The 57,671-nt window shown below is 43.5% G+C and carries 57 protein-coding genes and 3 riboswitches (2 of these 60 only partly in view); of the genes, 51 read left to right on the top strand and 6 right to left on the bottom strand.

All coding sequences use genetic code 11. The features are described from left to right. A protein-coding gene (locus TY16_RS13070; RefSeq protein WP_043932351.1) for an alpha-galactosidase crosses the window boundary here: on the top strand, positions 1-15 show its 3' end. 2,214 nt of this gene lie to the left of the window's left edge; only the last 15 of its 2,229 coding nucleotides appear in the window; its start codon lies off the left edge, out of view; it ends in the stop codon at positions 13-15. 117 nt (positions 16-132) lie between these two features. On the opposite strand, the gene TY16_RS13065 is transcribed toward TY16_RS13070, so the two are convergent. After that, positions 133-954, bottom strand: coding sequence for a hypothetical protein (locus TY16_RS13065; RefSeq protein ID WP_043932350.1), 822 nt, complete (start codon positions 952-954; stop codon positions 133-135). A 154-nt stretch (positions 955-1,108) separates the two neighbouring features. Here TY16_RS13065 and gloA2 point away from each other — a divergent pair, with 154 nt between their 5' ends. The 15 genes from gloA2 (at position 1,109) to TY16_RS26250 (ending at position 18,306) form a co-directional block, all read left to right on the top strand. Continuing rightward, the gene (gene gloA2 / locus TY16_RS13060) at positions 1,109-1,495 is read left to right on the top strand and encodes an SMU1112c/YaeR family gloxylase I-like metalloprotein (RefSeq protein ID WP_043932349.1); all 387 of its coding nucleotides are present in this window, start codon (positions 1,109-1,111) and stop codon (positions 1,493-1,495) included. An 81-nt stretch (positions 1,496-1,576) separates the two neighbouring features. Continuing rightward, a complete protein-coding gene (locus TY16_RS13055) occupies positions 1,577-2,485 on the top strand; it encodes an ArsR/SmtB family transcription factor (protein ID WP_043932348.1) in 909 nt (302 codons plus the stop codon). Between the two features lie 114 nt (positions 2,486-2,599). Continuing rightward, complete coding sequence (locus TY16_RS13050) at positions 2,600-3,877, top strand: ABC transporter substrate-binding protein (RefSeq protein WP_043932347.1); 1,278 nt, start codon at positions 2,600-2,602, stop codon at positions 3,875-3,877. 65 nt (positions 3,878-3,942) lie between these two features. Beyond that, positions 3,943-4,818 (top strand): carbohydrate ABC transporter permease, encoded by an 876-nt coding sequence (locus tag TY16_RS13045; protein ID WP_043932346.1) that lies wholly within the window; start codon positions 3,943-3,945, stop codon positions 4,816-4,818. A 29-nt stretch (positions 4,819-4,847) separates the two neighbouring features. Continuing rightward, entirely contained in the window at positions 4,848-5,678 is an 831-nt protein-coding gene (locus TY16_RS13040) for a carbohydrate ABC transporter permease (protein ID WP_043932345.1), read from the top strand. 103 nt (positions 5,679-5,781) lie between these two features. After that, positions 5,782-8,514 (top strand): glycoside hydrolase family 2 protein, encoded by a 2,733-nt coding sequence (locus tag TY16_RS13035; protein ID WP_052342715.1) that lies wholly within the window; start codon positions 5,782-5,784, stop codon positions 8,512-8,514. After that, a complete protein-coding gene (locus tag TY16_RS13030; protein ID WP_043932344.1) occupies positions 8,514-9,461 on the top strand; it encodes a sugar kinase in 948 nt (315 codons plus the stop codon). Before TY16_RS13035 ends, TY16_RS13030 begins: the two co-directional genes overlap by 1 nt. A gap of 13 nt (positions 9,462-9,474) precedes the next feature. Next, the gene (locus TY16_RS13025; RefSeq protein ID WP_043932343.1) at positions 9,475-10,119 is read left to right on the top strand and encodes a bifunctional 4-hydroxy-2-oxoglutarate aldolase/2-dehydro-3-deoxy-phosphogluconate aldolase; all 645 of its coding nucleotides are present in this window, start codon (positions 9,475-9,477) and stop codon (positions 10,117-10,119) included. A gap of 1 nt (position 10,120) precedes the next feature. Then, positions 10,121-11,269, top strand: coding sequence for a galactonate dehydratase (gene dgoD / locus TY16_RS13020; protein ID WP_043932342.1), 1,149 nt, complete (start codon positions 10,121-10,123; stop codon positions 11,267-11,269). A 250-nt stretch (positions 11,270-11,519) separates the two neighbouring features. Next, positions 11,520-12,506 (top strand): LacI family DNA-binding transcriptional regulator, encoded by a 987-nt coding sequence (locus TY16_RS13015; protein WP_043932341.1) that lies wholly within the window; start codon positions 11,520-11,522, stop codon positions 12,504-12,506. Between the two features lie 50 nt (positions 12,507-12,556). After that, a complete protein-coding gene (locus TY16_RS13010) occupies positions 12,557-13,729 on the top strand; it encodes a galactokinase (protein WP_043932340.1) in 1,173 nt (390 codons plus the stop codon). 15 nt (positions 13,730-13,744) lie between these two features. Beyond that, positions 13,745-14,734, top strand: a complete 990-nt coding sequence (galE, locus tag TY16_RS13005) for a UDP-glucose 4-epimerase GalE (RefSeq protein WP_043932339.1) — start codon at positions 13,745-13,747, stop codon at positions 14,732-14,734. 13 nt (positions 14,735-14,747) lie between these two features. Then, the gene (gene galT, locus TY16_RS13000) at positions 14,748-16,238 is read left to right on the top strand and encodes a UDP-glucose--hexose-1-phosphate uridylyltransferase (RefSeq protein ID WP_043932338.1); all 1,491 of its coding nucleotides are present in this window, start codon (positions 14,748-14,750) and stop codon (positions 16,236-16,238) included. A gap of 882 nt (positions 16,239-17,120) precedes the next feature. After that, positions 17,121-17,693, top strand: coding sequence for a competence protein ComK (locus TY16_RS12995; protein ID WP_043932337.1), 573 nt, complete (start codon positions 17,121-17,123; stop codon positions 17,691-17,693). Positions 17,694-18,015: 322 nt separating this feature from the next. Then, positions 18,016-18,103: riboswitch (cyclic di-GMP riboswitch) on the top strand. A gap of 38 nt (positions 18,104-18,141) precedes the next feature. Beyond that, the gene (locus TY16_RS26250) at positions 18,142-18,306 is read left to right on the top strand and encodes a hypothetical protein (protein ID WP_155922242.1); all 165 of its coding nucleotides are present in this window, start codon (positions 18,142-18,144) and stop codon (positions 18,304-18,306) included. 203 nt (positions 18,307-18,509) lie between these two features. On the opposite strand, the gene TY16_RS12990 is transcribed toward TY16_RS26250, so the two are convergent. Together TY16_RS12990 and TY16_RS25250 are read right to left on the bottom strand one after the other, a co-directional pair. Beyond that, a complete protein-coding gene (locus TY16_RS12990) occupies positions 18,510-19,100 on the bottom strand; it encodes a hypothetical protein (protein WP_043932336.1) in 591 nt (196 codons plus the stop codon). 111 nt (positions 19,101-19,211) lie between these two features. After that, on the bottom strand, positions 19,212-20,264 hold the full coding sequence (locus tag TY16_RS25250) for a polysaccharide deacetylase family protein (protein WP_052342714.1): 1,053 nt from the start codon (positions 20,262-20,264) through the stop codon (positions 19,212-19,214). 492 nt (positions 20,265-20,756) lie between these two features. Here TY16_RS25250 and TY16_RS12980 point away from each other — a divergent pair, with 492 nt between their 5' ends. The 5 genes from TY16_RS12980 (at position 20,757) to TY16_RS12960 (ending at position 27,261) form a co-directional block, all read left to right on the top strand. Beyond that, positions 20,757-22,025: an ABC transporter substrate-binding protein gene (locus tag TY16_RS12980; RefSeq protein WP_231505610.1), complete on the top strand. Its 1,269-nt coding sequence runs from the start codon at positions 20,757-20,759 to the stop codon at positions 22,023-22,025. Between the two features lie 275 nt (positions 22,026-22,300). Next, positions 22,301-23,191 (top strand): carbohydrate ABC transporter permease, encoded by an 891-nt coding sequence (locus TY16_RS12975; RefSeq protein WP_043932334.1) that lies wholly within the window; start codon positions 22,301-22,303, stop codon positions 23,189-23,191. Between the two features lie 6 nt (positions 23,192-23,197). Continuing rightward, positions 23,198-24,028 (top strand): carbohydrate ABC transporter permease, encoded by an 831-nt coding sequence (locus tag TY16_RS12970; RefSeq protein WP_231505609.1) that lies wholly within the window; start codon positions 23,198-23,200, stop codon positions 24,026-24,028. A gap of 36 nt (positions 24,029-24,064) precedes the next feature. Then, positions 24,065-25,867, top strand: a complete 1,803-nt coding sequence (locus tag TY16_RS12965; protein ID WP_197028393.1) for a glycoside hydrolase family 2 protein — start codon at positions 24,065-24,067, stop codon at positions 25,865-25,867. Between the two features lie 167 nt (positions 25,868-26,034). Continuing rightward, on the top strand, positions 26,035-27,261 hold the full coding sequence (locus TY16_RS12960) for an ROK family transcriptional regulator (RefSeq protein WP_043932332.1): 1,227 nt from the start codon (positions 26,035-26,037) through the stop codon (positions 27,259-27,261). Between the two features lie 142 nt (positions 27,262-27,403). Here TY16_RS12960 and TY16_RS12955 read toward each other — a convergent pair whose 3' ends face one another. After that, positions 27,404-28,399, bottom strand: coding sequence for an ankyrin repeat domain-containing protein (locus TY16_RS12955; RefSeq protein ID WP_043932331.1), 996 nt, complete (start codon positions 28,397-28,399; stop codon positions 27,404-27,406). 153 nt (positions 28,400-28,552) lie between these two features. On the opposite strand from TY16_RS12955, the gene TY16_RS12950 reads away from it, so the two are divergent. The 3 genes from TY16_RS12950 (at position 28,553) to TY16_RS12940 (ending at position 30,914) form a co-directional block, all read left to right on the top strand. Next, positions 28,553-29,434 carry an ADP-ribosylglycohydrolase family protein gene (locus tag TY16_RS12950; RefSeq protein ID WP_043932330.1) on the top strand — a complete coding sequence of 294 codons (882 nt, stop codon included), beginning with the start codon at positions 28,553-28,555 and terminating at the stop codon, positions 29,432-29,434. 51 nt (positions 29,435-29,485) lie between these two features. After that, complete coding sequence (locus TY16_RS25245) at positions 29,486-29,917, top strand: DUF5946 family protein (protein WP_052342713.1); 432 nt, start codon at positions 29,486-29,488, stop codon at positions 29,915-29,917. An 85-nt stretch (positions 29,918-30,002) separates the two neighbouring features. Continuing rightward, on the top strand, positions 30,003-30,914 hold the full coding sequence (locus TY16_RS12940) for an AEC family transporter (protein WP_052342712.1): 912 nt from the start codon (positions 30,003-30,005) through the stop codon (positions 30,912-30,914). A gap of 102 nt (positions 30,915-31,016) precedes the next feature. Here TY16_RS12940 and TY16_RS12935 read toward each other — a convergent pair whose 3' ends face one another. Beyond that, the gene (locus TY16_RS12935) at positions 31,017-31,298 is read right to left on the bottom strand and encodes a transporter suffix domain-containing protein (RefSeq protein ID WP_052342711.1); all 282 of its coding nucleotides are present in this window, start codon (positions 31,296-31,298) and stop codon (positions 31,017-31,019) included. A 635-nt stretch (positions 31,299-31,933) separates the two neighbouring features. Between TY16_RS12935 and TY16_RS12930 the strand changes: the two genes are divergently transcribed. From TY16_RS12930 to TY16_RS26245, 26 genes are all read left to right on the top strand, one after another. After that, positions 31,934-32,710: a Cof-type HAD-IIB family hydrolase gene (locus TY16_RS12930; RefSeq protein WP_043932328.1), complete on the top strand. Its 777-nt coding sequence runs from the start codon at positions 31,934-31,936 to the stop codon at positions 32,708-32,710. A gap of 139 nt (positions 32,711-32,849) precedes the next feature. Further along, positions 32,850-33,272: a VanZ family protein gene (locus TY16_RS25240; RefSeq protein WP_052342710.1), complete on the top strand. Its 423-nt coding sequence runs from the start codon at positions 32,850-32,852 to the stop codon at positions 33,270-33,272. 160 nt (positions 33,273-33,432) lie between these two features. Continuing rightward, positions 33,433-33,789, top strand: coding sequence for an arsenate reductase family protein (locus tag TY16_RS12920; protein ID WP_043932327.1), 357 nt, complete (start codon positions 33,433-33,435; stop codon positions 33,787-33,789). 81 nt (positions 33,790-33,870) lie between these two features. Continuing rightward, positions 33,871-34,251 carry a glycine cleavage system protein GcvH gene (gcvH, locus tag TY16_RS12915; protein WP_043932326.1) on the top strand — a complete coding sequence of 127 codons (381 nt, stop codon included), beginning with the start codon at positions 33,871-33,873 and terminating at the stop codon, positions 34,249-34,251. 762 nt (positions 34,252-35,013) lie between these two features. Continuing rightward, complete coding sequence (locus TY16_RS12910; RefSeq protein WP_043934702.1) at positions 35,014-35,253, top strand: YusG family protein; 240 nt, start codon at positions 35,014-35,016, stop codon at positions 35,251-35,253. Positions 35,254-35,408: 155 nt separating this feature from the next. Next, positions 35,409-35,777 carry a toprim domain-containing protein gene (locus TY16_RS12905; protein WP_043932325.1) on the top strand — a complete coding sequence of 123 codons (369 nt, stop codon included), beginning with the start codon at positions 35,409-35,411 and terminating at the stop codon, positions 35,775-35,777. After that, positions 35,774-36,085, top strand: a complete 312-nt coding sequence (locus tag TY16_RS12900) for a thioredoxin family protein (RefSeq protein WP_043932324.1) — start codon at positions 35,774-35,776, stop codon at positions 36,083-36,085. The genes TY16_RS12905 and TY16_RS12900 overlap by 4 nt, the downstream gene beginning before the upstream one ends. A gap of 242 nt (positions 36,086-36,327) precedes the next feature. Then, the gene (locus TY16_RS12895; RefSeq protein ID WP_043932323.1) at positions 36,328-37,599 is read left to right on the top strand and encodes an MFS transporter; all 1,272 of its coding nucleotides are present in this window, start codon (positions 36,328-36,330) and stop codon (positions 37,597-37,599) included. 173 nt (positions 37,600-37,772) lie between these two features. Beyond that, complete coding sequence (locus TY16_RS12890) at positions 37,773-38,093, top strand: SCP2 sterol-binding domain-containing protein (protein WP_043932322.1); 321 nt, start codon at positions 37,773-37,775, stop codon at positions 38,091-38,093. Between the two features lie 90 nt (positions 38,094-38,183). Next, a riboswitch (SAM riboswitch) is annotated at positions 38,184-38,284 on the top strand. Positions 38,285-38,426: 142 nt separating this feature from the next. Continuing rightward, positions 38,427-38,541: riboswitch (SAM riboswitch) on the top strand. Between the two features lie 146 nt (positions 38,542-38,687). Next, positions 38,688-39,713, top strand: coding sequence for a methionine ABC transporter ATP-binding protein (locus TY16_RS12885; protein WP_043932321.1), 1,026 nt, complete (start codon positions 38,688-38,690; stop codon positions 39,711-39,713). Beyond that, the gene (locus tag TY16_RS12880) at positions 39,706-40,374 is read left to right on the top strand and encodes a methionine ABC transporter permease (protein WP_043932320.1); all 669 of its coding nucleotides are present in this window, start codon (positions 39,706-39,708) and stop codon (positions 40,372-40,374) included. The genes TY16_RS12885 and TY16_RS12880 overlap by 8 nt, the downstream gene beginning before the upstream one ends. 66 nt (positions 40,375-40,440) lie before the next feature. After that, positions 40,441-41,277, top strand: a complete 837-nt coding sequence (locus TY16_RS12875; RefSeq protein WP_043932319.1) for a MetQ/NlpA family ABC transporter substrate-binding protein — start codon at positions 40,441-40,443, stop codon at positions 41,275-41,277. A 348-nt stretch (positions 41,278-41,625) separates the two neighbouring features. Continuing rightward, a complete protein-coding gene (locus TY16_RS12870; RefSeq protein ID WP_043932318.1) occupies positions 41,626-41,997 on the top strand; it encodes a carboxymuconolactone decarboxylase family protein in 372 nt (123 codons plus the stop codon). Positions 41,998-42,604: 607 nt separating this feature from the next. Next, complete coding sequence (locus tag TY16_RS12860) at positions 42,605-42,790, top strand: hypothetical protein (protein WP_043932316.1); 186 nt, start codon at positions 42,605-42,607, stop codon at positions 42,788-42,790. A 493-nt stretch (positions 42,791-43,283) separates the two neighbouring features. Further along, complete coding sequence (gene sufC / locus TY16_RS12855) at positions 43,284-44,069, top strand: Fe-S cluster assembly ATPase SufC (protein WP_043932315.1); 786 nt, start codon at positions 43,284-43,286, stop codon at positions 44,067-44,069. Between the two features lie 19 nt (positions 44,070-44,088). Further along, on the top strand, positions 44,089-45,393 hold the full coding sequence (gene sufD, locus TY16_RS12850) for a Fe-S cluster assembly protein SufD (RefSeq protein ID WP_043932314.1): 1,305 nt from the start codon (positions 44,089-44,091) through the stop codon (positions 45,391-45,393). Next, entirely contained in the window at positions 45,390-46,622 is a 1,233-nt protein-coding gene (locus TY16_RS12845) for a cysteine desulfurase (RefSeq protein WP_442853216.1), read from the top strand. Before sufD ends, TY16_RS12845 begins: the two co-directional genes overlap by 4 nt. After that, positions 46,612-47,052 (top strand): Fe-S cluster assembly sulfur transfer protein SufU, encoded by a 441-nt coding sequence (gene sufU, locus TY16_RS12840; RefSeq protein ID WP_043932313.1) that lies wholly within the window; start codon positions 46,612-46,614, stop codon positions 47,050-47,052. Before TY16_RS12845 ends, sufU begins: the two co-directional genes overlap by 11 nt. 168 nt (positions 47,053-47,220) lie before the next feature. Beyond that, complete coding sequence (gene sufB, locus TY16_RS12835) at positions 47,221-48,618, top strand: Fe-S cluster assembly protein SufB (RefSeq protein ID WP_043934700.1); 1,398 nt, start codon at positions 47,221-47,223, stop codon at positions 48,616-48,618. A 262-nt stretch (positions 48,619-48,880) separates the two neighbouring features. Continuing rightward, positions 48,881-49,726 carry a DUF72 domain-containing protein gene (locus TY16_RS12830; RefSeq protein ID WP_043932312.1) on the top strand — a complete coding sequence of 282 codons (846 nt, stop codon included), beginning with the start codon at positions 48,881-48,883 and terminating at the stop codon, positions 49,724-49,726. Positions 49,727-50,129: 403 nt separating this feature from the next. After that, a complete protein-coding gene (locus tag TY16_RS12825) occupies positions 50,130-50,948 on the top strand; it encodes a sulfite exporter TauE/SafE family protein (RefSeq protein WP_043932311.1) in 819 nt (272 codons plus the stop codon). Positions 50,949-51,129: 181 nt separating this feature from the next. Next, positions 51,130-51,465, top strand: coding sequence for a DUF6157 family protein (locus TY16_RS26905; RefSeq protein WP_081773135.1), 336 nt, complete (start codon positions 51,130-51,132; stop codon positions 51,463-51,465). Between the two features lie 241 nt (positions 51,466-51,706). Continuing rightward, entirely contained in the window at positions 51,707-53,068 is a 1,362-nt protein-coding gene (locus TY16_RS12820; RefSeq protein ID WP_043932310.1) for a bifunctional metallophosphatase/5'-nucleotidase, read from the top strand. 157 nt (positions 53,069-53,225) lie between these two features. Beyond that, complete coding sequence (locus TY16_RS12815; protein ID WP_043932309.1) at positions 53,226-53,528, top strand: YunC family protein; 303 nt, start codon at positions 53,226-53,228, stop codon at positions 53,526-53,528. A gap of 228 nt (positions 53,529-53,756) precedes the next feature. Then, positions 53,757-55,265: a sodium-dependent transporter gene (locus TY16_RS12810; protein ID WP_043932308.1), complete on the top strand. Its 1,509-nt coding sequence runs from the start codon at positions 53,757-53,759 to the stop codon at positions 55,263-55,265. 1 nt (position 55,266) lies between these two features. Further along, positions 55,267-55,374: a methionine/alanine import family NSS transporter small subunit gene (locus tag TY16_RS26245; protein WP_155922241.1), complete on the top strand. Its 108-nt coding sequence runs from the start codon at positions 55,267-55,269 to the stop codon at positions 55,372-55,374. Positions 55,375-55,428: 54 nt separating this feature from the next. Here TY16_RS26245 and TY16_RS12805 read toward each other — a convergent pair whose 3' ends face one another. Further along, the gene (locus TY16_RS12805; RefSeq protein ID WP_043932307.1) at positions 55,429-56,418 is read right to left on the bottom strand and encodes a M23 family metallopeptidase; all 990 of its coding nucleotides are present in this window, start codon (positions 56,416-56,418) and stop codon (positions 55,429-55,431) included. A 518-nt stretch (positions 56,419-56,936) separates the two neighbouring features. Between TY16_RS12805 and lipA the strand changes: the two genes are divergently transcribed. Next, on the top strand, positions 56,937-57,671 hold the 5' portion of the coding sequence (lipA, locus tag TY16_RS12800; RefSeq protein ID WP_043932306.1) for a lipoyl synthase. The gene runs 195 nt beyond the window's last position; only the first 735 of its 930 coding nucleotides appear in the window; the start codon lies at positions 56,937-56,939; its stop codon lies off the right edge, out of view.

Genomic DNA, 57,671 nt, shown 5'->3' with positions numbered 1-57,671 from the left:
CGATCAAAGGATTAATATTTCTTTAATAAAAGAAGGGCTCTTTTCTGAGGCCCTTCTTTCACTATGATTTAATAAAATTAGATTCCAGAATTTTAGTGTCACTCTATCAGAATTTGTCCTAATTAGTTTTAACTAATAAACCACCGATTGAAGCTTAAGCTTATAGTTATCAAGGTCAAAGCTGGAGTTGCTGACGAGGACCTTCTTCATTTGTAACACGTCGAAGATTTCTTTTTCCAGGGTTTGTCTCGCTTTTAACACTTGAAGGGTTCCTTCAAGCCCGGCAAGGTTATGGTCTTTGCCATATCCTTGTTCAGTGTAGTAGGAGATAAAGCCTTTGGACCAGTCCTCCGGCCGCTCCATCACAGCTTTCCGAAACGAATAATCAATAGTATCCTGATCGACATAAATCAAGATGGGGTTCAGCTGCTTAACACTTGCCGCTAATTTTTGAACGTACTCGATTGTTTGTTCCTTCGATGCGTTGTATTTAACCATGCCCATGGTTACCGGATTTTGGATAAAACAGCATTCAAAGATATACGTTTTTTGTTCGGCAGCGGCTGCTTTGGCAAATTCAGCCCATCTTTCAGTGATAAGTTCAATGTTCCGCTCTAGCGGCAATTCATAAATATCCAATTTGGAAAGAGTATGGATGAGTTTTTCCGAAAGCTTTTTACTAATTTTTTGATAAGGTATGAGATAGCTGCCGTTTTTTTCTATGACGTTTTCCAGCAGCACCTCTTTATTATCACTACTTGTTGAGAGCAGATGCTCCCATTGAGAGGTGGCAAGACAGGCAACGCCATCATAATCAGCAGGGTGGTCAAGGTTTCCTTCAAAAAACAATTCTGTGTTAATCTTTCTCTCGGTGAGGATTTCATGGACAAGTTTTGCTGTCGTAGACTTGCCCGATCCAGGCAAACCCTCGACAAGGATAAGTTTCGTATTCATAGAGAGGCCGACTCCTATTCTCCTAGTTACTAAGTCCATTATTGATTTATAATTTTGCTGTCGCAACCACTATTTTTCGACACAGCATAGCAGTATTCCTTCGTTACCACATCCAAAAAGCAATTCAACAACAAACGAAAGAAGGTTTTTCACCATGCAAATAAGTAAACTACACCATGTGGCAGTCATTTGCTCAGATTACAGCAAGTCAAAAGATTTTTACACCCGAATATTGGGCTTGAAACCAATTAACGAAGTGTACCGGGAGGAAAGAAATTCATATAAGCTTGACCTGGAGGTTGGCGGCGCCTATCAAATCGAACTGTTTTCTTTTCCAAGCCCGCCGAAGCGGCCTAGTTATCCGGAAGCTGCCGGTCTGCGCCATCTGGCGTTTGAAGTAGAAAGTGTTGAACAAGCTGCTGAAGAAATAAAAGAAAATGGAGTAGAGGTCGAAGAAATCCGGATCGATCCAGTTATGAATAAAAAATATACATTCCTAAAAGACCCCGATGGCCTTCCGATTGAGTTATATGAAGGGTAATGGGAGGATTCACTTGACTTTATGCCAATAAGTATTCAATAATTTTATTACAAAATATTTCGTAATAAAGGATTGAAACTAATGAGAACGTTGGATTTAACGTTGGAGGAAGCAATTGAGATTTGTAAAGCGCTGGGAAATGAGCATAGAATGCAAATCATCAGGATATTGACTGATGGGCCTCAGAATGTAAATGAACTGTCGGAGAAACTTGGTGTACCTTTTTCCACCGCTGCAGCTAACGTAAAAAAGCTTGAAGATTCAAGGTTAATCTCCACTGAAATTGTCCCTGGCAGGGGAAACCAGAAGGTAAATACTAACAGATATGATCGCATTGTCATTAACCTTACTGATAAAAAAAGGACTGGTGATAATACGTTTAGAATTGACATGCCGATTGGGGAATTCGTCAATTGCGAAGTCGAACCGACATGCGGTCTGTTGAGTGAAACAGGGATTATTAACATGCAAGATGATCCCCGTGCCTTTTACGAGCAGGAAAGAAAGCAAGCACAGCTCCTATGGTTTAGGAGCGGATTTGTTGAATACCATTTTCCTAACAGGGTACCCTACGGTAAATCCATGGAAGAATTGAATTTATCGGCTGAAATTTGCTCGGAAGCCCCATATTATAAGGATGATTGGCCGTCGGATGTAACCCTGTGGGTGAATGGGATTGAAATAGGCACCTGGACTTCACCCAGTGATTTTGGGGGAGAACGTGGCTTTTTGACGCCTGCCTGGTGGGGAACGAATAATACACAATTTGGGCTTTTGAAGAATTGGAAAGTAAACGAAGAGGGTAGCTTTATAGATGGACTAAAAATCTCTGAGGTTAAACTTGTAGATTTAAAGATAGACGTCAGGCCCTTTATTTCTATAAAAATTGGTATAAAAGGTGATGCGCATAATAAGGGCGGAATGAATTTATTTGGTGAAAAATTTGGAAATTATGAGCAGGGTATCGTACTGACTGGTAAATACCGATAAATAAAGAAAAGCATGGAGAAAAAATCCATGCTTTTTTGTTACGAAAATACTTGATATATTACAATTAAACGTGTAATAATAATCCTGTAAGAATAACTATATAGGGGGATTGTAATGAAAAAGGTAAGCGCATTCATGATTACTCTAATTTTAATGTTCTCTTTGGCCGCTTGTTCCAGCAATGGATCAAACGGAGAAAAGGATTCTTCTGGCGGTAAGGAAGGTGTAACTGAATTAACTTTCTGGGCACCATTCAGCGGCGGCGACGGTGATTTCATTAAAGCATTAGTTGATGACTTTAATAAAGAAAATAAAGATGTCAAAGTTACAGTCCTAAATTTAAAAGCTGAAGAATATTACACCAAGATGCGTACAGCAGTCGTTTCTAAACAGGCACCAGACGTGGCAATTGCTCATACGACAAAGCTTGCAGAATTAATTGATTCAAAGCAGATTGTAGATATCCAAGCGGCTGCCGAAAAGGCGGGGTTAAAATGGGATACTTACAGTCAAAACATTTTGGATTCTACTATCATTGATGGTAAACATTACGCTGTTCCGCTCGACACTCATGCTCTAATCATGTTTGCAAACACTGATCTTCTTGAAAAGGCAGGTCTGCTCGAGAACGGTGCGCCTAAACTAGGAACTGGTGAAGATGAATTCATTTCCTTCCTTAAAGAGGTTAAAGGTAAGTCTCCAAAAGGAACCTTCCCTCTATCAGCAACATCAAGCGGGGATTCGCCACTCAGAATCTGGTGGACTCTTTATTCCCAGCAGGGAGGCAAGCTGCTTAGCGAAGATGGCAAAGAAGCAGTATTTAATAATGAACAGGGCTTGAAAGCACTGGAATATGTTGGGGAACTGATGGAAGAAGACCTTTGGCCACGGAATATCCGCAATGGCGGGGAAGTATTCACTGCAAAAACAGCAGCCATTCATTTCAATGGTGTTTGGATGACAGGTGCGCTTGAACAAAATAAAGATTTGAAATTTACTGCTATTCCATTCCCTCAAATTTTCGGTGACCAAGCGACTTGGGGAGATTCCCATACATTCGTCCTTCCAAATAAAGACGGACAAACTGAAGCAAAGAAAGAAGCCAGTTTGAAATTTGCTGACTGGGTTGCCGAGCATTCAGCTTCATGGGCGAAAGCTGGACATGTTCCTGCCAAGACATCTGTTGTAGAATCACAAGAATTCAAAGATCTTCCTTATAGGAGCAATTATGCGGAAATAGCTGACTATGTAAGCTATATGCCGAATTCTCCTAAGATTACGGCAATCAATGATGTGATTAAGAAACATTTGAATAACTTTATGACAGGCCAGGTAGATGCTAAAGCAACTTTGAAAAATGCTGAAGAGGAAGTTAACGCTTTGCTTAAATAGAAATCCGGAATGGTGCCCAATGAAGTTTCTAGTGAGGGCACCATTTCTTTTAGGAGGTACTCTTAATGAAGTTAAAAGGCGGTAAAGGAGAAACGCTAACCGCGTACCTATTCCTCGCACCTTTCTTGATTATTTATGGTTTGTTCATGTTGTATCCAATCATTAAGGGTTTCATCATCAGTTTGAATGATTGGGTCCTTGGCCTTGAGCCGACATTTGTCGGCTTGGAAAATTACAAAACGATGTTTGCAGATAAGTTGTTTTGGGAGGCGCTTTGGAACACAGTTCTGTTCGTATTTATCTCAACCCCAGCACTAATCATTATTGGTCTGCTACTTGCGCTGGTGGTCAATTCAAAGCTAAAGGGCACTGTTTTTCTTCGGTCTGCCTTTTTCCTTCCCTATATACTATCAATTTCAGTTATCGCTAGTATTTGGGTGTTCATCCTCCAGCCATATACCGGATTAATCACTACCATACTCCACAATTTCGGTTATGAAGGAGAAATCTTTTGGCTTAACGATCAGAATCTCGCCTGGGTTTCAATATTAATCGCAACTATCTGGTGGACTGTGGGCTTCAATATGATTTTGTTTTTATCAGGGCTTCAGGAAATCCCTGACGAATACTATGAGGCTGCCAAAATGGATGGCGCTGGCTCGTTCAGACAGTTCATTTCGATTACACTGCCTTCCTTGAAGGGTGTTATCCTGCTGACGGTTGTTCTTCAAACCATTAACTCCTTCAAGCTTTTTGGTCAGCCATATTTAATGACAGGTGGCGGCCCGGGAACATCGACACGTCCGCTCGTCCAATATATTTATGAAAAAGCGTTCATCGAGCAGCAAATGGGAGTGGCATCTTCTATGTCTTACGTACTGTTTGGAATCACAATCGTGTTCGCGTTAATTCAGTTCAAGTTTTTCCAAAGTAAAGATTAATCCAATCCTGGCAAAAGGAGGAACCGAAAGTGCCTCGTAAAAAGAAAACAACGTTCGGCCGTAAGCTTTTATATATTTTCAGCTACTTGCTGGTCCTAATCTGGGTTATCCCGATTATCTGGATGCTTATTACCTCACTAAAACCGGGCGGAACCGCGGTTACTATCTTGTCGGAGCTTTTCAAGCCGCCGTTTACATTAAGCAATTATGAGTATGTTATGACAAACGCTTCCATATGGAGATGGACATGGAATAGCCTCTATATCGCGATTGTGACAACAGTATTGACGCTTGTTCTCACATCTTTGGCAGCATTTGCCCTTTCCAGGCTGCATTTTAAAGGGCGCAAAATTATTTTCTGGTTAATCATTGCAGGACTGATGGTGCCGGTTGAGGCAAAAATCGTACCTTTGTTTCAAATTATGGTCGATTTCGGCCTAATCAACTCGTATAGTTCGATAATTTTGCCTGGGCTAGCAGCTCCATTGGGTGTATTCATGCTTAAGCAGTTTTACGATGCTATTCCTAATGACCTTATTGAAGCGGCACGGATCGATGGTGCAAATTGGTTTAGGATTTACTGGAGTATATTCCTTCCGCTTTCTCGCTCCTCAATGGCAGCGCTTGGTATCTTTACATTTGTTACCTCTTGGAATAACTTCCTATGGCCTTTCCTGGCTGTTAACGAAGAGAAAATGTTCACACTGCCTGTCGCAATTCCGACATTCCAGAGTGCCTATACAGCTGAATTAATGATCCCGATGGCTGCAAACATGCTTGCAAGTTTTCCGGCTATCATTGTGTTTATTTTATTCCAGCGCCATATCATTAAAGGTATTACGATGACAGGGATTAAATAAGGCATACAGGCTAAAGCGGGGACTTTCAACGTTTTTAAGCTGGATGTAGATCTGGCTTTTCGGCTCAGCACTCATCATGCATTGTGCAGTTAGGAGATATCAAATGAGAACTAAACTAGATTTTAATGGAGAGTGGATGTTTAAAACAGACCCATCTAATTTGGGTATAAAAGAAGCGTGGTATATGGAAAATTTAGCAGATAGCTGGAGTGTCCAGGTTCCGCATATTTGGCAAAGGGATGGCGGGGACCTCGTCCAGTATAGCGGGGCAGCATGGTATCAATTTGACACAGGGGACATTGGAATATCCCCGGGAAAGAATTGGCATCTTTGCTTTATGGCAGTAGATTATCAATGTGATATTTGGTGGAATGGGGAGTATATCGGTTTCCATGAAGGGGGATTTACACCTTTTCAGTTTCAAATCCCAAATAAGCTGATTGAGGGCAGAAATCAAATCACAGTCCGTGTGTATGACTTTCCTGATAACGCTGAAATTCCGATTGGAAAACAGGGTAGCTGGTACACAAGGGTAAGCGGCATCTGGCAGTCTGTTTATCTAGAAGAAAGGCCAGAAACGTTTGTGGAAAATGTATTTGTCTCGCCTGATATCGATTCAAAACAAGTTGAAATTTCTGTGTCCCTAAAAGGCCATGCTGATTCAATCCAATACATAATTCGTCCGCATAGCTTAGGTGAAGACAGCTGGGTGGATGGCACAGCTTATTCGGGTAGATTTGTGCCAGAATGTCTGAAGACATTGGCAGACATGCCTGATATGATGCTTTGGTCCCCGTCGGAACCTTATTTGTATGAACTTGAAATCATCGCTGAGGCTAGTGGGCAAACTGACCGTTATCAGACTTACTTTGGGTGCCGAAGTGTTGAATATAAAAATGGGAAAGTCCATCTCAACCATGAACCAGTATATATTAGGGGAGCGCTTGATCAGGCTTTTTATCCAGATACTATCTATACTGCGCCGTCAGAGGAATATATAAAAAAGGAAATTAAACTGGCAAAGAAAATGGGCTTCAACTTGCTAAGGAAGCATATTAAAGTCGAACTCCCAGAATATCTTTATTGGGCCGACCGGATGGGGATGCTTATATGGGCGGAGCCGCCAAATTATGTGAAATGGACTGAAATGGCGCGCAACCGGTTTGTCAGTACTCTTAGACAAATGTTAGAACGGGATTATAACCATCCTTCAATTATTATTTGGTCTATCTACAATGAAGAGTGGGGTCTTGAGTGGGATTTAGAATTTGATCCAGAAAAACAGACCCATGTTGCTGAATTGTTTTCCCAAGTGAAGCAATGGGATTCAAGTAGATTAATCTGCGATAACAGTGGCTGGACCCATATTAATACAGATATAAATGATCACCATCGGTATTATGCTGTCCCTGATCAAATTGAAGGCTGGAGGGAAGACCTGGATCATTTTGTCCTAGGTCAAAAGGACAAGAACTTCGTATCAGGCTTTGGTGCCGGTGACCAGCCAATTATTATCTCAGAATTTGGAGTATGGGGCCTTCCTGATGTGGAGAAGCTAAAGAAATTTTATAATGGAAACGAACCTTGGTGGTTTATCAATCAAGGTGAAGCCACTCACCAGGATGATTATAAAAGGCCAACCACACTTTTTGAAAATTTTAGCCGTTATGGGATTTCAAAAGCGTTTGATACGACCTCGACATTGGCTGTCCATTCTCAAAAAAGGATGGTAAGGGCAGTGAAATCGTTAATTGAGGAAATGAGGAAACGGCCGGAATTAGCTGGATATGTTGTAACCGAATTTACAGATATTGAATGGGAAACAAATGGATGGCTTGACTTTATGAGAAATCCTAAAGAAGGTTTCGAGAAGCTTGTCGATTTTAATGGCGAAACGGTTGTTGTGGCAGGGTTGAACAAACATAATTACATGGCAGGAGAGAATGTTTCCTGGGGATTTTACGTCGCATCTGAAAATTTGAAGGGCAAGGCACAGATAAAGTGGAAGCTTGAAACGGAATCAGAAGTGCTAGTGCATGGAAATGTACTCGTTGACCTCGATGCTTTCGTTCATTTGCCGGAAGCTGTGAGGCTTGAAATACCTGCAGTAAATTGTCCAATATTTGCTTCTTTTTCCTTCGAACTGTGGATTGATGGAAGGAAGGTTGCCGTTAATAAAGAGGAGTTAACGCTAAGTCCTCAAACTAGTCCTGTTGTTCGTGTTTATACGCATTTCCCTGCACCAGGACTAAAGGAGTTCCTGAATTGTACAGAAGATAGGGCTGATGCCGAAGTAGTTGTTAGCTCTGTACTGGACAGGGAAACACTCGACTACGCAAGAGATGGGGGCAAAGTAATTTTTTTGGCTGAAGCTGGAGATGCAATACCAGAAAAAGGAGATTATACATTCCGGGAACTCGACCGCGGTGAAAGCTGGGCACGCTCCTCTTCCATGAATTACATCAATACAGATTGGTTGGACGGGCTTCCTATCCATCCAGAAATGGGCTGGGAATTTGAATTCCTTTTCCCTGACTACGTTATTCCGTTCAAGGACTACAAAAAGGTTGGACAAAAGCGGACGGTTAATTTGTTTGGGAATCCTGCTCTAGCAGAGCATGCAGAAGTAATCTCGGGTTACTTCCAGGGGTGGCTTGGGCAAAATGGTGGTTCGGTCATTTTGCAGGATCATGGAGATGGCCTAATTCTTACGGTTACCTGGAAGCTTGCCGGCCAGTTGAAGAACAATCCTCTTGCCTTGCATATATTGAATCATTTCATTGAAAAACTGGCAAAGCAAAACCTTCCTGTTAAAAATAGTCTGGAGGCGAACTGATGGACGTCATTAGCTTGGGCGAATCAATGGTCCTTTTTACACCTGAAACAAATGGGTTAATGAGATATGCCAAAAGCTTTTCTTCCAAAATAGCAGGTGCTGAGACGAATACACTAACTGGGTTGGCAAGGCTCGGCCACCGAACTGGCTGGATTAGCCGGCTTGGACAGGATGAATTCGGAGAAAAGATTTTGTCTGCTGTCAGGGGGGAAGGCATCGACACCACTGAGGTAGTCAGGGACAAGGAAGCGCCAACAGGAATTTACTTTAAAGAACTGGTCAATGAATCGGCAACCAGGATTCACTACTACCGGAGGGGCTCAGCCGCCAGCAGGCTAACCCCGGATGATATTAGCGAAGATTATATTAAAAGAGCCCGCTATCTTTATATTACGGGCATTACTCCAGCGTTAAGCGAGTCCTGTGAGAAAACTGTTTTTTATAGTATTAGCCTTGCAAAACAGCATGGCGTAAAAGTGGTGTTCGACCCGAATTTAAGAAAAAAGCTTTGGAGTGAAGAAAAAGCCCGGAAAACGTTGCTCGATATTGCTCTGCAGGCCGACATTGTCCTGCCGGGCATCAGCGAGGGAGAGTTCCTGTTTGGAACAAGCAACCATGAAGAAATTGCCTCCTGCTTCCATGATCGTGGCGCTGAACTTGTAGTGGTCAAGCTGGGTGCAAAAGGGGCCTACTATTCTGCTGGCATTGAGAGTGGGGTTGTACCAGGCTCCAAGATTGACAGATTGATAGATCCGGTCGGAGCGGGTGATGGATTTGCAGCGGGATTTCTTTCTGCTCTCCTTGATGGAGCCGGTCTGGAAGATTCAGTACGAAGAGCAAATGCGATTGGAGCAATTGTGACAACTGTCAATGGCGATATTGAAGGATTGCCGGACAGGGAATTGCTTTTTGGCTTCCTCGATTCCGCGGAAGATGTTGCCCGATAAAGGAGGGGTTGATTTGGATTTACGTACGTCTTTGCATGAAACAAAAATAATTGCGATTATCCGCGGTTCGAAGCCCGAGGATGTCCTTCCCATTGCCTATGCATTATGGGAAGGGGGTATTACTGTTCTGGAGATTACGATGAATTCTCCACAGGCGCTTTTTGCCATTGAGCAGGTGTCGAGAGAAATGAAAGGGAAATCAATTGTTGGGGCGGGTACAGTCCTGGATCCCGAAACAGCGAGAGCAGCACTTCTGGCAGGAGCAGAGTTTATTTTATCCCCAACCGTTGATAAAGCCACGATTCAAATGACAAAACGGTATGGTGCAGTGAGTATTCCAGGGGCCTTTACTCCGACGGAAATACTGAAGGCTTACGAATTTGGAGGGGATATCATTAAGGTGTTCCCGGCAACAACTCTAGGGCCAGGCTATGTGAAGGATATGCACGGGCCGCTGCCGCAAATCCCACTGTTGCCAACAGGCGGAATCGGTTTGGACAATATAGCAGATTTTATAGCGGCTGGTGTGGTTGGAGTTGGTTTGGGTGGATCACTTGTCAATTTTAAGCACGAAGTAACTAGAGACTATTTAAGCAGTCTTACTGAAAAAGCGCGCAACTTTATAGCAAAAGTAAAGCAAGCAGATAGGGGAGAATAGTATGAAAATTACTGGATATGAGCTATTCCAGGTGCCTCCTCGCTGGCTGTTCCTAAAAATAGAAACAGACGAGGGAATTTCAGGCTGGGGTGAGCCAGTCATAGAAGGGCGGGCTGATACTGTTAAAGCCGCTGTTAAGGAATTAATGGAGTACTTAATTGGAAAGGATCCTTCAAGAATTGAGGATCACTGGAACCTTATGTACCGTTCGGGATTTTACCGCGGCGGTCCAATCCTTATGAGTGCAATTGCCGGTATCGACCAGGCTCTCTGGGATATAAAAGGGAAATTCTATAACGCCCCGATTTATGAATTAATGGGAGGGGCAGCTCGGGAATCGATGCGGGTATACTCATGGATAGGCGGAGACCGCCCGACCGATGTGGGGCTGTCGGCTAAAGCTGTTGTAGAGGCAGGTTTTACAGCTGTCAAGATGAACGGTACAGAAGAACTTCAGTATGTTGATTCCTACGAAAAGATTGATCAGGCGGTTGCCAGAATTGCCGCTGTTAGGGAAGCAGTCGGGCCTAACATTGGCATTGGTATCGATTTTCACGGTCGTGTCCATAAGCCAATGGCAAAAATCCTTGCAAAGGAACTTGAACCTTTCCGTCCAATGTTCATCGAGGAACCAGTTCTTCCTGAAAACAACGAAGCGCTGCGTGAAATTGCGCGCTGTACGTCCATCCCTATTGCCACAGGGGAGAGAATGTTCTCTAGATGGGACTACAAAAAGCTTTTAATGGATGGATATGTAGATATTATTCAGCCTGATTTGTCCCATGCTGGCGGGATTACTGAATGCAAAAAAATCCTGTCGATGGCTGAAGCATTTGATGTGGCGGCAGCCCCTCATTGTCCGCTAGGTCCGATTGCCTTGGCAGCCTGCTTGCAGGTTGATGCCACTTCACACAATGCCTTTATCCAGGAGCAAAGCCTTGGTATACATTATAATGTCGGAAGTGACTTACTTGATTATATTCTCGACCGCAACGTGTTTGAATATAAGGATGGTTATGTAAAAATACCGAAGGGGCCAGGTCTTGGCATTGATCTTGATGAGGAACATGTCAGGAAGCTATCCGAGGCTGGCCATAACTGGCGCAACCCTGTATGGAGACATAAAGATGGAAGTATAGCAGAATGGTAATTGAGTGTGGAACAAATCTATATGCATGATTCCGGGCCAAGGACTTACCTTGGCCTTTTTGCGGGTTCGACAATTGGTGAATTAGGTATTACAAGGCAATGTTGTAAATAAAATTAGCTTTGGAGAAACTCCAAAACGGCTTAGTAAAATTTAACTAAAATTATTAGTAAAATTATTTGAGTTTTTTACTTAAAGGTTTATAATGAACATATAAAGAAAAATGTAAGGGCCTTCAGAAGGGAGGGCATATATGGCAACGATAAAGGACATTGCAGAAAAAGCGGGGGTTTCAATCGCAACGGTTTCCCGTGTCTTGAATTATGATGCAACATTGTCTGTTTCAGATGATACGAGAAAGCGAATTATGGAAGTGGCTGAGGAGCTTTCGTATAAAAAGAAGGCAGCCAAAAAGACGCCTGCCTCGAAAATAGCTGTCATCCACTGGTATACGGAAAAAGAAGAGCTGGAGGACCTTTATTACATGTCAATTCGTTATGGGATTGAGCTAAGAAGCCAGCAGCTAGGCATGCAATTCGTAAATTATTATTACAACGAGTTCCTTGATGGAAAACCTGATAATCTGCAGGGGATTATTGCAATTGGGAAGTTCAGTCCTGCTCAGGTTGCGGAGCTATCGGCTATTTCAGAGAATATTGTGTTTGCAGACTATACTCCCGAGGGTGAATATGATTCGGTTGTAACCGATTTTGAGCAGGCCACGAAGAAGATTCTCAATTATCTGCTTGAAAAAGGACATAATCAAATAGGCTTTATCGGGGGACGGGAGATGTTCAAGGACCTATCGGCTGAACTGGAGGACAAAAGGGAAACGACCTTTAAATCGTATATGGCATCCAGGGGTCACTTAAATGAAAAGCATATCTTTATCGGCTCCTTCAGTGTCTCTAGCGGATACGATCTCATGAGGAAAGCGATAAAGGAACTTGGGGACGAGCTGCCGACAGCCATTTTCGCAGCGAACGATTTGATTGCGATCGGCTGCCTGAGGGCGCTGCATGAAGCCAGCATCCCTGTCCCGGGCCGGGTGAATGTAATCGGTATTAACGATATTAGTGTATCGAAATATATTTTCCCATCCTTGACAACATTGAAAGTTGATACCGAGCTTATGGGTGAAACGGCACTTGATACATTGCTCGAGCGGATTGCCGGCCGGAAAGTCCCCAAAAAAATCATTCTCGGAACCGAACTGATTAAGCGTGATAGCAGCTTTTAATCTCCGTTTCATCACAAAAATGTTCAACTAAACCATAAGGAGACTGGCTTATGAATCTTCAACTTTTAACAGCTGAATTTGGAAATAAATTTGGATATGAATCGAATGAAGGAATTCGAAAATTTTTTTCGCCTGGGCGGATTAATCTGATTGGTGAACATACCGATTACAACGGGGGGCGTGTCTTTCCTGCTGCGATCACATATGGGACGTACGGAATTGTTAAAAAACGCGAAGACCGCCAAATCAGGCTTTATTCAATGAACTTTCCGGAAGCAGGCTTGATTGAGTTCAGTCTTGATGAGCTGGATTATGATGCTGCACATGGCTGGGGCAACTTCCCTAAAGGGATGATCCGCTATATTAAAGAAGCAGGACATGATATTTCTGCCGGGCTGGACATTTTAATTAATGGAAATATCCCGAACGGAGCCGGCCTCTCATCCTCTGCATCACTGGAAATGCTGATTGGTGTCATGGCGAATGAAGTATTCGGCCTTGGCATCGAAAGGATTGTCCTTGTGCAGCTTGGCAAAAAGGTAGAGAATCAATTCATCGGTGTCAACAGCGGCATCATGGATCAGTTCGCTGTTGGGATGGGCAAGGAAAACTGTGGCATCCTTTTGGATTGCGAAACTCTTGACTATGAATATGCGCCTCTTAATCTCGAAAACCACCAGATTATCATTATGAATACGAACAAACGCAGAGAGCTGGCTGATTCGAAGTATAACGAGCGCCGCAGCGAATGTGAAACAGCCCTTTCCTACTTGCAAAAAGAACTTGACGTTACGTCACTTGGAGCTTTAAGTGAACAGGAATTCGAAGCGCATAAGCACCTTATTCCGACTGGCATTTTACAAAAAAGAGCGAAGCATGCGGTGTATGAAAACCAGCGCACTGCCAAAGCACTTGAGGAGCTTAAGAAAGGTAACCTGGAAAGCTTTGGAAAGCTGGTGAATGACTCCCATGTTTCACTTAAGGAAGACTATGAGGTGACGGGAATCGAGCTCGATACACTGGCAGAAGCAGCCTGGGAACAGGAAGGTGTCCTTGGCGCAAGAATGACTGGTGCAGGATTTGGCGGCTGTGCGATTGCGCTTGTTGAAAAAGAACATGCTGATAGATTCATAGAAGAAGTCGGCAGGGCTTATAAGGATAAAATCGGCTATGAAGCGACCTTCTATGTTGCAAGCATAGGAGACGGAACGAAAGAAATCTAGAGCGGGGGTATAAAGATGAGCGTATTGGTGTTGGGCGGAGCCGGCTATATTGGTTCCCATGCCGTATATCAACTTATTGACCAAAATTATGATGTGGTAGTTATCGACAACCTGCAGACAGGACACGAAAAGGCTATTCACCCGAAGGCGAAGTTTTATAAAGGAGATATTCGTGATAAGGAATTCCTTCGCGGTGTGTTTGAACGGGAGCAAATTGACGGGGTCATCCACTTTGCCGCTAATTCTCTAGTTGGTGAATCAATGGAAAAGCCGCTCGAGTATTTTAACAACAATGTATACGGTACTCAGGTGCTCCTTGAAACGATGACCGAGTTTAGCATTAAGAATATCGTCTTTTCTTCAACTGCGGCTACCTACGGCGAGCAAAAGGTGATGCCGATTACGGAGGATATGGAGACAAATCCAACAAACGCCTATGGCGAAACAAAACTCACAATGGAGAAAATCATGAAGTGGTGTGAGATCGCCTATGGAATGAAATATGTATCGCTCCGCTATTTCAATGTCGCCGGCGCTCGCTCAACTGGTGAAATTGGCGAGGATCATCAACCTGAGACTCACTTGATCCCGCTTATCCTTCAGGTGCCGCTTGGCCAGAGGGAGTACATTTCCATTTTCGGTGATGATTATGATACTGAGGATGGCACATGCATTCGTGATTATATCCATGTTGAGGACTTGATTGACGCTCATATCCTAGCACTTTCCTATCTGCAAAATGGCGGCGAGAGCAACATCATCAACCTGGGCAGCGGCGAGGGCTTTTCTGTAAAAGAAATGATTGAGGCGGCACGAAAGGTTACCAACCATGAAATTCCCGCAAGAGTCGCACCAAGAAGAGCGGGCGACCCAAGCCGGCTGATTGCTTCTTCTGAAAAGGCAAAAGCGGTACTTGGCTGGAATCCGAAGAAAACATCGATTCAGAAAATCTTTGAAGATGCCTGGCAGTGGCACAGGAATAACCCGGAAGGCTACCAGGATTGAAGGAGGAATTGTTATGGATGTGTATCAGGCACTACAATCCTTACTCAGCCGGGCTTTAGGCGCAGAATTGATTACCGCTGAGGATGAGATTTATTCCCGCAACCAGATCCTCTCCCTGCTGGGGCTCGACAACTTCCCGGCAGGATTAAAAGCAGATGGAGAACTTGGTATCCCGGACTTGCTTGAGGTTTTAACAAATTATGCGGTTAAACAGGGAATCATTGAGGACCTGACAAGCAAGAGAGACATTTTTTCTGCAAAAATCATGAATGTTTTGATTCAAAGGCCTTCTGATTTGAATAGGACATTTTATGAAAAATATAAGAGGAACCCAAAAGAGGCCACAGATTATTTCTATAATTTGAGTCGGAACAGCAATTATATTCAAACAAAGCAAATTGCGAGAAACATAAGCTATCAATTTAAGTCGGGCTACGGAACGATGGATATTACCATTAATCTCTCAAAGCCGGAGAAGGATCCAAAGCAGATTGCCCTTGAAAAGCAAATGCAGCCTTCTTCTTCTAATTATCCGAAGTGCTTGTTGTGTATAGAAAATGAAGGTTATGCCGGAAGAATCAATCATCCGGCCCGGTCAAACCATCGGATCATCCCTGTTGAATTGACCGGAGAACCATGGTTTCTCCAATATTCACCTTACGTGTATTACAATGAGCATTGCATAGTCTTAAGTGCAGAGCATCGTGATATGAAAATCGATAGAAGTGCGTTTGCCCGCCTTCTCGAGTTTGTTGGCAAGTTCCCAAACTATTTCCTTGGATCAAATGCTGACCTGCCTATTGTCGGCGGCTCGATTTTGACTCATGACCATTACCAGGGAGGAAGCTATGAATTTGCGATGGCACGGGCAGAGGAAATATATTCATTCAAGCTGACAAATTACCCGGATATTGAAGCAGTTACACTCAATTGGCCATTGTCGGTTATTCGCCTTAAAGGTACTGACCAGGGAGAACTTGCTGATGCCGCCCAAGAAATCCTCGAATCCTGGATAGGCTACAGCGATCCAGAAGCAGGCATTCTTTCCCATACCGGCAATGAACGCCACAACACCATCACTCCGATTGCAAGGGTTCGTGACGGAAGGTTTGAGCTGGATCTTGTTCTTAGGAATAACCGTACAAGCGAAGAGCACCCACTGGGAATATTCCATCCCCATAAAGACGTCCAGCATATTAAAAAAGAGAACATCGGACTGATTGAAGTAATGGGGCTTGCCGTACTGCCGGCGAGGCTTGAAACGGAGCTTAAAGAAATTGAAAGCTATTTGTTAGGCTATGATGCCGACGTGAAAGAATATCATCAGGCATGGGCTAGGGAATTGAAAGAAAAGTACGCTCATGAACTGAACCATGAAAATGTCTCTGAGATTGTCAGAATGAATGTTGGCGCGAAGTTTGTCCGCGTTCTTGAGGATGCTGGAGTATACAAACAAACAGAAGCAGGAATCGTTGCATTTAGGCGGTTTACTGCAGCGTTATAACGGTAAGAAGAGCGGAAACAATTGATTTCCGCTCTTTTTAATTTTTTAAATTGTATAGAACTATGGATAAGTCAAAACGGAAGTTGTAATAAATCAGCTTCAGCTGCCATCTCAGAGATGTGCTGTAACACGAATGATTGCGGTTCTTATGTACTATATTTCTGACTATTTTGTGAAGGGTTTAAGAGGGTATTTTTCTTTTTGGGATAACCTGTTTATAGTGTGCATTTAGTGAAAAGTTGATAATTTAAGGTTTTAAAAAAGCAAAGGGGAAAACAATGGGGAAAAAGTTGTAACTAGTTCAATATTATACCAGTAACAAAAACAGGATTCAATCACGTGTGTAATAAAATGTAAAATCCGCTATTAGATGGAATATTCGGGAAATTCCTTGCAATAATAACAATTTACAATATCTAGAATTTATACGTATAATTAAGTCAATAAGCTGTGACATGATGCGACAGGATTTTCCTTAACTCTCATTCAAGTCCTCGTGGTGGATTACCCATATACTTTCAGTCATTTCGCTGCTTTGCGCCTCTTTGAAACTCATCAGACTGCCACCATGCATGCCATTGGCAATCGGCCATCTCCAATTCCATACTCACATGATCTGCAAAAACGATTCGGCCAACATGATCAGTGGCCTCGCAAAAATAGAAAGGAGGAGTGAATTATAGTAGGCTGTAGTAGCTTTTCGGGCACAAAGGAAGGGAAGGCCTTTTGCCGGTAAACAGCAAAACCCCGGGAAACAGTCGTAGCGGACATCTTTCCAGGGGTCTCGGTCGTTGGGTATACCAACATTGTTAGTATACCCCTATTATAGAAAATAGCAAATTTTATCGGTGGGACTAATTTTAGAAATCAGGGGGACACTTAATGGTTACGATTGTTAACGATTACTCTATCAATGAAAAAACGATCCTTATTACGGGCGTTTACAACCCGCATGGAAAGCTTTATTCGAAAATACTCGAAGAAGATAAATTGATTTTTGTAAAATTGTCTCCGGTGCAGGTTATTAATCGCACACTGCTTAGGCTGGGATCCAGCTTTGATGGTGCGAGGCATAGCTCAAAGGCTTTGCTGGGAGATATCCGTATGCATCCAATTACCATCAGTACTAGCCAGGGAATTTGGCTGTTCCCTTCAAAATCGTTTGAACAGCCCACATGTGTATGGTTCTCGCTCACACATATCAAGGGGACGCAGAGAACAGGGCTAAAAAAAACGTTGATTCATTTGAGCTATAACCATACGTACGAAATCAATATGAAGGAAGCCTTTTTCAATCAGAAGCGCCAAAAGGCTGAGTACCTAAGGGAAATTATTATAAAAAATACAAACACTCCACTAACTTTGTTCATGGAACCCAAAAAGGGATTGCAAGTTAGTGATAATGAAGAAAATCCACTCTGGATTAAAGAGGATGGCGAAGGAGTAGAGGGATAGCATGTAAAGTTTAGCCTGCATTGGCCATTGGCCGCTGCAGGTTTATTTTATGTTGAACAAATGGGGCCTGACTGCGGTATATAGCTAAATTATAGTGGGTAATATTGAGACGTAAGAAGTAATAAAAGACAAGACCCATTTATTCCAACGGACATAAAAAGAGTAAACAAAACGAAAAAATTTATAAAGTGTAGTTTATTCCGGAATAATTGAGGTAAAAGTTTGTATATAAATAAATACGGTCAAATAATATAATATGCCAATCTGATGGTTTGAAATGGGCTACGGGTGTTTGTGGATTTATAGTATCAGCACATAATTTATGTGACAAAGGCAAACCCGTTGAAAAACGGGGACGCAAAGCTAAAGGGGCTAATACTACTTTGTAGTTATGCCAGCCAGTTGCCGCTATGGCCCTATAAACAAACATTAATAAGGGGGTAATTGTGTGAAAATTATTCTAAAAGCTAGATATTATTTCCATCTGTTTTTACATAATCATAATCAGCAATTAGTCAATGATGCAATTTGCGATGAATTAAAAGCAGAACTATCCACAAGAGCCTACTACCATTGGGCGAAAGCAACTGGATTAACAACAAAGTTTGAGTGAACTACCACAACTGTCCGGATTCTTCCGGACAGTTTATTTATTTTTAAGGCATATACTATTGTGAGAATTCCAGACTCCACAAGAATCCCTTTCTTTTAGGAACTTGCAAGGAGAGTGGCCCATAACCCTGGAGTTGAGCGAATGTGGTATTCCTTGCATAAATGCAACTTGATTAGCCTGGATTTATAATGGCGTTATCTGTTTTAGTTACATTCGTTAAATACCTTATGGATCGCTTCTCCCAATTCAGTGTCTGATGCTTTTTTTGGCAAAGTAGGCGTAAAAGTGTTTTTTCTTATATAGCCGCGCCAATTTTCCGCTCTATCGGCAGCAATAAACTCGTAGCCTTCAATTCTTTGAAAGAAGACAGTTTGCATTTTATGGTCCATAATAAACTTTTTGCCATTTTTATAGCCAGCTGCTTCTAAAGCGGGATGGCCTTTCAAGTCTTTTATTGTGTATCGGCCATTACTGGAAATGCCAAAGCATTTTCTTAATGCAACGCCAACATCCTCGGAAGTATAAGGTTCTTTTAGAATAATAGGCTTGTTAATATCTGTACGTACCCCATCCTTATCAAAACCGTGGGGTACAAAAATGAGAGAACGATTGGTAATGTTCGTATAGATGGAAGCACTCAACTGAAGTGAGAGGGCTTCCTTTCTTTTTCTGATTATCCGTTCAACCAAAAATGCTGCCAGTAAGAGGGCAGCGGGAATAAACGCTCTGGCAATCAGAAATATAATCAGTAAGATAGATACAATGTATCCTGATAAGATATATTTCACTTTCATGAAAAGCCTCCCTTTCCTCCCTTTACTTTACCATTCGTTCAACTCCTCAACCATCCTTACAACGAAAAAAAGCAGACAGGATAGACCTGCCCGCTTCTATAAAAGTTATTTTTATTTAAATTGCACAGGCTGCATATCTTCCGTTAACGGTTGTAGGATAAAGTTCTGTTTTTTCAAGTAATCCATAAGCTTTGGCAGATGTGCGAGTGTTTCAGGACGCTCATGCAGCAAAATGACGATTGCCCCGCTGCCGGCTTTTTGCTTCTCAACCTGCTCAATGACAACATCAACATAGCGGTTGCTGCGGTATTGCCAATCCCTGCTGTCGACCGTCCAGTCCCACATCCTGTAACCATTTGTTTTGACTGCTTCTTTATAAGCAGGTGTCATGTGAGGAGAGCTTCCAAATGGAGTCCTGATTAAAGTTGTATCCTCCCCAGTCAGCTTCTTTACCGTTGCTCTAGCCTGATTCATTTCAGAGATTACCGAATTAGAAGATTTATAGAATAATTTTTTGTCATGCGTCACACCATGCAGTCCAAGTGCATGGCCAGAGGAGGCCATCCGTTTAACGGCTTCTGGGTATTGCTTCATATTCGGATCGAGCAAGAAAAAGGTTGCCTTTGAATTGTATTTATCTAGCAGGTCTAAAATTTGTCCGGAAACACGATGCGGCCCATCATCAAAGGTCAAATAGACAGGGCGCGGTTTTCCCGGTGCTGTCACTTTGACTGGAGCTGTTTTTTTTACTGGAGCAGGTGTTACTGCTGGCTGTTGTTTAACAGGAGTATTGGCTGCTTTCTTTGGTGAAGTGGCTGTTTGCTCTTTTGGCTTCTGCTGGTTAACTGGTTTTGTTGGCTGGGGTTTGTTTTCTCTTTCAGGTTTTGGTGGCCTGGCTGCCTCAGGTTTCTTTGCTTCTGTAGGTTCGGATAAAGATGCGATGTTCTTTTTTGGAAGCAATCTGGTTCCATAATTGGGAATTTCCGCAGCAAGTTCAAGTTTCGCTGCTGGTGCAAGTTTTCCTCCAGCCGGTTCGCCGTGAACTATCGGCTCCTTTGTTTTTGCAGTTGACGTTAGTGAAAAACCAGCGAGAATTAATCCATAAACCAGGGGTACTAAAAAGATGCATGCCAAAATAGCCCTCAGCCTCATGTTGCTAAGCATTTTTTCCTCATTTCCTTTCCCATTTGTTCGTAAATTTCGCAATCACTTTAATAAACGAAATATATTTCTATTATGTTACAAATATTTCTGCTAGTTTACAAAAATACTTAAATTTTTGTGAAATAATAGAGTAAGAGAGAGACAAACATGGAGAAAATAGTCAAAAGGAGGGGAGTAGTGAGGAAGAGGTTTCAAAAAAATACTGTAACGGGTTTATATCTAGAAAATCCTTTTCTGCATTTGGTATTTTTTAGTGGTATGATTTCTTCATTTTTTTACACTAAAGAGTCAGAAACCATATGAATAAAGAGTGGCTTACACTGTTAAAGGAAAATTATCAGGAATGCTTAACCATTTCTATAGTTAGGACCAAATAATATATCTTTTTATCGATTTAATATAGGTTTAAATTGTTTGACAAAAAGCGCTTACAATATTAATATGAGTATAGTTGGTAAATTAATTTAACTAACCTTTAAGGGGGAGACAATTTTGAAAAAGAAATGGTTAGGTATCACGTTAACTGCAGTTCTAACACTTGGATCTCTAGCAGCTTGTTCCGGGACCAAAGAAGAAACTAGTAATTCTGGTGGAGGCAATGGCGATAAAATTACGTACTGGGCTCCTTTCTCTGGCGCTGATGGCCCGCGAATGAAGACAATTGTTGAAAACTATAATAAGTCGCAGGATAAATACGAAGTGGATTTTCAAGTTGTTCCTCAGTCTGATTATTATAAAACAGTTGACCTCTCTTTATCAGGTCAAAAAAGTGGACCTGATGTGTTAATCGTGCATACAGATCAAATGAAGAATTATGCTGATAAAAATTTATTGAAAGACTTAGGCGATACAATTGAAAAGACTGGTTTGAAAGCAGAAGATTATTCGGAAACTGCCTGGAATGCTGGAAATATTGATGGAAAACAATATTCCATTCCTTTAGATATCCATCCTTTGGTTATGTATTATAACAAGGACTTATTTGAAGCAGCGGGTTTAGACCCGGAGAATCCGCCAACCAATCGTGAAGAATTCGTTGGGGCAGCTAAAAAGCTGACTGATTCATCAAAGAACCAATACGGATTTGTCGTACCAACACTATGGCCAAACCAATTCATTTTCCCGACGATTTTATTCCAGAATGGCGGCGAATTAATGAAGGATGGCAAGCCAAACTACAACAGTCCGGAAGCGGTTGAAGCGTTAACGTTTTATAGTGATTTGATTCATAAAGAAAAGGTTTCACCTAAAAATGTCCAGCAAGATGGTGAAGTTACCCTATTCTTGCAAGGCAAAAATGCGATGCATCTAAATGGGCCTTGGATGATGGAACAATGGGATAAAGCTGGTATTAACTATGGTGTAGCTGAAGTCCCGCAGCTTGGAACAAAACAACAAGCTGTTTACGCAAACGGACATAACTTTGTTATTCCTGCCACTGTAAAGGATACAGAAAAATTAGAGGGTATTGCTGATTTCCTAAAATACGTTGCCGGTAACACAATGGAATGGGCTAAATCTGGACAAGCACCTGCTTCAAAGGAGATTTATGAGGAAAACGAAGAGTTCAAGCAAATGAAGCAGCAGCCAATTGTAGCATCAGAATTTGAATATGCTAAATTTGCACCTCTCGTTGCGAACTGGGGTCAATTGTCTGAACCATTATGGGCGGAAGTGAACCTTGCGCTACTTGGCCAAAAGGATCCGAAAAAAGCATTGGAGGATGCAAATAAAAAGGCTGAACAAATATTGAATAAGTAATGATGGTTGGAGGCGGACGGGTGGATGAACTCACCTGCACGCCTCTCTTTTTATAAGGCTGTGTTAAAGGATAATATTGTTTTTTAATCAGAGTTGAAGTAGCGGAAGGCGCGAAGACTCCTACGGGAGAAAAGGTCAGTGGGAGTCCCCGCAGGCGCTCGCGCTGAGGAGGCTCCCAGGCCGCCCGTGGAAAGCGAAGCGCCTGGAGCGGAAATCAACAGTTTTGTTTAGCGCAGCCTTTTTAAAATGATTAGAAATCGAAAGGAGGAAGGGATATGAATAAATCAAGTTGGAAATCACAATTGACTTCAAGTCTGTTTGTACTTCCTTACTTATTATTGTTTGTTATGTTTCTATTAATCCCAATAGGTTATGGTGCCTATATGAGTCTTACAAACTGGGATTTATTGAATCCGGAACATGAATTTGTTGGATTGAAAAACTTTATGAATATCTTTGATGGTGACTCGTATTTAAATGGTTTATTTTTTGAAGGGTTAAAAAATACTCTCCAATTTGTTGTCTTTAGTGTGCCGTTATTGATTATCGTTGGATTGGGGCTGGCATTGTTAGTGAATGCCTTGCCAGGAAAAATAAGAGGATTTTTCCGCACCGTTTATTTTATTCCCTATGCAGTTTCTGTGTCAGTAGTAGCAATCATTTGGTTGTGGATTCTCGATACGAATAGCGGGTTAATCAATCAGTACTTACTTAAATTGGGCATGCCAATCATTCCGTGGCTTACAGAACTTCCATGGGCTTGGGTTTCGCTCGTAATTGCAACACTGTGGTGGACGATTGGGTTTAATATGGTCATTTTTATTAACGCATTAAATGATGTATCAGAGGAACTCTACGAAGCTGGGTCGCTTGATGGTGCAAGCCGCTGGCAGCGCTTTATTCATATCACGCTGCCAAGCATTAGACCGACGATGCTGTTTGTCACAATTACATCAACGATTGCTTCATTTAATATTTATGGACAGCCATTCCTCATGACGCGGGGCGGTCCGGGAACGGAGACTAAGGTTCTGTTAATGAACATTGTTGATGAAGCTTTCGAACAGCGGCAATTGGGCAATGCCGCAGCAATGTCCATTTTGATGGCTTTAATTATGATTGTTATATCGATCGTCCAATTCAAATTAACCAATCGAAAGGAGTAGATCGGCTTGCATAGAAAATTGTTCAAGATTCTCATTGTAATCGTAGCTATAATTGTAGGCTTAGTATTTATTGTTCCGATTTTATGGATGCTGGCTACTTCTTTTAAAACGGATCAGGAAGCATTCACGGCAGGCATCAAATGGTTGCCGGAAGTATTTACACTGGAGAATTATCAGTATACGTTAGCAGGAAATACCGATACGCCTGTATTGAAATGGATGGGGAACTCTCTATTTGTGGGTCTTATCGGCACTTTAATCGTGCTTACGGTCGATACTTTGGCAGCATACGGACTAGCACGCCTTAATGTACCGTTTAAAAAGACACTGATTAGCATTTTTATTGGATCCTTGACCATTCCCTGGGTAATAACGTTCTTACCGTTGTACATGGAATTCAACGCACTTGGCCTTTTGGACACATATGCGGTGCTGATTCTTCCATATTCCGCAAACGCCTTTGGTGTATTCTTGCTTTACCAATATTTCCGGGGCTTTCCTAAAGAATTGGAAGAGGCCGCTTTCCTGGACGGAGCTAATAAGTGGCAAGTATTCGTAAAAGTGGTTCTGCCCTCCGCAAAACCAGTTATTTGGACACTAGCTATCTTTACCTTTATGTCAATCTATAATGACTTTCTATGGCCGCTCGTCACAACCAACTCTCCGGAAATGAGAACCATCACAACAGGGATTGCCATCATGCAGCAAGGCAGCTTTGTGTCTTCACCAGGAAGGTTGATGGCGTTAACATCGATAGCAACCATTCCAGCTGTTCTATTGTTTATCATTGGCCAGCGCTCGTTTATTAAAGGAGTAAATCAGACCGGTATTAAATAAATAGATTGATTAACATGAAAGGAATGAGAATACATCATGCTAATACCTCGTAATGAATATCCGAGACCGCAATTCGTTAGAAAAAAGTGGATGAATTTAAATGGCGAATGGGATTTCGCTTTTGATGATAATAACATCGGTATAAAGGAAAAGTGGTTTCAAAAAGAAAATGCATTTGATAGGAAAATTACGGTTCCATTTGCTTACCAAACAAAATTAAGCGGCATAAATGATTCTAGGTTTCATGATCAGGTATGGTACCGCCGTGAATTTACAGTTCCAAAAAGTTGGGATCATCAGAGGGTCATGTTGCATTTTGGAGCGGTAGACTACCGGGCGTGGGTTTATGTCAATGGCCAGTACGCTGGTTTTCATGAAGGAGGCCACGTAGGTTTCTCCTTTGATATTACCGATTATTTAACATGGGGTAATGAAAATGTAGTGGTGAGAGTGGAGGATCCTTCCACAGACGAAACTATTCCTAGAGGAAAGCAGTTCTGGATTGAAAAGTCGGATTCCATTTGGTATACCCGTACTACTGGTATCTGGCAAACCGTTTGGCTGGAGCCAGTTAGCTCAGCTAGTATTTCAAAACTAAGGTTTACGCCAGATATCGATCGTGGGGATATTATTGTAGAGTTCGAGGTTGATGGTGAAAGTACGAATAAGCAAGTAGAAATAGAAATCACCTTTAAGGGTGAAAGAGTTACCAATGATTCAATTGAAATTTTAGAGGCATATAATAAACGCGCAATTAATCTGTATAATCGCAAAGTTTTCAGAACAGCTTTCCATCATGACGGCTGGAACTGGACACCTGAAAATCCAAACTTATTTGATATAAAACTCACGCTAAAAGATAAAGAAACAATTCTTGACGAGATTGGCTCTTATTTTGGTATGAGAAAAGTTCATGCTGAAAATGGAATGGTCTACCTAAATAACAAACCATACTATCAAAAATTAGTCCTTGACCAAGGCTATTGGCCTGAAGGGTTATTAACAGCTCCTACAGACGAGGATCTCAAAAAAGATATTGTACTCGCTTTGGAAATGGGTTTTAATGGATGTAGAAAACATCAAAAAGTAGAGGATCCGCGTTTTCTTTATTGGGCTGATAAGCTTGGTTTCCTTGTCTGGGGGGAATGTGCCGCATCGCCATCCTATAGTGAAGACGCAGCTGCCAGACTGACGAAAGAATGGATTGAAATTATTGAACGGGATTATAACCATCCGTCAATCGTAGCTTGGGTTCCAGTGAACGAAAGCTGGGGAGTCCCATTCATCAAGGCAAATAAACAGCAGCAACACCATTCTTTAGCGATGTACCACCTTGTTCATTCTCTGGATCAAACCCGTTTAGTGATTTCAAATGATGGCTGGGAGCAGACCGAAACGGATATTTGTGCGATTCATAATTATGCTCACGGTTCCAGTGATGAAAAGGCCAAATACGAAGAATTTAAGGATTCCCTTTCCACAAAAGAAAATCTCCTTGAATCCAAACCAGCCAGACGTGGAATCTATGCTGATGGATTTGAGCATAAAGGCGAACCTATTTTGCTGACAGAATTTGGAGGCATTGGTTTTAAAGTCGGTGACGACCAAGGCTGGGGCTATACATCTGTAAAAAATGAGCAGGAGTTTGTCGCAGATTATCGCAGGGTCATGGAAGCAGTTTATGCTTCAAAAGCGCTGCATGGCTTTTGTTATACCCAGTTAACGGATGTGGAACAAGAAATCAATGGACTATTATCGTATAACCGAGAACCAAAATGTGAACTAGCAAAAATCAGGGAAATCAACGATATGTGGATTTCTGGTATTGTGAAAAAATAAATTTAAGGAAAATCCTTTCTTAAATGTCGCTATTTCAGGTTTAAGCGTACTTTTAAGAAAGGATTTTTATATAACCAAAAATGATAAATCCAGTATCACTAGGGTTACGGTGGTTTTTGCATGAGATCTAGTAGATAAACCCGATTACTGGAAAAGAGGTGATATAAATGATTAACGATATTAGAACCGGAAGTTTCGAAAGAATGAAGCAGCATAATCAATCAACGGTTTTAAACACGATTCGCATAAAAGAACCAATCTCGAGGGCGGATATTGCCAAATTGACAAAGCTGACAAAACCAACTGTCAGTTCATTAGTCAGTGAATTAATCGAACAGGACCTGATAACAGAGGAAGAGGCAGCTACTTCGACTATTGCTGGCGGCAGAAAACCAATCCTGCTTAGTATTAATTACTCAGCTTATTATATAATCGGTGTTTATGCAGCAGCTGAAGTAATCCGGGTCATATTGAGTACCATGGATGGAAAAATCATTAATAGTTTCAGCCAGGAAATATCCGAACTTCCAACAAAAGATGAATTTTTGGAGATGGTCATTGAAAAAATAGATTATGTCATCCATCATTCGAAGATTGAACGGTCTTTAATTCTTGGAATCGGTTTTGCCATGCACGGGTTGGTTGATCCGGTTCAAGGTGTCGCCATCTTTTCCCCGCACTTGCATCTTGAGGATATACCTCTAAAAGAAACGCTGGAAAGAGAATTCAATCTTCCTGTTTTAGTTGAAAATGATGTACGGTCACTGGCCATCGCTGAAAGCTGGTTTGGACAAGGCCAGAATGTCTCGGATTTCATTTGCCTAAGTGTAGGGCGAGGTATAGGCTCCGGTATCTTTATAAATGATGAAATTTATAGAAGTTCATTTAATACTGCAGGAGAAATTGGCCATACCATCGTAAAATTGAATGGAGAAAAATGCCAATGCGGGAATAATGGTTGTCTGGAAGCATATGCATCAGAATCTGCCATTCTTAAAAAGGCAAAAAGGGGTGTAAATGATCATCCCGGGTCTATCATTCACGAATGGTTAACAGTTGGGAAAACGGAACTTTCATTAGAAATGGTATTTAATGCAGCCAGGAAAGGCGACACTTTTGCTATTTCCATTTTAGAAGAAACCGGGAATTCACTCGGCCTGGCGATAGCGAATATGGTTAATCTTCTCAAGCCTTCAAAGCTGATTCTAGAAGGATATATATTTGAACAAGGTGATTTTGTCGTGGCTCCATTAAAAAAAATGATAGAGAAATATACATTTAAAAGTCCCCATGAGCATATTTCTGTAGTTTGTTCGGAATTAGGGAAAACAGGTATGGCATTAGGAGCAGTGGTATTGATTTTACACAAACTGTTCAAAACAGAAACAGTATAGTTTTCTAAAATAGTTGCGAAGAAAGAAATGGACCTCCGAGTTAGAGGTCCATTTCTTTTTGTGAACGGGGATAATTCCAGTTATTTAATCTTGCGGAAGAACCTTTTAATTCTGTACTTATCAAGCTGCTTATACCAAGGGTTTAATGAAGTTTGATTACTTTACGTGTGGAGTGGTAGCGTTTCCCGCCGAGATGCCGGATTGTATTCGCCAAAAAATGCTGGCCGGTAGAAACCGCATAGTCATAAGGCGTTTCTTCCTCATCAACATAATTAATATCCGCGCCCTGTTCAACAAGATATTTCACTATGTGCCCCAATCCTGCTTCAATGGCCGAATAAAGCGCGATGGACAAGATTGTTCGGGTGTTCTCCGGTGAAGTATTGGAGCGGCCCCGCTTCAAAAACTCCTTCAACAAATCAAGCTGTCCATGATAGGCGGTAATCGGAATGGTATTCAGCTTTTCGTCCGTATATAGGGAAAAAGAGTCATCTTTTGATAACAAATATTCGGCCATATCATATTGATTGGCCATGCAGCACCAAAAATACGCATGATGGGTAATAGGGGCGCCGATTTTTAGCAGCAAGTCAACCCTTTCCCTGTCGCCACTCTGTGCGGCATAGGAGAGCGCCTTTTTCAGGTCTTCGCGGCCGACTATAGCACCATATGCCTTTAAAATCTCAAGAATATCCGTCCTCCCATATGTCAAGGCCTTCTGGACCGGATTGGATTGATTTCTATCCAGGACATTTGGATCGGCGCCATACTCTAGAAGTGTTTGAATAATTTCCGGGCGATGCCTCGAATACGGTATGATGTTATTAATAGGCTGAATGCCAAAGTGGTTCGGATTATTTACCTCGGCGCCTTGCTGAAGGAGAACTTTGACACCATATTCATACTGATTCAAGATTGCTCCATGCAGAAGGCGGTTCAGCATTTGGCTTGCTAATGAATAACGGCCAAAAACCAGTGAATAGAGGGAATCGATTTTCAAATAGCCGTTCCTTGCCAGCAGGTCGCACGCTTCTTGGTCAGTGAGGGTGACATGCGGCAGCTGAGTCAATATGGTTTCTTTTCGCCCCTTTTTCACTGCTGTCCAAAAAAATTCATTTGGCGTAAGAATGGCAATCATCTCCCTGAGATAGAAACTGCTTGTTGTTTTGTATTCTAGAAATTAAAGATATAGGCTTACTTCTATTATACATTCATTCTGAAACAGAAGGGACTTGTTTCGACAATTAAATTGGAATTGAAGATGCCAACTACTTTTACAGGGGGAAAAGAGATGCGGGACAAACTGAAAGGCGCGCTATACGGATTGGCCATTGGGGATGCCCTGGGCGGGACGACGGAATTTTTAACAAAAGAGCAAATCGCCAGCCGGCATGGAAGGTTAATTCATATTGTTGGCGGTGGTGTCTGGAAGCTTGAAAAAGGCGAGACGACGGACGACACCGCGATGACTCTTGCGGTTGCAAGGGGGATACTCGATAATCCCAAGGATCCCGTTGAAGTTATCGGAGAAGAGTTCCTTGCCTGGAAAAGGACGAATCCAAAAGATATTGGAAACATTATCGCTACCGTCTTTTCGATTTATGATGGAAATTGGGAGGAAGCCGCCCGAACTGCGCACTATTGCTATCTTGGGAAAAAATCCGCCGGGAATGGAACCTTGATGCGCTGCCTGCCCGTTGCGCTGGCCTACAGGGATCTGGAAACTGTCGAGAAGGTGACAAAGGCCCAGTCAAAAATGACTCATTACGATGATTTGGCAGACGAGGCTTGCGTTATATACAACCGGATCGCCTGGAGGGTCTTGAAGGGAGAAGAACTTAAGGACGCCATCAAAACTGAAGTCAAAGGCACACGGTACAAGAGTGTAGTAGATGGTGATGCGCCCCGATGCGAGCAGAGCGGTTTTGTCATTGACACTATGGAATGGGTGCTTCACTGGCTTTTTGTCTCCAATTCATTCGCAGAGGCCGTTATCGGTGCCGCTAATGAAGGGTATGATACCGATACTGTTGCCGCCATTGCGGGCGGATTGGCTGGTCTTGCATGCGGATATCATGCACTTCCTCAAGAATACACAAGCTGTCTTTTAAATAAAGATGAACTGGATGAGCTTTCCGAAAAACTTTCAGAATTGTATGAAGAAAGAGGGTAAACCTGTATCCATCAAGAATTAATAGGTATAAAACGTCTGGAGGTGCAGGGTATGAACAGAGCCATTGATTATTCTAAAAGATGTCCGGAATGCGGGGCACCCGAGGCGAACGGTCTTGACTGCTTTGGGCAGCTTGGCGAGATTCTTGCTTGGGAGTATGATGATCCGGAACTGCTCAGCCAGCATTTCTGGACTGTAGCGTGTTACAATATCCAGCATCCAGCTCAATTCACAGAAGAAGCGATGGCAAAGTTCCAGGAGGTATTTTGCCAGGCTTATGACCAGCAGCTTCCTGTGAGTGAAATCAGGAAAAAAGTCTCCTTCTACGCAGAAGGGCAGGCGAATGTTGTAAAGAAGTCCCTTCATAGACCTGTTTTCCGTGACTGGGCGATGACTATTTCCGAAGTTTATCTTGTAGGCGAACGAAAGGGTGCCGCCGACCGCGTCCGTGCCTGGTCTAAGATTGTCCGGAAGCAGATATAGGAGGCTAAGAGAGCTTGTATACCACTAGCCGGGCAATTGCTGTATAATGAAGCGTATTACTTCTAACACATTGAGGAGAGCACATGTGAACCAGGAATTTCTATATATCATTATACTGATTGCCCTCGGGTATATATTAAAAAAGCTAAATATTCTGCAGGAAAAAGACGGAGAAACCATCTCCAAGCTTATTTTTAAAATAACTCTTCCAGCTTTGGTTATCGTAACATTTGATTCTGTTAAAATTGACACTTCGCTAATCTTGCTGCCAGTTATTGTGTTGGTCTATGGGATTGTGAATGCGATTGTCGGCCCGCTTATTTTTAAGAACGAAGACCGGGAGCTGAAAGGCGCATTTTTAATGCTGGCCTCCGGTTTTAATGTCGGTTTATTTGCGTTTCCACTCGTATACGCAATTTGGGGCATGGGGGGACTATCCTACTTTAGCATGTTCGATGTCGGAACCTCATTGATCGTTTTTGGAATCGCATATATTTTAGGAAGCTATTTTTCGGAGGAAGGTCTTAAGCTGAACCCGCTTGAAATTTTAAAGCGGCTTGCTTCCTCAATTCCGTTGATGGCCTACCTGATTTCAAGTATTTTAAATCTTGCCCATATCAAACTGCCCGACGCAGTCATAGAAGTGGCAAGCCTGATATCCGGTGCGAACATCCCACTCTCATTGTTGCTGCTGGGAATTTATCTGAACTTTAATTTCGATAAGCAATTCATTCGGCCGATGCTCAAATTTTTGGCTTACCGATACAGTTTGGGGCTAGTATTCGGGTTAACTTTGTATTTTGTCCTGCCGTTCAACGAGATGTTCAGATATACTGTCCTAATCGGTTTGCTGCTCCCTGCAGCTGCTTCCGCTTTAACGTTTGCGGTTGAATTCAATTACAGCGATACCGCAAAAAGGCTGGTCGCCACGATTTCGAACATTACAATCCTGGTGAGTATTGTAATCCTGTATGTATTTGCCAATTTCGTCTTGTAAGGATTACCTTCAATCAGCAGGAGAATCCACTCTAAGGGACAGGATTACTCATGCTGTTAAAATAAAACCGGCCTGCATGTGCTAACGCACATGGGCCGGTTTTTACTTTTCCCGTTTTAGCCAGCTCAACGGGTTTAAATTTTTTCGATAACGGGTGAGCGCTTCCTTGCCAATAATGATACCGCCAATCCAGAACGTCGCTTCCCCTGCTACAACCAGCCCGCCTGTAATTGCAACCTTTGTTCCCGTTGAAAAATCTGTCATCGGAACAAGCAGAATCGCCAAATAAAAAATGCAGGATACTATAATAAGGGCAGCGCCAATTCGGATTAAAGTTTTGGACTTAGTCTTCGGACTAGCTGTTGTGTCAAGGTTTTCTTCCATACGATTCCTCCACAAGCTGTTTTGTAAATTATAAAGGAAACAAAGCGGAATCACTACTATTTTTCATCTTAAGAAGTAGTAAGCGCCTGGCCCGTACTAGATTGCTGATGGCCATGCTCATGTACCTGGACTAGTACCATCATGGTTTTGCTTAGTCACATAGCTATACCCAAGATAACTCTTTTTCACTATTTTTTATCATAAGAAGTAGTGAGGGCCTGACCCGTACTAGATGGCTGATAGTCATGTACCTGGACTAGTACATCATGGTCTTGCTTAGTCATATAGCTAAATCCGAGATGACTCTTTTTCACTATATTTCATCTTAAGAAGTAGTAAGGGTCTGGCCCGGGCTAGATGGCTGATAGTCATGCTCATGTACCTGGACTAGTACCATCATGGTCTCCATAGCTAGACAAAATAATAGACAACTGACAGCAGATATAAGACTCATTATGAAACTTTCCACACCATTATGAGCATATTGACATTTACCCCGAAACCATACTACCCAGGAGAACGGCCACCCATTTGGAAGTTTCGGATAATGGATTAATTGCGCAAACTTCTATACAATGTGAGGAATGAAGCCAGAAACCCGGCTAATGTTTTTTTAAAAAAGAAAGGTGTTGGACATGGCAAAGAATATTATCTTTTTTGATATTGATGGAACTTTATACGATGACAACAAGCGTCTTCCTGCCTCGACAAAGGAAGCAGTCCAGAAGCTGAAAGAGCTTGGCAATGAGGTTGCAATCGCCACCGGGCGCGCGCCATTCATGTTTGATGACCTCCGCGAAGAACTCGATATTCATACATATGTATCCTTTAACGGTCAATATGTCGTTCTCCAGGGCAAGCCAATCTATACAAATTGCCTGGACTTTCGCGCACTTGAACAACTTACAGATACCGCAGCCAACAAGAATCATCCGCTTGTCTACATGGATGCCGACGACATGAAAACATCCGTGCCTGAGCACGAATGGGTATCAGAAAGTATGGGTACGCTCAAACTCTCAAGGGAAGCATCACTTGATCCAGAATACTTCCGCAGCCGTGAAATCTACCAGACGCTGTTATTCTGCCAGAAGGATGAGGAAAAGGCATATGAACAGGCCTTTAAGGAATTCGACTTCATCCGCTGGCATCCGCTTTCCGTCGATGTTTTGCCTGCCGGCGGCTCCAAAGCCCATGGTATTGAAAAACTGGTCGACGCTCTCGGGCTGTCGATGGACAATGCCTACGCATTCGGGGATGGCCTCAATGATGTTGAAATGCTTGCAGCAGTTCCCAACAGCGTCGCCATGGGCAACGCCCACCCGAAAGCAAAAGAAGCCGCAAAATACGAAACCATTCACGTCAATGACGGCGGCATTCTGCACGGGTTAAAGATGGTTGGCCTACTGTAAACCAATTTCATATGAATTGAAAACCAGTCGTACTTTGCGTGCGACTGGTTTTTTTGTTTTTAGAAATGTGTCAACATTTTATGCCTGTTTACCATCTCTCCTGCTTGCCCATACTTATGCGGTGAAAGGGGAGAACCATATGTTGTTTCGTTTTGCCTGGGCTGCCTTTATCCTGATGTTAACTTTAGTCTCAGACCCAGCTGCCCTTATAAATGAAAGTAGAGTGCATTTTAACTTCATCGCTGGCCCTGATTATATCCAGTTATTTGATGTGCCGGAAACCTTCACTTCCGGCTATATTCAGCAAAAAATTGGCCATATACTCGTGTTTTTTATGCTTTTACTGGTAGCTCGAATCCAAATGAAAAGTGGGCAAGCTGTCCGCTTTTGCCTGGCACTTGCCATCATTACTGAGTTTCTCCAGCTTTACACCGGAAGATCAGGCCGGCTATTGGACATCGGATATGATGCTGCAGGTTTTATTGCGGGAATGCTGACAGTCGTTATTTTTCCAAAAGGAAGCATGGGCCAGCGAGGCTCAGCAAAGCAGCAAAAAATGTAGGGCTCTCAAAAAATCTGTTAGAATTAGCCGTAACACGGCAGGATTTCCCGTTACAATGACGAATACTATTTATGGTGCGCTTCACGTAAATGTGATGATTATGATTTTCCCTTGAGTTATGTTACGATTTCATGGGAATATGGTATAGGGGTGAAATAGTGTGGCATTGACATTTTACTGGTACCCGAAATGCGGAACGTGCCGGAACGCAAAGAAATGGCTGGATGAGCATGGACTGGCCTATGATGCAGTACATATTGCCGAGGAACCGCCATCACGTGAGACCTTAAAGGAGCTTCACGAAAAAAGCGGACTTGAGCTAAAGAGATTTTTTAACGTGACTGGCCAAAAATACAAGGAACTCGGCCTGAAAGATAAGGTGAAGACAGCCTCTGAGGACGAGCTGCTCGAGATTCTTTCAACCGATGGCATGCTGATCAAGCGGCCAATCCTCACCGACGGCAAAAAAGTGACCGTTGGCTTCAAGGAAGACCAGTATAAAGAAACCTGGCTATAAAGCCTCTGCCGGAGACCGGCGTTAATGGCCTATCGATTTTTCAAGTCGATACAGATAAAGAATTCATTTGGAGGGATTGCAATGAGCACACCGAAGGATTTGCGGTATTCAGAAGAACATGAGTGGGTAAAGGTTGAAGATGGAAAAGTACGCATCGGTATCACACATTTCGCACAGTCCGAGCTGGGTGACATCGTATTCGTAGAGCTTCCTGAAGTAGGCGACGAACTTAAAGCGGACGAGCCATTCGGCAGCGTCGAATCCGTCAAGACCGTCTCCGAGCTATACGCGCCAATCAGCGGCAAGGTCGTCGAAGTAAACGAAGACCTGGCAGACAGCCCTGAATTCGTCAACGAGTCCCCATACGAAAAAGCATGGATGGTCGTCGTTGAGCCAACCGACCTTGGCGAAGTCGACAAGCTGATGGACGCTGAAAAATACGATGCAATGATCAATGAATAAATGATAAAGGGTGTCCCAAGGTTAATTTGGGGCACCTTTTCTTATGTTTAAGGAAATTATAGATTTCGCAACTGTGGATAACTTTTATTACTGAGCGGAACTACGTCTAGCTCAAGCGCCTACGCGTGCACAAACTTCAGGTCTCCTTCCTACGATAAGTCATCATCGAATCGCTAGCGCTCTTCGTGATTCCTTTATCTCAGTCGAAGTCCCTCCAGTTTATACGGCGATGACCAAGGCGCTTGCGCTTTTGTTCTTGAATTCATCTTATTGGAAACATTTTGTATATTTCCTGAAGCTAACCGTTGCCAATACGTTATTGGTTACATTTCGCATGTTTTCAGAAGCTGAAACGTTCCCAATGGGTCTTATTGGTTACATTTCGCATGTTTTCAGAAGCCGAAACGTTACCAATGAGTCTTATTGGTTACATTGCGCATGTTTTCAGAAGCCAAAACGTTACCAATGGGTTTTATTGGTTACATTTCGCATGTTTTCAGAAGCCAAAACGTTACCAATGGGTCTTATTGGTTACATTTCAAATGGCTTCAGGTGCTGAAACGTCGCCAATACTATTGGTTATACCTCGCTGACTGTAAAGTGGAAACAAGAGGGGAAAGACAGACCTCGATGATAGGAAGCTGTCATTCAAAATGGGCACGCGTTCAGCTAATTTTCAAAGTGGGCCTTTGCCCTTAGATTCCCATCCATTCTTTCGTGAACAGCGGGCAAGCTAATGGAAAAACAAAAAGGGTGATTATTTTGGCTTTACAGGAGCAGAAACTCGATATTACGGACAGGGTGGTTGGAAAACTAAATAATGGGGAAATAAAGCTGTATCTGGAAAACGAGGAAATCGGCCGGATTTCTTTAAATGGCATGGCGGAGTTTGAACTCGACAAGCGTTTCGAAGTAGCTCAGCAGCGGATATACCAGAACGTAACCATGCTTAGTGACCCTGATGAAAAATACACAGACTGCGACCAGCTTGGCTGGTGTTGAAAAGGCTCAGGAAATTGCCAGGCAATCCAGGGCTACTAGGCATATTTCTATTTGCAAAATAGGCAACATGATATAGTGAAAATAAGGTAGGAGGCAACACAAAACGAAACAATACGAATAAGCTATTACTAACAACTTTCCTGCAGGTGATGTTAATGAGCGAAGAATACGCAGACAAGATTTTAATTGTCGAGGGCAAATCGGATAAGAAGAAAGTAATGAGCATTATCAAGGATCGTGTAGAAGTGATTTGTACAAATGGTACAATATCGCTTTCGAAGCTTGATGAAATGATCGATTCATTCGGGGACCGGGAAGTGTTTATTTTGGCCGATGCCGATGAGGCTGGTGAGAAACTCCGCCGCCAATTCCGGCGGGAGTACCCGGAGGCTGAGCATTTATATATTGACCGAACCTATCGTGAGGTCGCAACCGCGCCTTACCATCACTTGGCGATGGTACTGCTTAGCGCCAATATTGATGTTCATGCCGAATTTTTGGACATAGGCCGCACCGCACCATGAAAAACTGGACAAGCGACGAGTTTGCTGCTTTTCTCGAAGGCGGTGGAACCGGTTTGGCATACTTTTACACACCTTTGTGCGGCACCTGCCAGGTAGCTTCAAGAATGCTTGAGGTCGTTTCTTCACTATTCCCCGATCTGGAAATCGGCAAAACAGACCTGAACTATGCCCCAGACATTGCTGAGACATATGAAATTATGAGTGTCCCTTGTCTTTTCTTAGTTAAAGAAGGCAAGGTTGCCGAGTCCATCTACGCGTTCCAATCTGTCCCTTACCTGCTGGAAAAAATCAATACCGTTATAAAATAAGCAGATGCTCTCCAGCATCTGCTTTTTGTGTTATTTCTAAGTGACTTTATATGCACTGGAGAACGCGTAAAGTAACTAATAGACGTGGCGGAGAGACCTAGAGATAACAATATACAAAGAGAACATTATCCCAGGAAATAAAATTCTGTTTTCCCAGCGTGTTCCGCTGTTTACAAAAAGTTCCTGGCAGTTTAGAATATTTAGGGAAGCGAAATAATAACTGCCAGCAAGGGGAGAAACGGATGGCTTTTTACAGACAGTGGGCCGTGCAGTACCGTACATATAACAAGAATATCCGTCTTAGCATGGCGGCTAATATGATTACCCAGGTTGGCCTGGGTATTTTCATTGTCATTTATAATTTTTATGTCCGCGAGCTTGGTTATACGGAGGCAGTGAATGGCCAGATTATTTCGATGGCCTCACTCGCTACGGCAATCATTCTTGTTCCAGCAGGAATGATAGGTGACCGGTTCGGGAGAAAACGTGTAATTTTGGCAGGCATTTTTGTATCTGGATTGCTCCTTTTTTCAAGGGCGGTTGCGACCGATGGGACAACCCTCGTTTACCTTGCCTTTGCCGCGGGGCTTGCGGGCGCCTTCCTTCAGGTATCAGGAATTCCTTGGCTTGCTGAAAACTCCGATCCTTCGGAGCGGGTGAACCTGTTTGCCCTGCAGGCAGCGTTAATGACAGCCGCGAGTGTTATTGGAAACCTGCTTGGTGGTTTGCTTACTGATTTCTTCAGTTTATTTATGCCAGAGCTTTCAAGCATTAGACTGACTTTATTGATTGGGGCTGGAATTTATATAACCGGGGTAATTCCAGCATTCAAGTTCCAGGCGCCAATGAAACGAACAGAAGCTTCGCCATTGCCGGCAGGCTCTCCTGGTAAAAAAAGCAGCTTTAGCAAATCTGGTTTTAAAATCATCGCACTCTTTGCCTTTTCCCAGATGCTGATTGGTTTTGGAGCGGGGCTTGTTATCCCTTATTTAAATCTTTATTTTGCCGGCAGGTTCTCGGCATCCGCTTCAACAACTAGTTTCATTATATCGCTTGGACAGGCTGCAACTGCGTTTGCAATGTTTATCGGTCCCCAGGTCGTAAAGCGGGTGGGTGAGGTCAGGGCGGTTGTGTACCTGCAATTGTCATCATTGCCATTTTTAATACTGACTGCCTACACCGAACATTTATTCCTTGCGGCGGTCGGATTTTTATTCAGGCAGGCGTTGATGAATGCAGGAAACCCAATTCAAAGTTCACTAATCATGTCGAAAGTCGACGATGGAATGAAGGGACTTGCGAATTCAATCAACCAGACAGTCTTCAACCTTGGATGGGCGCTTATGGGGCCTGTCTCGACCGGGATTGTCGTCCAGTATGGCAACTACTGGGGTTATGCATATGTCTTTTCCATCACAGCCATTCTTTACTTAATTGGTTCCGTATACTTTCTTATGGTGTTTGGAAGAAATCAAATCAAGAAGCCGTCTTTTGCCGCACAAAAGACTGGTTAATCCGCTAGGCCTGCTGACATCAGCAGGTCTTTTGCTATCGAAAAAAATATTTTGTTCTCAAAGCTATTATTTAAAAAGGCCTGTTAATTTTCGAAGAGTTGAGAAAGTTGTCGAACGAAATGTAAAGGATATTTTACCGGAGGTATGGAATGTAGTAGGGGGAGGGATACGATATGATTGCCGAACTGCAGAGATTCACTGAAAGCTATAATCAAAAGAAGCATATAGCAGGACTATTTAGGTCCAAGCGGCCTTTGATTGTGGATTTGGGGGAATGGTTTCTGGAAATTTCCGGGCAATCTGCGCACCTTTCGCGCGAACTTCCCAAAGCTGAAGCTGATTTTATAATCGTTAAAGGATCGCCAGAAGCTCTTAAAGAGTTACTTTATGGAAAAACGGGCTTGCGGGTGATGGCAGCTCAAGGTTTTTTAATTGTAAAAGGCTCTTTTCGGACGGTGCTTTTGCTCGAGTCGATATTTCTTTTATCGAAATAATAATAAAATTAAAATAAATGATTGACGTGAAAAAAAGTGTAAGATAAAATAAGTTCAAACCCTAGCTCGATATTTTAAAAAAATTAATATTGCTTATCCAGAGAGGTGGAGGGACTGGCCCTATGAAGCCCGGCAACCGGTTTATACACGGTGCTAATTCCAGCAGGGCGTATGCTCTGCAGAGATAAGGAGAGACATCCCCTCTTCTTGGAGTGGATTTTTATTTTTTAGAAAAACAATTTTCACATTAAAAAATTTCCAAAAGCTCTTTATTGACATGATTTTTTAACCATGTTACGATTGCACACATAATTAACTGAATAATAAATGTTGCTCTTATCAAGAGAGGTGGAGGGAAGTGCCCGATGAAGCCCGGCAACCGTCACTGGATAGTATCCAGATGAAATGGTGCCAATTCACGCAAAGCGTTTGCTTTGGGAGATGGGAGAAAGGATATATTTGACTATGCCTTTCTGCCCGCGTGCAGAAAGGCATTTTCTATTCCTAAGAATATTAAAGTAAAACTTTCAAACGATAGAAAAGTATAGAGTCGAGATTGACGGGTAAGTAAATGGGAGTAAAGAGGGTGATAGGATGATTTCGATAAAAAATGTCAGCAAGCTGTTCCCTTCGAAGCAGGGAGCGCTCAAAGCTGTTGAAGATGTGAATCTTGAAATAAAGGAAGGCGAAATCTTTGGTGTGATAGGCTACAGCGGCGCCGGAAAAAGTACATTAATTCGAATGCTGAACAGGCTGGAAACACCAACAGAGGGTACCATAACAATCGATGAACGAGAGATCTCAAAGATAAAGGGAAAAGAGCTCCGGAAGGCCCGCATGGAAATCGCAATGATTTTTCAGCACTTCAACCTGCTCTGGTCACGAACTGTCCGGGAAAACATTGCATTCCCGCTAGAAATTGCCGGTGTATCAGGGGCTGCCCGAAAAAAACGGGTTGATGAACTGATTAAACTGGTTGGCCTAGAGGGAAGGGAGAATGCTTATCCTTCACAGCTCTCCGGAGGACAGAAACAGCGTGTTGGCATTGCCAGGGCACTTGCCAATAATCCGAAGGTGCTGCTCTGTGATGAAGCGACCTCGGCACTTGATCCGCAAACGACCGATTCAATCCTGGATCTGTTGGTCGATATTAACAAGCGTCTTGGGCTGACAATTGTTCTGATTACACACGAAATGCATGTTATCAGGAAAATTTGCCATCGGGTTGCTGTTATGGAAAGCGGCAAAATTGTTGAACTTGGCCGAGTACTTGATGTATTTAGAAATCCTCAACAGCCAATTACGAAACGATTTGTCCAGCAGGTCACTGAGCCGGAGGAGACAAAGGAGACAATTGAGCATCTCCTGGAGCAATATCATTCCGGGCAAGTGATCCAGCTAACTTTCGTAGGAGAATCGACCGAGCAGCCATTGATCACCAACTTGATCAGGCAATACGGTGTTACAATCAATATCCTTCAAGGGAAAATTTCTAAAACCCAGAGTGGCTCATATGGGACTTTGTTCGTCCATCTTGATGGCACGGATGAGGAAATCGGAAAGGCGCTTGAGTATATTCAATCCCAGCAGATTGGCGTGGAGGTGATTGCGAATGCTTGAGGAACTTTTTCCGAACGTCGACTGGGAAGACATCTGGGAGGCAACAATTGAAACGCTTTATATGACAAGCATTTCGGTTGTCATTACCTTTATTCTTGGAATTATTCTTGGATTGCTGCTTTTCCTGACAGGCAAAGGAAACCTTTGGGAAAATGCTTTTATAAATAAAATTATCGCTGCTTTTGTTAACGTGTTCCGTTCCATCCCCTTCATCATTCTGATAGTACTGCTGATTCCATTTACGATTTGGCTGGTTGGCTCAATGATTGGTGAGGAAGCGGCATTACCAGCTTTGATTATTGGATCGGCGCCGTTTTATGCAAGGATGGTTGAAATCGGACTCCGTGAAATTGATAAAGGTGTAATTGAAGCCGCTAGATCCATGGGCGCTTCGACCTGGACGATTATCTGGAAGGTACTGCTCCCTGAATCGATGCCGGCACTTGTATCTGGTATCACAGTTACAGCAATTGCACTTGTCAGTTATACGGCAATGGCTGGGGCGATTGGTGCAGGGGGTCTTGGAAACCTTGCCTATCTTGAAGGCTTCCAGCGCTCAAGGCCGGATGTGACTCTCGTTGCAACAATTGTCATCTTAATTATTGTTTTTATCATTCAGATTATTGGAGACACATTTACTAAAAAGCTTGATAAGAGATGATTCCTTCGGCCATATTGTGGCCGGTTCATAAAAAAACTTTCACCCATATAAAAGGAGAGGAAACAAATGAAAAAATGGTTTGGCTTACTTTTAACATTAGCACTGACATTGGCGCTGGCGGCTTGCGGAAGCTCTGAGGATAAAGCTAGCGGCAGCAAGGAAGAAAAGAAGGAACTAGTTGTTGGTGCATCAAACGTTCCACATGCTGAAATTCTCGAACAGGCAAAGCCGCTTCTTGAGGAAAAAGGCATTGAGCTAGAAATCGAAACTTTCACTGACTACATCCTGCCAAATAAATCTCTTGATTCTGGCGACCTGGATGCAAACTATTTCCAGCACATTCCTTACTTCGAGTCTCAAATTGCGGAAAACGGTTATGAGTTTGAAAATGCAGGCGGCATCCATATCGAGCCGATTGGCGTGTACTCTAAGAAATATAAGAGCCTTGAAGAATTGCCTGAGGGCGCGCATATCATTGTAAGCTCTTCTGTAGCTGACCATGGCCGTATCCTGACAATGCTTGAAGCAAAAGGCCTTATTAAATTAAAAGAGGGTATTGACAAAACTACTGCAACTGCAAAAGACATTGTTGAAAACCCTAAGAACCTAAATTTTGATGCCAAATACGAAGCGGCATTACTTCCGCAAATCTACAACAACGGTGAAGGCGATGCTGTCCTAATCAATTCCAACTATGCTCTTGATGCTGGCTTAAACCCAGTAAAAGATTCTATTGCAATCGAAGAATCTGACTCTCCATACGTAAACATCATCGCAGTCAAAAAAGGCGATGAAAATAAAGAGGAAATCAAAACTCTAGTGGAAGTCCTTCGTTCAAAAGAAATCCAGGATTGGATCCTGAAGGAATACGGCGGTTCTGTCGTACCAGTAAAAACCGAATAATTGATTTAGCGGCAGGCTCCCGGTTGGGGGCCTGTTTTTTTGTTCGAAGGATTATGTGGATGGAGTCTCGGTTACTTGGTGTGTCCCGAAAAATTAAAAATCTGTCTTGTATCGTACGGGAAATGTCCTGTATTCTTCGGGAATTGTCTTGTAAATCGAAAAAACTGTCCTGATTCTTTAAAAATCTGTCCTTATTCAAAATACGAACCCATGGTTTAGGCAGAATTTCAGCAACTCGACTATCTATTTGTACCGGGAATTCAGGCCCAGGTATTGTTTCAAGCGAATACTCTCCCTTTGGTTATTGCATACTAATCTTTGTGATGACAAACGTGAGGAGTGGAATAAATGGAACATTTTCATGAACCGCAAAATTCAACAGAAGCAGCGTTATATGATTACAAAGCTGGCCTAGGTTTGTTTACGCAAAAAATGCCGGATATTGCCCGCCATTATAATGCTTTTACGGAAGCATGCTTTAAGGAGGGGGCTCTTTCCCAAAAGCAGAAACAGTTAATTGCATTGGGTGTTGCGCTCAATTCGCAGGATGAGTATTGTATCATTTATCACCTGAAAGGCTGCCTCGACCAGGGAGCATCTGAACAAGAGATTCTGGAGGCTGTGGGAGTCACTGCAGCTTTTGGCGGAGGAGCCGCCATGAGCCAGGGGGTAACTCTTGTTCAGGAAGCGATGGATGAATTGAATCAATTAAAACAATAAAAATGGAAGGTGGCCTATAGATAGTGGCCACCTTTTTTATGTGAAATCGCACCTCAAAAGGGGTTTGAATTGAGTGCTGGCTACTCCGAAATGGTGCTGCTTTTGGTGTATACCGCGTTTCGTGGATTAATCTTCTAACCAGCACCATGGATTAATCCAGTAAAACGCATTTGGTGGATTTATCTCCTCGGCAGCGGCGCGAATTAATCCAGTAAACAGCATTTTGTGGATTAAACTCCTTCTTATCCCATATATTAATCCAGCAAACAGAACTTCGTGGATTAATCACCACTTCAAATACAACAATTAATCCAGCAAAGCCCACGCCAACTCTTGGATAATGAGAAATGATCCTCTTAAACCTGAAAGGATTAGCTGTTGGAATCATTTTCCACCATTGCATTTCCCGAATGCCGTTAATTCCTTTTCAGTAAGGGTAAACAAAAAAGGTGCGGTGGTTATTCCGTATGTCAGCAGCTTAACCTGGTGAGGAAGAACAATGCCGCAAAATTCGGAGCAAAGATGGGCTGTATGACTGAACCGAACGGTGGTTGTCGGCCAATTTTTGCAAAAAAACAGCGAGACACACTCAGAAAGGAAGAGTAAATTGGATAATAAACTTGATTTGAAGTATACGTCGGAGATGGAAAAAGCGATGCAGCAGTCTCATGGGGTTGGCTATGAGGAGTATAATCTTAAGCATGAAACGAGGATGGAAGTTGAGCAGCGCCGCGAGGAAGAGTATGTGAAGAGCCGGAGGATTGTTGCTGATCTGGAACGGAAAGTGTTTTAGTTTTTCCCGCATTAACGGGCTGTAAGCCCCCCACCTAATGCCGGGAAACCGATGAAGTGTAGGTGGGGGGGATAACAGCCCGTAAAAGCCCGATTGGTTCAACTAACAATCAGTGGGGGATGAAGAACCCCCCACTGATTGAAGTTTCACTTTATCGAAGAATTTTCCCCTTGGATGAAACTGTATATAATAGGAAGAAAGCCGGGATGCCAGTGGACCTTTTCACTGGCATTTCGGCTTTTTTTAAGCTATTGTAAGTACGTATGATACATGAACCCTCTAAGGCAGGGGGAAAATAGCTTGAGAAGTAGGCGCGGCTTATTCTCACTGGAGTATAGTTCATTGAAAATGGTTGGCACCTTTTTCAATCGGTTTAAAGGGTTGCTAACCAATTAAATTTGTTATAAGATTGTAATGAGAATAAAATGAGAATGGAAGCCTGCAGCCTTTATGGCAAAATGGAAGGCTTCTAACTTTCTGCGGAGGTATGGAAATGGCCGGATCAACTTTAACGATCAAAGACCTGCACGTCGCGATTGACGGCAAAGAAATTCTTAAAGGGGTAAACCTTGAAGTAAAAGGCGGGGAAATTCACGCGATTATGGGACCGAACGGTACTGGGAAATCGACTCTTTCCTCGGCTATTATGGGCCACCCAAAATATGAAGTAACGAGCGGTTCAATCACTTTTGATGGTGAGGACGTTCTGGAAATGGAAGTGGACGAGCGTGCTCGCGCAGGCCTGTTCCTTGCCATGCAATATCCTAGCGAAATCAGCGGCGTTACAAATGCCGATTTTTTACGCTCTGCAATCAACAGCCGCAGAGGCGAAGGCAATGAAATCTCCTTGATGAAATTCATCCGCCAGATGGATAAACAGATGGATTTTCTGGAAATGGACCAGGATATGGCGCAGCGTTACCTGAATGAAGGTTTCTCAGGCGGTGAGAAGAAGCGCAATGAAATCCTGCAGCTTATGATGATCGAGCCTAAGATTGCGATCCTCGATGAGATCGACTCCGGTCTTGATATCGACGCGCTTAAGGTTGTTTCAAAGGGAATCAATCAAATGCGCGGCGAGGAGTTTGGCTGCCTGATTATTACCCACTATCAGCGCCTTCTAAACTATATCACTCCGGATCATGTGCATGTTATGATGCAAGGCCGCATCGTTAAGTCTGGCGGCCCTGAACTGGCGCAGCGCCTGGAAGCTGAAGGCTATGACTGGATCAAGCAAGAGCTTGGCATTGAAGATGAAACTGTCGAGCAAGAAGCTTAAATCTTAGGGGGATTATTTCATGACAATTGAAACTTTACTTCCTTTTGACCAGGAGTTCGTCAGCTCTTTTTCAAAAGGGAAGGCTGAGCCAGAATGGCTGACCGAGCTGCGCGTCAAAGCGCTGGCTCGTGCGGAAGAGCTTTCAATGCCGCGGCCTGATAAAACTAAAATAGATAAGTGGAACTTTACAAAGTTCGATTATTTGACTGTAGAAAGTGCTCCATATGCAACGCTTGCGGAATTGCCTGAAGAGGTTAAATCCCTTGTTGATGCCGAAGGGCAAAAGAATCTATATGTCCAGCGCAATAATACGCCAGCATTCCTTTCCCTTTCACAGGAATTGAAGGATCAAGGTGTAATCTTTACGGATATTTTGACAGCGGCCAGGGAACATGGCGACTTGTTGCGCAAGTATTTCATGAACCAGGCTGTCCAGGTAGATGAACATCGCCTGACTGCCCTTCATGCTGCACTTATGAACGGCGGTGCTTTCCTCTACGTTCCAAAAAACGTTGAGATTGCTGAACCTATCCAGGCTGTTTATATTCATGATGACGAGAAATTGAGCTTGTTCAACCATGTGATCATCGCTGCTGATGATAACAGCTCAGTCACTTATGTTGAAAACTATATTTCAACAGTTGAAGGCAATGGTGTATTCAATATCGTCAGCGAAGTTATCCTTGGCACGAATGTCCGGGTTCGCTACGGCGCGGTTGATAATCTTGCAAAAGGAATTACAACCTATGTGAACCGCAGAGGAATTACCGGCCGTGATGCCCACCTTGAATGGGCACTTGGCTTAATGAATGATGGCAATACAATTTCCGATAATGTAACAAACTTAATCGGCGATGGCTCACAAAGCCACCTGAAAACAGTCGTTGTCGGCCGTGGGGAACAAATCCAGAACTTCACGTCCAAAGTAGTTCATTTTGGTAAAAATACTGAAGGCTTCATCCTGAAGCATGGCGTTATGAAGGATAGTGCTTCTTCAATCTTCAATGGTATCGGCAAGATTGAACATGGCGCGTCTAAATCGAATGCCCAGCAGGAATCCCGCGTATTGATGCTGAGTGAAAAAGCTCGCGGAGATGCGAATCCGATTCTGTTGATTGATGAAGACGATGTCGTGGCCGGCCACGCAGCATCTGTTGGCCGTGTTGACCCGCTGCAACTTTATTATTTGATGAGCCGCGGGATTTCCAAGACTGAGGCTGAGCGCTTAATCATTCATGGCTTCCTCGCTCCGGTTGTTGATTCTCTCGCTATCGAGGGTGTTAAAAAGCAGCTGTCCGAAGTGATTGAGAGGAAAGTAAGATGATTAATTCAGCCGAATTGCGCGAGCTGTTTCCGATTCTGAACCAGGAAGTGAATGGCCGTCCACTTGTCTACCTTGACAGCGGCGCCACTTCACAAAAGCCTGTACAGGTCATCGAGGCGCTTAACACCTACTATCGCGAGTATAATTCCAATGTTCACCGTGGTGTCCATACGCTCGGGACAAGAGCGACCGATGCGTATGAAGGCGCGCGCGAGAAGGTTCGAAAATTTATTAATGCAAAGTCAATACAGGAAGTTATTTTTACACGCGGGACGACGACTGGCTTGAATACTGTCGCCCACAGCTATGCGACGGCGAACCTTGGCGAGGGAGACGAAATTGTCATTTCCCCAATGGAGCACCACAGCAATATCATTCCGTGGCAGCAGGCCGCAAAAAGGACCGGCGCCACACTGAAATATTTACCTCTCCAGGAGGACGGCACGATTTCGCTTGAAGATGTCCGAAATACTGTGACATCGAATACGAAAATCGTCTCGATCATGCATATCTCGAACGTGCTTGGTGTTGTAAACCCAGTTAAGGAAATCGCGAAGATTGCTCATGAAAATGGTGCAATTATGGTCGTTGATGGCGCACAAAGCGCCCCACACCTGAAAGTGGATGTCCAGGATTTAGATTGCGATTTCTTCGCTTTTTCTGCCCATAAAATGTGCGGACCGACCGGAATTGGGGTATTGTACGGTAAAAAGCATCTTTTGGAAAATATGGAGCCGATAGAATTCGGCGGCGAAATGATTGATTTTGTCCATGATTACGAGTCAACCTGGAAAGAGCTTCCATGGAAGTTCGAGGCTGGCACACCAATCATTGCAGGCGCGATTGGTCTAGGAGCCGCGATTGACTTTTTGCAGGAAGTGGGACTTGAGAACATCGATGCCCATGACCGCAAGCTCGGAGCCTACGCCTTGGATAAAATGTCTGAAATCGAAGGCATTACGATTTATGGTCCATCCGATATCTCCAAGCGGACAGGGATTGTCACCTTTAACATTGAAGATGTCCATCCGCATGATGTCGCAACAGTTCTTGACGCCGAAGGCATTGCTGTCAGGGCAGGCCATCATTGTGCCCAGGTACTGATGAGGTGGCTAAAGGCAAGCGCGACTGCAAGGGCAAGTATGTACCTTTATAACACCGAAGAAGATATTGACAGGCTTGTTGAAGGCCTTGTCAAAACAAAGGAGTATTTCAGCGATGTCTTCTAATAACTTGGATCAGTTATACCGCCGGGTCATCATGGACCACTACAAGAACCCTCGCAATAAAGGGGTAATTGAAGATGGAAGCCTGACGGTCAATATGAACAACCCAACATGCGGCGACCGGATCCAGCTTACAATGAACGTTGAAGACGGTATTGTGACCGAATCGAAATTTGAAGGGGAAGGCTGCTCAATCTCAATGTCTTCTGCTTCAATGATGACACAGGCGATCAAAGGGAAGCCAATTGAAGATGCCCTAAAGCTTTCAACCATTTTTTCCGATATGATGCAAGGCAAGGATTATGATGATTCGATTGATCTTGGCGACATTGAGGCGCTCTCGGGCGTTTCGAAGTTCCCGGCTCGGATTAAATGTGCCACGCTTGCATGGAAGGCTATGGAGAAGGGTCTAGGGGATCAAAAGAAAGAGTAGGTTCCGCTTGAGGGCTGATTGGCCCTTTCCGGTTTTCAGAATAAAGCTTGTTTTACGAGGCTTTACTACATTGGGCTAAAACGGCAGCAAAATTTTGAGAAATTGCCTCATGCTATATTGGTAAATTTTCAAAAACTGCCTGGCGCCTATGAATGGAGGAATATGGAGATGGCTAAAAAAGCGCCAGAAATCGGCGATTACAAATATGGCTTTGCAGACCGTGACGTTTCCATCTTCCGGTCTAAGCGCGGCCTGACGCGCGAGATCGTTGAGGAAATCTCGAAAATGAAAGAAGAGCCGCAATGGATGCTCGATTTCCGCCTGAAATCGCTCGAGCAATTCTATGCGAGACCAATGCCTCAGTGGGGCGGCGACCTGAATACATTGAATTTCGATGAAATCACGTATTATGTCAAGCCTTCCGAAAAAACTGAGCGGTCCTGGGATGAGGTACCTGAAGAAATCAAAGCAACCTTTGATAAATTAGGTATTCCAGAAGCTGAGCAAAAGTACCTTGCTGGTGTATCTGCGCAGTATGAATCAGAAGTTGTTTACCACAATATGCAGGAAGATCTTGAAAAGTTGGGAATCGTCTTTAAGGATACTGACTCGGCGCTGAAGGAAAATGAAGATATTTTCCGCAAGCACTGGGCAACAGTCATCCCTCCAACAGACAACAAATTTGCAGCGCTTAACTCTGCAGTTTGGTCCGGCGGTTCATTCATTTATGTTCCTCCAGGCGTGAAAGTGGACACTCCACTTCAAGCGTACTTCCGCATCAACTCTGAAAATATGGGACAGTTTGAACGTACTTTGATTATTGTTGATGAAGGGGCTTCTGTCCATTATGTTGAGGGCTGTACCGCACCTGTCTACACAACGAATTCACTTCATAGTGCGGTCGTTGAAATCATTATCAAGAAAGATGCGTATTGCCGCTATACAACAATCCAGAACTGGGCAAACAACGTCTACAACCTCGTTACAAAGCGTGCGGTTTGTGAGGCGAATGCTACTATGGAATGGATTGACGGCAACATCGGTTCCAAGCTTACAATGAAATACCCTGCAGTTATCCTGAAGGGTGAAGGCGCGCGCGGCTTAACACTGTCGATTGCAATGGCAGGTAAAGGCCAGCACCAGGATGCAGGTGCAAAAATGATTCACCTTGCACCGAACACATCTTCAACAATCGTGTCCAAGTCAATCTCGAAGCATGGCGGGAAGGTAACCTACCGCGGTATCGTCCACTTTGGCCGCAAAGCAGATGGCGCCCGCTCAAACATCGAGTGTGACACGTTGATTATGGATAATAAATCGACTTCGGATACAATTCCTTACAACGAAATCTTGAACGACAACATTTCGCTCGAGCACGAAGCGAAGGTTTCAAAGGTTTCCGAGGAGCAGCTCTTCTACCTGATGAGCCGCGGTGTTTCCGAACAAGAAGCAACCGAAATGATCGTCATGGGCTTCATCGAGCCATTCACAAAGGAACTTCCAATGGAATATGCCGTTGAAATGAATCGCTTGATCAAGTTCGAGATGGAAGGATCGATCGGTTAATAGTAGTGTATCTGAACCTGGCTGGGACTCCCTGGCCGGGTTTTTTGTGTATAGGGAACGACTTAAGTTTGCTGATTAGAGGATTGTTCTATGGTTTATGTTATATCGGGGACTAAAAGTGAATCGCATTTATGTACCCGAACTGAGGCGGGGAAGCAGGAATGGACACTAAACGGTTTCTAGTTTACTTTCCCCACGCCGGGGAAAACATCTACAAGAGAAATTTGGGACGTTTGTGCTATGATGTGACTGGAGGGATAGTATGATCTATATTGGGGTAACAGGCTGGGGTGACCATGATAGCTTATATAGGCCGGGGATACCTGCCAGGGAGAAGTTAAGTGAATACGCTGCCCACTTTCCAATCGTTGAAGTGGATGCGGCTTTTTATGCGATTCAGCCTAAAAAGAACGCGGAGAGGTGGGTTGATCAGACACCGGAGTCATTCAAGTTCATCGTCAAAGCTTATCAAGGCATGACAGGGCATCAGCGTGGTGACACGCCATTTGAATCGGAAGAAGAAATGTTCACAGCGTTCAAGGATTCGCTTGAGCCTTACATGAAACGCAACAAACTGGCGATGGCGCTGTTTCAGTTTCCGCCATGGTTCGATTGCAAAAAGGAAAATGTTGAGTATTTGCGGTTTTGCAAGGAACAAATGGAGGATACTCCATGCGCAATCGAGTTTAGGCATCAATCCTGGTACGAGCCCGAATTTCGCGAAGGGACGCTTCAATTTTTAACAGAACAAAAGTGGATTCATTCAGTCTGCGATGAGCCTCAGTCAGGCAGCGGGTCAATCCCTATCGTCCTTGAAGCGACAGATTCATCAAAAACACTTGTCCGTTTTCACGGCAGAAATGTGCACGGCTGGCAGAAGAAAAATGCGAAAAATTGGCGCGAAGTTCGCTATTTGTATAAGTACAATCAACAGGAACTCACCGAGTGGGCAGAGTTTCTCCAGCAGCTGCAAGAAAAAAGCAAGGATATATATGTCTTGTTCAATAACAATTCGGGCGGTGACGCTGCAGGGAATGCAAAGGAAATGATGGAGATTCTCGGTATTGAGTATGATTTTCTTGCACCAAGGCAGCTGGATTTATTTTGAAAATATTGAAACAGCATTGGAACTATTTCACCCTTTGCAGCACGACGAAATGTCCCCAATAAGCGGTATTGGAACCATTTCACCTCTTTAAGCAAGGCAAAATGTACCTAATGAACCGTATTGGAACTATTTCACCCTTTACAGCGAGGCAAAATGTACCCAATGATCTGTATTGGAATCATTTCAAGTTCTAAAGCTGGGCAAAACGTTTCCAATGAATTGCGCGTTACTAAGCAAATGTGTAATCCTAAGCCGAATAAGTGCTGGTTACAAATGAAACATGTGTTCAATGCAAACGTTAACTAGTTATCTAAAAATATTTTTAAGAAGAAACGCAACTAGCTATCTAAGTATTTTTCGTTGAAATCAAAAATAGAATGGCTGGGCTAAGGGAGTTAGGCCAATGGAATGGCTGTTAATAATCTTGATCGGGCTAGCCGCAAGCGCGCTCGGATCACTGATTGGACTTGGCGGCGGCATTATCGTCGTCCCTGCACTGCTTTTTATCGGGACACTCGGCTTTACGGATGTTTCCCCTCAGGCCGCGGTCGGTACGTCACTTTTTACAATGATTTTTACCGGGATGTCCTCAACAATTGGCTACATTAAACACAAAACAATTGATTATAAAAGCGGGCTCCTATTTCTAATTGGGAGTGCTCCAGGCGGTATTGCTGGTGCCTATCTCGTAAAATTGCTAGATGTACAAGCTTTCAATATCTATTTCGGTACATTTATTTTATTTGTTTCACTTGTAATGGTAATTCGCAATAAGATTAAGCCGCTGCCCTTTAATAGAGAGAAAGGGTACGTCCGGACATTTACCGATCCATCCGGGAATTTGTATGAGTATGGCTTCAATCCTATATCCGGTGTAGCAATCTCACTCATAATTGGCTTTATTTCCGGGATATTCGGAGTTGGCGGCGGCTCACTAATGGTGCCGGCAATGATTATCTTTTTTAACTTTCCGCCGCATGTGGCTGTAGCAACCTCCATGTTCATGATTTTTCTATCTTCGATTGTCAGCTCAGTCACGCATATATCACTTGGAAACATCGACTGGCTATACGCAGCCCTGCTCGTACCGGGTGCGTGGATCGGTGCCAGGATTGGGGTATACTTGAATCAAAGGCTAAAGAGCAGAACCATAGTGCTTGTTTTGCGTATTGTCTTAATCATTATTGGAGTTCGGTTAATTTTTCAAGGCATAGCAGGATAAGAGAGGGGTAAAGCAGTGTGCTATCGGAATACTTTTATCCCACTCTTAACGGGCAGTAAGACCCCCACCTCAAGATTCCGAAGACTTGAAGAAGATAGGTGGGGGGATCAACTGCACGTAAAGGTCCGATTGGTTCATCTAACCATCAGTGGGGGATGAGGAAAACCCCCACTGATGGAAGATTCACTTTATCGTAAAATCCGATGATTGCGGGCTTGAGGAAGCGGTCATTCCTGTACCAAGGAACGAGAAAGCAACAAATGCATCAATTGAGTACAAACTTATTTCGTCTAGACCATATGAATTTACTCAGGAAGAAGTACAATTCAAAACGTATGTAATTAAAAATAACCTGGAAAACAGCTCAAACCTTAAAGAGCTCCGCGAGCAATTTTTCAACAAATCAAGGGCGTGTTTCAGGGCTTCACCGCTTGTAAAATCTTATGGCTGGAGCATCCATTATAATGAAGAGGGGCTTGTTGCCATTTATGATTCATCCTCCAAGGAATATCAGTAATTTTTGTCAGACGAAAACGTCAAGGTCTTGAAAGGAATGCGTTCAAAAAGGTAACAGAGAAGGCCCATCAGCCCGAACAGTGTCGTCCGAGCTTGAAAAGGTAACAGAGAAGGCTTTTCAGTGCCAGTATAGTGGTGCACAAAAGGAAGTAAACTGTCCAACCATTAGAGGGGTATCCTCTTGATGGATAATCCGATTTAACGGCTGCTTAAGCCGAAGTGGGAAAAAGGAAGCGATCACCATGGAAACAATACATATTTATCATACCAATGATTTGCATAGCCATTTTGAGCACTGGCCGAAAATTAGCCGCATTATTCGCGACCGGGTCAAACACCATCAGGAACAAGGCGATCCAGTCTTTGTTTTTGACATTGGCGACCATGTTGACCGCTGGCATCCCTATACGGATGGAACGATGGGAAAAGGCAATACATTGCTGCTGAATGAAACTGGCTATACCGCGGCGACAATCGGCAATAACGAGGGGATTACCCTGTCCCATGAAGGGCTGGATTCTCTTTTTCTCAAAAAGAACTTTGACGTCCTCATTGCAAATCTTTACAACAAGGACGGTTCCCGCCCTGAGTGGGCAGAGCCTTATAAACTGTATACAACAGCGGAAGGAACCCGGATGGCGGCAATCGGCCTGACCGCTTATTTCCAGTTGTTCTACAAAATGCTCGGCTGGGAGATTAGCGATCCGCTTGAGGAGCTTAAAAAACAGATTGAGCTTGTGAGGGATCAGGCTGATATTATCGTCCTGCTTTCCCACCTTGGCATTCACGATGATGAACGGATTGCAGAGTTGTTTCCAGAGATCGATGTTATCCTCGGGGGCCATACCCACCACATTCTTCAAAATGGAAAAATAGTGAATGGGACTCTATTGGCAGCCGCCGGGAAACATGGAAATTTTGCCGGACATGTTATCCTTGAGGTAGACAATCATCGGCCGGTAACCAAAAAAGCTCTCCTGTATCCAATCGGACAGGTTTCCCGGGAGCCCTGGGAGGTAGAAGTATCAACCAAACTTTACGAAACTGGAAAAACCCTGCTTCAGGAACAAGCCGCTGAACTTGAGGGCGAGCTAACGGCGGACTTCTTTGAAGAATCTGACCTGCCACAGCTTTTATGTGAAGCACTTCGCGAATGGTGCGGAGCCGAATGCGCGTTTTTAAATGCGGGGCTGATTCTTGGTTCGCTTCAAGGAACTGTAACCAAGTTCGACCTTCTATCCATCTGCCCGCATCCAATCAACCCGTGTCTCGTTACCTTGAATGGTAACGAACTTAAGGAAGTTCTGCGGATGACGCTCGATGAAGACCTTCACCATCTTCAGGTTATGGGACTCGGCTTCCGGGGGACCGTCATGGGAAGATTCGTGTACACTAATATCGAAGTGGCAGACGAGGGGCTTGATTTCCTCGTGAACGGAAGGCGAATCAATGCAGAGCAAAATTATTCTGTTGCCATCCCTGATATGTATACGTTTGGAAGACTGTTTCCGGAAATCATCCGTGCAAAGGAGAAGAAATACTTTATGCCTGAATTTCTCCGCGATGTAATGGAGTGGAAGCTGAACCGGCTAGAAAGTGAATAACTTCCCATGAAAAAATACAATGTTGTTGCGATGAGAGACTTTTTTGCAGTCAATAGCTCAGTACTGGTATTTTCAACCATCAGGTTCCAGGCCCCGGACAAGTTCATTCTTTTCCAATACCCGCATATGGTATAGGGACGGGAAAGGAGTGGGGCGGATGATTGAAGTGACACCAATTGAAATTCAAGGAAAAACATTTCTGGGGATAACCGTCAAGCTGCCAAAGACAACCCTTCTCGCCGTAACAAGCGATCTGGGCTATATTATGTGCGGGGCACTCGATGTCGGTTTGCTCAATGCAAAGCTAAGAGACAGAAGAATCCTTGCTGGCAGGGCGGTTGGCGTAAGAACCATCGATCAGCTCCTAGATGCGCCGCTGGAATCCGTTACCTTTGAAGCGGAAAAGCGTGGCATCCGCAGAGGAATGATCGGCAGGGACGCACTCATGAAAATGGTATAAAAGAAGGGCATCCTGAGGGGGATGCCCTATTTTTTTGAAATAACAAAAAAACCCAAAAATTTGAGCAAAAATGTAAGCGGATACTTAAAAAAGTTTGATTTAACCATATTTTAAAATAATAAATATATCTTGACATACCTCCTGAACCTTTTTATAATAGGGACTATGCAAATAATCAGAAAACTTTTAATCTTGCATTTTTTCTTTACGTCTTAGGAGGAGTCAATAATGGAAAATCGACCGCAATGGGGAACAAGGGCCGGATTTGTACTGGCCGCAATCGGGTCTGCAGTTGGATTGGGGAATATATGGAGATTCCCTGCAGTGGCATATGAAAATGGGGGAGGGGCATTTTTCTTGCCGTATCTTTTCGCACTCCTGACCGCAGGAATACCGCTGCTGATCCTTGAATTTACGTTAGGCCATAAGTATAAAGGCTCATCACCATTATCATTTGCAAGGCTGAATAAGAAATATGAATGGCTTGGCTGGTGGCAAGTCGCTATCTCCTTCGTCATTTCGACCTATTATCCAATCATTATCGCATGGGCACTATCTTATGCAGTCTTTTCTTTCAATCTTTCCTGGGGGGACAAGCCAGGTGACTTCCTGATGGGGGATTTTCTTAAAGTAGCGGAAAGCCCTGGAGACGTCGGCGGAATCGTACCCGGAGTATTCATTGCGCTTCTAATCGTCTGGGCACTAACTTTCGGAATTATGTTCAGGGGAGTTAAAAAAGGAATTGAAATTGCGAACAAATTTATGCTGCCGACATTGGTCATTATGTTCCTAATCATTGTCATTCGTGCAGTGACACTTGATGGTGCTCTTGACGGATTGAACGCATTCTTCAAGCCGAATTGGAGCGATATAGCCAATCCTAAAGTTTGGGTTGCTGCTTATGGACAAATCTTCTTCAGTTTATCAGTCGGCTTCGCCATCATGCTGACCTATGCAAGTTATTTACCGAAGAAAACGGATATTACTAACAATGCATTTATAACCGGCTTTGCAAACTCCGGATTTGAATTACTTGCAGGAATTGGTGTCTTTGCAGCACTCGGCTTCATGGCCAACCAGCAGGGGGTTGCAATTGATAAGGTAGTCGAATCAGGGATTGGCCTTGCATTTGTCGTCTTCCCGCAAATCATCAATGAATTCCCTGCTTTTAACGGATTCTTCGGATTCTTGTTCTTTGGCTGTCTCTTCATGGCCGGGCTTACTTCATCAATCTCGATAATTGAAACATATGTCGCTGGCTTGCAGGATAAATTCAAAGTCAGCAGAACAAAAGCAGTTGCAATCGGAGGAGGATTATCCGCGCTTATTTCAATTCTTTATGCAACAAATGGCGGGCTTTACTTCCTTGATTCTGTTGATGCTTTCATCAACACATTTGGTATCGTAATCGCAGGACTTGTAGAAGTTGTCCTTGTTGTCTGGGTTGCTAAGAAACTCGGCGAACTCCAAAATCACGCCAATGCCATTTCTGACTTGCGCATCGGTGGCTGGTGGAAAATATCCCTAGGGTTCATTACACCAATTGTCCTTGGTTACATGACAGTCCAAAACTTCATCACCAACATACAGGAAAATTACGAGGGATACCCAACCTCATTCTTGCTCGTAGCGGGCTGGGGTGTTGCGCTGCTTGCCCTCGTCGCAGGAATCTTCCTGTCTTTCCTTCGCTGGGAAAAGAACACCTTGAATTCAGAATCTGAAAGGGAGGTGTCCTAATATGTCAGGTGATGCAATCGCCATGATGATCATCGGAATGGTCATTCTCTGGGGCGGCCTCGCAGCCAGCCTCGCAAACGCCGTCATAAAATCTAAAAGAGCTAAATAAATGCTGAAGGGGTCTGACCCTTACCCCCAGGGGGTAAGAGTCAGACCCCTTCTTTTACTTCTTCCTGTTTTTCTTTTTATCCATCCGCTCCCACATCCTGAGACGGGGATATGGATCAAACGACCATTCGGTATAGCCGTTATCTTTGTACATCCCGTAGTGCAAGTGGGGAGGGAACTTGCCAGAGGTTCCAGGCGGTCCGTAACCCGAGCTTCCGACTCCGCCAATTAGCATCCCAGGTTCAACGATGTCACCTATCTTCAAATCCTTCGCGAAGCCGCTCAAATGGGCAAAGTAGTGATAATTATTTTTAAGGTCGCGGATCCCGATTCTCCAGCCGCCGAACCGATTCCAGCCTTTCATTTCGATTATGCCATAGCTAGTCGCCCGTACGGGAACTCCGTAACCGGCAAATATGTCAGTACCTTCATGCATTCGCCGTCCACCCCAGCCGCGGGCATCACCCCATGTATTTTTGTAGCTGTGGTTCATTCTATAAGGCACTGGGAATGCATTTCCCTCAAGATCGATCCGGCCATACTTTTTGTAAATTTTCGCTATCCCCATGATAATCCCTACCGCTTTATCCCTGTGATAATATTCCCAGAGTGCTATCCGGAAATTATCGTTGTCATATCCATATTGCAGTACATGATTAGAAAAGGCTTGAAGGACATCTTCGTCTTCAGTTGGGCTTGCTTTCCGATTGCCATTGGCATCAACCCCCACTCCGCCAAAAAAGGCAATCGAGCCTGGCTTTTTATCCTGTGGATTCGGATTAGCAAGTCCGGCCCATTTTTCAGGGCTGAAATAAATGGCGACGGCCCCTTCAGGATCAGGCAGATCTTTTCTGGCTACCCTGATATTCCGTTCATATTGGTCAACCGCTGCAATGTAAAACCAAGGAATCTGGGTGACTGCTTCGTTTTTTTTATAAAGCTCTATCCGCTTTTTATATAGATCAGCAAGCTCTGCCTCTTGTGGGGCGGCAAGGGCATTTCCAGCCAAAGCAAAGGATAGTGCCAGCAATAATAGTACCCTCACAGGGCGTCCTCCTTTAATTCGTCTAGCTCCAGCGCCTATCGCCTAGCAAACTTCAGGTCTTCTTCCTACGATAAGTCATCATCGAATCGCTTGTCGCTCTTCGTGATTCCTTTATCCCACTCTTAAGGCTCAGTAAGCCTCCTATGTCGGCAACTGATCCTAAAGGTCCGATTCGTTCAACTAACCATCAGCAAAAATCGCTGATGGAAGTTTCACTTTATCTCAGTCGAAGCCCATCCAGTTTGTACGGCGATAACCAAGGCGCTTCCGCTTTTGTTCTCTTCCTATACGATAGTTTGTCGCCAGAAGGCAGTGTTCATAACGTCAATAATTGCCAGATGATTATAAAAAGGACATAAGAATGAAAGACTATTTTTAGGAGGATTAAATGGAAAAACTAGTAATGATAAGGGTTTCATAATGGAAAGACAAGTTCTTTTCTTGAATGGAACGGCTTTATTGTGTTACAGTACCAAAAGAGCACCAATATTTATACATAGAAATTGGGGTGGTATGAATTGACTACAGGCAATGAATATACACGCAAGCCGGAATGGCTGAAGATAAAATTGAATACAAATGAAAATTATACTGGGCTTAAAAAAATGATGCGCAGCAAAAACCTCCATACAGTTTGCGAGGAAGCGCGCTGCCCGAATATCCATGAATGCTGGGCTGTCAGACGTACAGCTACTTTCATGATTCTTGGGGATGTTTGCACTCGTGCCTGCCGCTTCTGCGCAGTTAAGACAGGCCTTCCTACAGAACTGGATTTACAGGAACCAGAACGAGTTGCTGATTCTGTATTTCAAATGAACTTGAAACACGCTGTCATTACCGCGGTAGCGCGAGATGATTTGCGTGACGGAGGCGCAGCTGTTTTTGCCGAAACCGTTAGAGCGATCCGCCGCAAAAATCCGTTTACTAGCATTGAAGTTCTTCCATCCGATATGGGTGGGGTTGAAGAAAATCTGAGAATGCTTATGGATGCACGCCCAGATATCTTGAACCATAATATTGAAACAGTCAGAAGGATGACTCCGAAAGTCCGCGCACGCGCAACTTACAATCGATCACTCGAGTTCTTGCGCAGGGCGAAAGAAATGCAGCCAGACATTCCGACTAAATCCAGCCTGATGATTGGTGTCGGCGAAATATGGGAAGAAATTCTTGAGACAATGGATGACCTTCGCGCAAATAACGTTGATATTATGACAATCGGGCAATATCTGCAGCCAACCAGGAAACATCTT

This window comes from Bacillus sp. EB01 (assembly GCF_000613125.1).
Classification (GTDB): Bacteria; Bacillota; Bacilli; order Bacillales; family Cytobacillaceae; genus Bacillus_D.
The sequence above is the reverse complement of the archived record's forward strand: the minus strand, read 5'-3'. Positions and strand labels throughout refer to the sequence as shown.

Bases quoted from the DNA above. Each gene is read 5' to 3' on its own strand.
- TY16_RS12950 (WP_043932330.1), top strand. From the start codon at position 28,553: ATGCGGGACAAACTGAAAGGCGCGCTATACGGATTGGCCATTGGGGAT.
- TY16_RS13035 (WP_052342715.1), top strand. From the start codon at position 5,782: ATGAGAACTAAACTAGATTTTAATGGAGAGTGGATGTTTAAAACAGAC.
- sufC (WP_043932315.1), top strand. From the start codon at position 43,284: ATGGCCGGATCAACTTTAACGATCAAAGACCTGCACGTCGCGATTGAC.
- dgoD (WP_043932342.1), top strand. From the start codon at position 10,121: ATGAAAATTACTGGATATGAGCTATTCCAGGTGCCTCCTCGCTGGCTG.
- TY16_RS25245 (WP_052342713.1), top strand. From the start codon at position 29,486: ATGAACAGAGCCATTGATTATTCTAAAAGATGTCCGGAATGCGGGGCA.
- TY16_RS25240 (WP_052342710.1), top strand. From the start codon at position 32,850: ATGTTGTTTCGTTTTGCCTGGGCTGCCTTTATCCTGATGTTAACTTTA.
- TY16_RS12995 (WP_043932337.1), top strand. From the start codon at position 17,121: ATGGTTACGATTGTTAACGATTACTCTATCAATGAAAAAACGATCCTT.
- TY16_RS12965 (WP_197028393.1), top strand. From the start codon at position 24,065: ATGCTAATACCTCGTAATGAATATCCGAGACCGCAATTCGTTAGAAAA.
- galE (WP_043932339.1), top strand. From the start codon at position 13,745: ATGAGCGTATTGGTGTTGGGCGGAGCCGGCTATATTGGTTCCCATGCC.
- TY16_RS13010 (WP_043932340.1), top strand. From the start codon at position 12,557: ATGAATCTTCAACTTTTAACAGCTGAATTTGGAAATAAATTTGGATAT.
- gloA2 (WP_043932349.1), top strand. From the start codon at position 1,109: ATGCAAATAAGTAAACTACACCATGTGGCAGTCATTTGCTCAGATTAC.
- TY16_RS25250 (WP_052342714.1), bottom strand. From the start codon at position 20,264: ATGCTTAGCAACATGAGGCTGAGGGCTATTTTGGCATGCATCTTTTTA.
- TY16_RS12845 (WP_442853216.1), top strand. From the start codon at position 45,390: ATGATTAATTCAGCCGAATTGCGCGAGCTGTTTCCGATTCTGAACCAG.
- TY16_RS26245 (WP_155922241.1), top strand. From the start codon at position 55,267: ATGTCAGGTGATGCAATCGCCATGATGATCATCGGAATGGTCATTCTC.
- TY16_RS12870 (WP_043932318.1), top strand. From the start codon at position 41,626: ATGGAACATTTTCATGAACCGCAAAATTCAACAGAAGCAGCGTTATAT.
- TY16_RS13065 (WP_043932350.1), bottom strand. From the start codon at position 954: ATGAATACGAAACTTATCCTTGTCGAGGGTTTGCCTGGATCGGGCAAG.
- TY16_RS12815 (WP_043932309.1), top strand. From the start codon at position 53,226: ATGATTGAAGTGACACCAATTGAAATTCAAGGAAAAACATTTCTGGGG.
- TY16_RS12975 (WP_043932334.1), top strand. From the start codon at position 22,301: ATGAATAAATCAAGTTGGAAATCACAATTGACTTCAAGTCTGTTTGTA.
- TY16_RS12960 (WP_043932332.1), top strand. From the start codon at position 26,035: ATGATTAACGATATTAGAACCGGAAGTTTCGAAAGAATGAAGCAGCAT.
- TY16_RS12900 (WP_043932324.1), top strand. From the start codon at position 35,774: ATGAAAAACTGGACAAGCGACGAGTTTGCTGCTTTTCTCGAAGGCGGT.
- sufU (WP_043932313.1), top strand. From the start codon at position 46,612: ATGTCTTCTAATAACTTGGATCAGTTATACCGCCGGGTCATCATGGAC.
- TY16_RS12930 (WP_043932328.1), top strand. From the start codon at position 31,934: ATGGCAAAGAATATTATCTTTTTTGATATTGATGGAACTTTATACGAT.
- TY16_RS13050 (WP_043932347.1), top strand. From the start codon at position 2,600: ATGAAAAAGGTAAGCGCATTCATGATTACTCTAATTTTAATGTTCTCT.
- TY16_RS12820 (WP_043932310.1), top strand. From the start codon at position 51,707: ATGGAAACAATACATATTTATCATACCAATGATTTGCATAGCCATTTT.
- TY16_RS13030 (WP_043932344.1), top strand. From the start codon at position 8,514: ATGGACGTCATTAGCTTGGGCGAATCAATGGTCCTTTTTACACCTGAA.
- TY16_RS13055 (WP_043932348.1), top strand. From the start codon at position 1,577: ATGAGAACGTTGGATTTAACGTTGGAGGAAGCAATTGAGATTTGTAAA.
- TY16_RS12935 (WP_052342711.1), bottom strand. From the start codon at position 31,298: ATGGAAGAAAACCTTGACACAACAGCTAGTCCGAAGACTAAGTCCAAA.
- TY16_RS12830 (WP_043932312.1), top strand. From the start codon at position 48,881: ATGATCTATATTGGGGTAACAGGCTGGGGTGACCATGATAGCTTATAT.
- TY16_RS12810 (WP_043932308.1), top strand. From the start codon at position 53,757: ATGGAAAATCGACCGCAATGGGGAACAAGGGCCGGATTTGTACTGGCC.
- TY16_RS12885 (WP_043932321.1), top strand. From the start codon at position 38,688: ATGATTTCGATAAAAAATGTCAGCAAGCTGTTCCCTTCGAAGCAGGGA.
- TY16_RS13015 (WP_043932341.1), top strand. From the start codon at position 11,520: ATGGCAACGATAAAGGACATTGCAGAAAAAGCGGGGGTTTCAATCGCA.
- TY16_RS12890 (WP_043932322.1), top strand. From the start codon at position 37,773: ATGATTGCCGAACTGCAGAGATTCACTGAAAGCTATAATCAAAAGAAG.
- TY16_RS12875 (WP_043932319.1), top strand. From the start codon at position 40,441: ATGAAAAAATGGTTTGGCTTACTTTTAACATTAGCACTGACATTGGCG.
- TY16_RS12895 (WP_043932323.1), top strand. From the start codon at position 36,328: ATGGCTTTTTACAGACAGTGGGCCGTGCAGTACCGTACATATAACAAG.
- TY16_RS12905 (WP_043932325.1), top strand. From the start codon at position 35,409: ATGAGCGAAGAATACGCAGACAAGATTTTAATTGTCGAGGGCAAATCG.
- TY16_RS12955 (WP_043932331.1), bottom strand. From the start codon at position 28,399: ATGATTGCCATTCTTACGCCAAATGAATTTTTTTGGACAGCAGTGAAA.
- TY16_RS12880 (WP_043932320.1), top strand. From the start codon at position 39,706: ATGCTTGAGGAACTTTTTCCGAACGTCGACTGGGAAGACATCTGGGAG.
- galT (WP_043932338.1), top strand. From the start codon at position 14,748: ATGGATGTGTATCAGGCACTACAATCCTTACTCAGCCGGGCTTTAGGC.
- gcvH (WP_043932326.1), top strand. From the start codon at position 33,871: ATGAGCACACCGAAGGATTTGCGGTATTCAGAAGAACATGAGTGGGTA.
- TY16_RS12990 (WP_043932336.1), bottom strand. From the start codon at position 19,100: ATGAAAGTGAAATATATCTTATCAGGATACATTGTATCTATCTTACTG.
- sufB (WP_043934700.1), top strand. From the start codon at position 47,221: ATGGCTAAAAAAGCGCCAGAAATCGGCGATTACAAATATGGCTTTGCA.
- sufD (WP_043932314.1), top strand. From the start codon at position 44,089: ATGACAATTGAAACTTTACTTCCTTTTGACCAGGAGTTCGTCAGCTCT.
- TY16_RS12825 (WP_043932311.1), top strand. From the start codon at position 50,130: ATGGAATGGCTGTTAATAATCTTGATCGGGCTAGCCGCAAGCGCGCTC.
- TY16_RS13045 (WP_043932346.1), top strand. From the start codon at position 3,943: ATGAAGTTAAAAGGCGGTAAAGGAGAAACGCTAACCGCGTACCTATTC.